This window comes from Nioella sp. MMSF_3534 (assembly GCF_030732985.1).
GTDB lineage: Bacteria > Pseudomonadota > Alphaproteobacteria > Rhodobacterales > Rhodobacteraceae > Nioella.
In genome coordinates, this window is record NZ_JASHJX010000007.1 from 57672 (window position 1) to 106745 (window position 49074).

The window sequence follows — 49074 nt, forward strand, 5'->3', positions numbered from 1 at the left end:
AAGGCGGAGGTTCTGGTCCGTATCGACGCGGTCGCAATCTGTGCGACCGACCTTGAGATCATCCATCACGGCCCGCCCGCCCAGATCCATGGCGGCGATCCGTTCAACAAGAACTTCACGCCGGGCCATGAATACATGGGCACCGTCGTGGCGCTTGGCCCCGGTGTCGATGAATACGAGATCGGTGAACGTGTGACGGTGGAAATCCACGCCGGTTGTGGCCAGTGCAAGCGCTGCCGTCAGGGTATGTACACGTCCTGCCACAACTACGGGAAGAACTACGGCGACGTGGACAAGGGCCACCGCGCCAATGGCTTCACCACCGATGGCGGCTTTGCCGAATACGCGGTGAACAACATCAATACGCTTGTCCATGTCGATGACTCCATGTCCGACGAAGAAGCGACGCTGGTCGTGACGGCTGGCACGGCGATGTACGGCCTGACCGAACTGGGCGGCCTTGTTGCGGGTGAAAGCGTGGTCGTGACCGGCCCCGGCCCGATCGGTCTGATGGGCGCGGCCGTGGCCAAGGCCCTTGGCGCGCAGCCGGTGATCCTGACCGGCACCCGCGACAACCGTCTGGAGATTGGCAAGCAGCTTGGCGCCGATCACGTGATCAACGTTCGCAACGAGGATGTGGTCGAAAAGGTCCGCGAACTGACCGGCGGCAAGGGCGTCGATTACGTTGTGGAATGCGCCGGTGCGCCCAATGGCCTGAACGAGGCCGCGCAGATGGTGAACCGGGGCGGCAAGATCTGTCTCGCGGCCTTCCCGCATAACAGCCCCGAGGTCGATGTCGCCTATCTGGTGCGCAACAACATCTACCTCTACGGCATCCGTGGCGAGGGCAAGACCGCCACGCACCGGGCCGAGGCCTTCATGCGGCAGAAGCGCTTCGACGCCACGCTGATCCACACCCACACCTTTGAAATGACCGATCTCGAAGAGGCCCTGCGCTACGCCAAGGACCGGGTCGAGGACGCCATCAAGGTGGTGGTCAAGAACAAGCACGCCGAAGCCGGCAAGGTCGCGGCGGAATAAGGTTGCACGAGGGAGACGAGCCAATGCTGATCTGTGAGAGCTACCACGTTCCGAAAACCCTTGAAGAGGCCCTGCGCCTCTGGGCTGAGGCACCGGATGGCAGCCGGCTCGTCTCCGGTGCCACCGACATCCTGCCCTGGGCCCGCGAGGGCCGGGCAGGGGATGTCGAGATCCCCGCGCTGATCGACGTCACGAAGATCCCTGAACTGAAGGGGTATTCCTGTGACAAGGGGCGCATTCGTCTGGGGGCCGCAACCGTCTATCAGGATTTCCTGACCGACCGCACCCTGATGACCAACCTTCCCTGTATGCCCTATTGCGCGATCTGGTTTGCCGACGACCAGATCCGTGAACAGGCAACCGTCGTCGGCAATCTGGTGAATGCATCACCGGTTGCCGACGGCACCCCCCCGGTCGTGGCCCTGAATGGCGAGATCGAACTGACGCGGCTGGAGGATGGCGCCGTCCGGCGGCGGTCCGTTCCCGTCGCGGATTTCATCGAAGGCCCGGGCCGGACCCTCATTCAACCCGGCGAGATTGCCACCGCCGTCACCGTGGACAGCGCCTATGGCTATGGCGGCTCGTTCCAGAAGGTGGGGCAGCGCCGGTCGCTGGTGATCTCGGTCGCCTGTTGCGCCGCTCTGGTGCGCGCCGACAGCACCGGCACCGTGTTCGAGGATGTCCGGCTGGCGCTCGGCGGGGTCGGACCACGGCCCATCCGCCTGCGCGACGCCGAACGGCGCCTGAAAGGCGAGCGCATCACGCAAGAGCTGATCCAGCGGGTGGCGGAAAGCGCCGCCGACTCCGTCGGGTCACGCAGCCGCAAGGAATACCGCCGCGACGTGGTGGTGAATTTCGTGCGCGCCGGGCTGGAAGAGGCGCTCGCCAACCAGCCGGAAATCGGCGCCAAGTTCAAGAATTTCGGGGAGACCGAGAATGCCTAAGATCGACCTGACCATGGATGTGAACGGCCGCAAGGTCGTGAAACAGTCCGAGCCGCATAAACGCCTGCTGGATTTCCTGCGCGAGGATCTGAACCTCACCGGCACCAAGGAAGGCTGCGGCGCGGGCGAATGCGGCACCTGTTCCGTCTTCGTCGACGGCAAGCTGGTGAAATCCTGCCTGATGCCTGCCGCCAAGGCCGATGGCGCGAAGATCGAAACCATCGAAGGGCTGGCGCGGCCCGGCTCTCTCACCCCGGTGCAGCAGGCCTTTCACAAGACCGGGGCCAGCCAGTGCGGCTATTGCATCCCCGGCATGGTGATGGCCGCCACCTCGGCCTTGCGCGAAAACCCCGATGCGGGGATCGAGGAGATCAAGGAACGCCTTGGCGGCAATATCTGCCGCTGCACCGGCTACACCAAGATCTTCGAGGCGGTCGAGATCGCCCGCGACGTGATTGCGGGCCGATTGCCGGAAACCGCGCTGGACGAGGATGCGACGGGCGAGTCCTTCATCGGGGCCAATGTGCGCCGTCTGGATGCGCCGTCGAAAGTGTCGGGGCGTCTGAAATATGCCGCCGACATGAAGATGGTCGACATGCTGCAAATGCAGGTGCTGCGCGCGCCGATGCCTCATGCGCGGATCGTCTCCATCGACACCAGCGAAGCCGAGGCGATGGAGGGCGTGGCCTGCGTGATCACCTCTGCCGATGTGCCCGGCACGGACGGGTTCGGCGTCTTCGTTCATGACCAGCCGGTGATGGCACGCGGCAAGGTGCGCCATTTCGGTGAGGCGGTGGCTGCCGTGGCTGCCGAAGACCTGATCACCGCGCGCCGTGCGCTGGCCAAGATCAAGGTGGAATACGAGGAACTGCCGGGCGTCTACGCGCCCGAGGATGCCCTTGTCGACGGTGCGCCGGTCATCCACGATTACGCGCAGGACAATGTCATCAAGCATATCCCGATCCGCAAGGGCGACATCGCCAAGGGCTTTGCCGAGGCCGACCTGATCCTGGAGGACGAGTTCCGCACCCAACAGGTCGAACATGCCTATCTGGAGCCGGAAGCGGGCATCGCCTATGTGGATCACGATGACGTGGTGACGGTGCTCTCGCCCTCGCAGAATATCACCCATCACCGCCACATGCTGGCCGAAATCCTTGCCCTGCCGATCAATAAGGTGCGCTTCATCATGAGCCCCGTGGGCGGCGGCTTCGGCGGCAAGGAGGACATGATCTACCAGGGCATGCTGGCGCTTGCCGCGATGAAGACGCATCGCCCGGTGCAACTGAACTTCACCCGAGAAGAAAGCCTTGTGGCGAGCGCCAAGCGGCACCCGTCTCGGGTCAGGTACAAGATGGGCCTCAAGTGGTCCGGCGAGATCACCGCGATCGAGTTCGACATGCTCAGCGATGGCGGCGCCTACGGGATGTCGAGTGAAGGCGTGATGCGCAAGGCGGCGATCCTGTCCTGCGGGCCCTACGAGGTGCATAACCTCAAGGTCGATACCAAGGTGGTCTACACCAACAACACCCCCTCGGGCGCGTTCCGCACCTTCGGCGGCATGCAGGCGCAATTCGCAACCGAGAGCATGATGGACATGGCCGCCGAAGCGCTGGACATGGACCCGTTCGAACTGCGCCGCATCAACATGATGCGGATCGGCTCGCGCACGCATACGCAGCAGGAACTGACCACCGCCTCGCTCGACAGGGTTCTGGACGCGGCGGAGGAAGCCTCGCGTTGGGAAGCGGGCGCACCCAAGGTGCGCGGCCCGCGTCGCAATGACCTCGGCGGGCCGGATACGCGCAAGCCCTGCACGCTTGGCGCCCGGATCGGAGAACCGACGGACACCCAAACGAAAGACGAAAGGGTTGCATCATGAACCGCAAGATGCGCGGACGCGGAATGGCGTCAAGCTGGTACGGCATCGCCCGGACCGCCACCATCGACCGGGCCGGGGCCTGGGCGGAACTGGATGACGGCGGCACCGCCAAGATCGTCACCGGCGTGACCGAGATCGGCGAGGGCATCCTGACGGTGCTGGCGCAGGTCGCGGCGGAGGAACTGGGCGTGCGGCCCGAGGACGTGACCATCGGCGACAACGATACTTCGCGCTCGCCCGAGGCCGCCCATGCGGGCGCCACGCGCCAGACCTACATGATCGGCAATTCCGTGGCTTTGGCCTCGCGCGACGCGCGCGCCAAGCTCTTTGCCGAGATCGCCGATCACTGGGATGTGCCGGTGGACAGCCTGCGCGCCTTCAACGGAGAGCTTTGGGCGCAGGACACGAACCTGCGCATGTCGATGGATGAGGCCGTGAAGACCTGCAAGGGGCGCGGCGTCGTGCCCGTGGGGTCCGCATCCTTCACCGCGCATGGCACCGGGCTCGATCCGGTCGATGGCTCCGGCAGCCCGTGGCAGGCCTATGTTTTCGGCACCCAGATCGCCGAGGTCGAGGTCGATACATGGACCGGAGAGGTGCAGGTTCTGGGCATCTGGGCCGCGCATGACGTGGGCCGGGCGATCAACCCGCGCGGCGTCGAGGGCCAGATCGAGGGCGGCGTTGTGCAGGGCCTCGGCCAGGCGCTGATGGAGGATTATCAGACCGAGAAGGGCTACACGACGACCCACGGGTTCGCCAAGTATATCCTGCCCACCTCGCTGGATATTCCGCAGATCAACTGCGTCATCGTCGAGGACCCCGATCCGCTGAGCCCGCTTCAGGCCAAGGGCATCGGCGAGCCGGCCCTGGTGCCGACCGCGCCCGCGATCATGAACGCGATCTACGATGCCATCGGCGTGCGCATCAAATCCCTGCCCGCAACGCCCGAAAAGATCCTCGACGCCCTGCGCAACCATGTGCCCGGGCGGGAACAGATCGCGCAATCCGCGCGGCAGGATCGTGCCGAGGCCCACAGAAGAGGCCTTTGACACGCGAAAGACCGCGTCTCCGGAGGAGGGGCGCAGACCATCAACCAACTGGGAGGAAAGACAATGACAAAGATCAAGACATTGCGCAGAGCCACAACCGGCCTGCTGGCCGCCGCAGCGATGAGCTTCGCCGGGACCGCTCAGGCGGAGTTCCCCGACCGGCCGATCGAGATGACCATCCTGTTCGGTGGCACCGCGAACTCCATCGCGCAGCTTCTGACCGACCTGATGTCGCAGGAAATGAGCCAGCCAATCGTGCCCGTAAGCCGGACCGGCGGCGGTGGCGCGGTCGGTTATTCCTACGTGGTGAACACGCCCGCGGATGGCTACAACATCGTCTGGAACTCCAATTCCATCAACACCGGCAATCACATGGGCCGGATCGACTTCAACTACGAGGCCTTCACACCGATTGCGCGGGTTTCGACCGAGATCCCGGCGCTGGCGGTGAATGCGTCGACCGGTTGGGAAGATCTCTCTGACATGGTCGAAGCCGTTCAGGCCTCTGGTGATGTGCTGCGCGTCGGCATTTCCGGGCGCGGGTCGTTCACCCACCTGACCTCGGCGGCGCTCTTCGATGCGCTCGGGATCGGCGAGCAGGTGGCCTATATCGCCTATGGCGACGGGCGTGCCCCGGTGGAACTGCTGGCGGAACGCATCGACGCCGCCATCCAGTGGCCCGGCCAGTTTGCCTCCTATGTCGAGGCGGGAGAGCTGAACGTGCTGGCCGTGACCGGCGATACCCGGGTCAACGTGCTGCCCGATGTGGCGACGGCGATGGAGCAGGGATATGACGTGAATATCTCGATGTGGCGCGGTCTGGCCGCCCCGGCGGGCACCCCCGATGACGTTGTTGCCGCCCTTCAGGCCGCGGCGGAAGCCGCCGTCATGAGCGACACCTTCCAGGAAGCATCGGGCAATATCGGCTTTACACCGGCCTTCCTGCCCGCCGCAGAATTCGGTGCGCTGATCGCCGAGGACGATGCCTTCTATGGCGCGTTGCTGACCGAACTCGGCATGGCCCAATAAGCCGGAACAGCAGGAGACGTATCAATGACCAACAGTGCAAAAGACGTGGCCCTGAGCCTGAGCCTGCTGGCGCTTTCGGCGGTCTGGACCTGGCTGGTCATTGATACGATCCCGACGGGCTGGGGGCATGGCGACATCGGACCAAGAGCCTTTCCCATGGTGCTCGGGATCATTCTCGGGGGGCTTTGCATCCTGCTGCTGATCCGAACCTATCTGCTGGGTCGAACCCCGGCAGGCAAGGCAGGCACGGGCGATGTGGATGCCATAGAAGAGGCGTCCTCCGAACGTTGGGGATCCATGATCCTCGTGGCTGTCGAAATCTCTGCCTACGGGTTTCTCTTGCAGAAACTCGGCTTCCTGATCGCCACCCCCATTCTCATCCTGTTCGTGCTGGTCATCCATCTGCGCCTGAGATCGTGGAAAACGATCCTTGGCATGACCCTTGGCATGACACTCGGCTGCTGGCTGTTCTTCGAGAAGCTTCTCGGGATCTACCTGGCCAATGGCAGCTGGTTCAATATCGGATAACCGCCATGGAAATCTTCCTTCAAGCTCTTGCGTCTGCCATGACGCCCATGGCCATTGCCTCGATCGGTCTTGGGGCATTGATCGGGCTGATCTTCGGCTCGATCCCCGGACTGACCTTCACGGTCGCCTTGGCGCTGGCCTTGCCGATCACCTTCAGCATGGACCCGGTGCCCGCCATCGGCCTGCTGTTGGGCACCTATATCGGCGGCATGACCGGCGGCTCGGTCTCGGCCATCCTTCTGGGCATACCGGGTACGCCCTCGGCCGCCGCCACGGTGCTGGACGGCCATCCGATGACCAAGCAGGGCAATGCCTCCATCGCGCTTGGGACGGCTGTGATCGTCTCGGTCTTCGGCGGTGTCTTCAGCCTGATCGTGATGATCGTCTCGGTCGACCTTGTGTCGCGCGTCGCCATTTCCTTCGGCCCGGCGGAGATCTTCGCGCTCGTCCTCTTCGGCCTGTCCACGATCTGTGGCCTGTGCGGTGGATCACTCATCAAGGGGCTGATCAGCGGGGCGCTCGGCCTGATGATCATGACCATCGGCATCGACACGATTGACGGTGTGCAGCGCATGACCTTCGGCAGCGTGAACATGATGCAGGGTGTGAACCTGCTGGTGGCCATGATCGGTCTCTTTGCGGTGCCCTTCATCATCGAGGCCTTCGCGGTCAAGACCTCCATGCCGGAGAAATCCCAGAGGATCAGCCGCGTGAAGGCGGAACTGCCCTCGATTGGCCTGCTTGGCCGCAACCTGTGGCTGATGATCAAATGTTCGGTGATGGGCACCGGCATCGGCGCCATTCCCGGAACCGGCGGCGCCATCGCCTCTTTCCTGGCCTATGATCACGCCAAGCGGTTCTCCAAGAAGCCCGAGAGTTTCGGCAAGGGCAATATCGAGGGTGTGGTCGCGCCCGAGACCGCCAACAACGCGGTCACGGGTGGCACACTGATCCCGCTTCTGTCGCTTGGTATTCCCGGCGATCCGGCCACGGCCATCGTGCTGGCGGGCCTGATGATCCACGGTATCACCCCCGGTCCGGCGCTGTTCATGAACCATGCGGGCGAGGTCTATGGCATGTATGTCGCCGTGGTGCTGGCCTATCTGTGGGTGCTTGGTCTGCAACTGATGGGCATCCGCCTGTTCGTGCATGTGCTGAAGATCCCCCGCGAACTGTTGGCGGTTGCCGTTCTGGTGCTCTGCGCCATCGGGGCCTTTTCGATCCGCAACAGCGTCTTCGACATCTACGCCATGGGGGCGATCGGGGTTGCGGCCTATGTGCTGGTCTCGTTCCGGGTGCCGATCACGCCGATCATCCTTGGCATGGTGCTGGGGCCGACGCTGGAAAACGAGTTCCGCACCGCGATGATGCTGTCCATGGGCGATCCCGAGATCTTCTACAGCTCGCCCACGGTGCTGATTTTCTTCTCTCTCGCCTTACTGGTGATCGGTCTTCAGGCCGTGAGCGAATTCAAGGCCAAGAAACAACCCAAGAACGAGGTCAAAGCCGATGCTTGACGAAACCGAAAAGAACGATCCCGTCGCCCGCGAAATCCGCGCCCGCGCCGTCCGGTTGGCAAAGGCCGACGTGGACATGACCTTTGGCGGGGGGATCGTCGAACTGACGCTGTCGGAGGCGTTGATCGTCGGCCTTCTGAAGCAGGGGGTGACCCAGTATTACGCGATCTTCGGCCATGGCTCGACCGATCTGGGCGAGGTGCTGCGCATCTATCACGAGGAAGGCGTCGTGAATGTCGTCAACTGCCGCAACGAGGTGGAGATGGCCCATGCCGCAACCGCCCATGCCTGGGTGACGGGCAACACGCCCGCAGTCGTTACCTCCATCGGGCCGGGGGGCTTGCAGGCGATGGCGGGCTCGCTCGCCGCCGCGTCGAACGGGGTTGGCGTCTACCACATCTACGGGGACGAGACGACGCGCGGCGAAGGCTACAACATGCAGCAGGTGCCGAAGCCCGAACAGGGGATTTTCGGCAAGATGGGCGCGCTGATGGGGCAATCCTACACGCTGCACACGCCCGGCGCGTTGCGCGAATGCCTGCGGCGGGGCACGGCCTGCGTGCATCACCCCTACAAGGCGGGGCCGTTCTACATCCTCTTGCCGATCAACACCCAGCCCGAGCGCGTGAAGGTCAACACCGGCACCCTTCCGGGGCGCAGCGCGCAGCCCGCGCTGGTGCCCGCGACCCCGGATGCCTTTGCTGAAGCCGCAGGTATTCTACGCACGGTCGAAAAGGTCACGATCAAGGCCGGGGGCGGCACCCGCAAACATCATGAGGCGCTGCGCGAGTTCGCCACGCGGATCGGCGCGCCGGTGGTGCTGTCGCCCGGATCGACCGGCGTGATGATGGATGCCCATGTGCAGAATATGCATGTGGGCGGGTCCAAGGGCTCGATCAGCGGCAACCACGCGATGGAACAGGCCGAGGCGGTGGTCATCATCGGCAGCCGGGGGGTGTGCCAGGCCGATTGTTCAGGCGCGGGCTATCCCAATGCCAAGGCCGTCATCAACATCAACGGCGATTTTGACGACCTCGATCACTACGCCAACACCGTGGGCCTGCCGGGTGACATCAGCGCCGTGATCGGCAAGCTGCTAAAGCATCTGGGTGATGGCACGGGGGCCGAGCTGCGCACCGACTGGTTACGCGCCTGCGAGGCCAGGAAGGACGAATGGACCCGCTTCAAGGCGGAACGGACCGGGGCCGCGCCGATCATGGACGCGGTCTGGAAGGTGCCCGTCCTGACACAGCCCGCCGCCATCCACACCGTGTCCTCCTTCGCCAACCGCGTTGGTGCGATCAAGTTCTTCGACGCGGGCGACGTGCAGGCCAACGGGTTCCAGATCGTCGAGGATGACATGCCGGGCCAGACCTACACCGAAACCGGGGCGAGCTTCATGGGCTTTTCCGGGTCCGCGCTGCTTGGGCTGGCGGGGGAAACCGATGCGCCCTACGGCATCGCCTTCACCGGCGACGGGTCGTTCATGATGAACCCGCAGATCCTGATCGACGCGGTGGAACATGGCGTTCGGGGCATGATCGCGCTTTTCGACAACCGGCGCATGGCGGCGATCACCGGGCTTCAGTACGACCAGTACGGGCGAGAGTTCAAAACCAACGACTCCGTTGCCGTGGATTACGCCGCGATGGCGGGCGCCGTGTCGGGCGTGCGGGCGATTTATGCGGGCACGACCAAGGCCAGCCTCAACGCCGCGCTGGACAATGCCTTCTCCCATGACGGGCTGTCACTGGTCCATATCCCGGTCTACGCGGGGCGCGATCCGATCGCGTCAATGGGGGCCTATGGCTCGTGGAATGTCGGCAACTGGGTGGATGACGTCCAGGCGGCTTACCTGAACTCGAAGATTTGAGGGACAATATGTATCAAGATCTCGACCTCTATATCAAAGGGGAATGGCGCCCCGCATCGGATGGCCAGACCAAACCGGTTACAGATCCCGCGACCGAGGACGCGCTTGGCACCATCGCCATGGCGACCGAGGCCGACGTGGATGCCGCCCTGAAGGCCGCGAAGGAGGGCTTCGCCGTCTGGAAACGCACCGGAACCTGGGACCGCGCCGCCAAGATCCGCCGCGCGGCGGACCTGATCCGCGAACGGGCGGATCAGATCGCCACGCTCATGTCGCTGGAAACCGGCAAGCCCAAGGCCGAGGCGCTTGGCGAAACCGGCGCGGCGGCGGATCAATTCGAGTGGTATTCCGAGGAAACCAAGCGTCTCTACGGCCAGATCATCGAGGCACGCACGCCCGACAGCCGCATGTCGGTGATCTACCAGCCCGTGGGCGTGGTTGCGGCCTTTTCCGCGTGGAACTTCCCCGCGCTTCTGCCCGCGCGAAAAATCGCGGCGGCGCTTGGGGCGGGCTGTTCCATCATCATCAAGCCCGCAGGTGAAACACCCGCCTCCTGCGCGGCGCTGGTGCAGGCCTGTCACGACGCGGGGATTCCGGCTGGCGTGGTCAACTTCGTCACTGGAAACTCCGGCGCAATTGCGGAGCAGTTGATCCGGTCCCCCATCGTCAAGAAGGTCTCGGTCACCGGGTCCGTGCCCGTGGGCAAGCAGATCCTCGCGCTGGCCGCTGAAGGGGTGAAGAAGGTCTCGATGGAACTGGGCGGGCATGGTCCCGTGGTGGTCTTCAAGGATTTCGATCCCGTAAAGGCCGCCGAGGTCTGCGCGCCCACCAAGTTCCGCAACTGCGGGCAGGTCTGCATCTCGCCGACCCGCTTCTATGTCCACGAATCCCGCTATGAGGACTTCGCGGGCCGCTTCGCTGACATTGCCAAGGGGCTGAAGATCGGCACCGGGCTGGAAGAGGGTGTTCAGGTCGGCCCGATGGCCAACCGCCGCGGGGTGGAGACCATCCGCAGGGTGACCGAGGATGCCGTGTCGAAAGGCGCCGATCTGCTGGCCGGGGGGCGCGTGCCCGATGGCCGCAACCAGGGCTATTTCTTCGAGCCCACGGTTCTGGGCCGGGTGCCGGACAGCGCGATGGTGATGACCGAGGAACCCTTCGGCCCCATTGCTCCGATCACCACTTTCACCGATTACGACGAGGTGATGGAGCGCGCCAATGCGCTGCCCTTCGGGCTCGCGGGCTATGTGTTCACCAACGATCTCGGCCTGGCCACGCGCGCCTCCGAGGATCTGGAGCTTGGCATGGTCGGGGTGAACGAAATGCTGCTGGCCACGGCAGAGGCCCCGTTCGGCGGCATCAAGGAAAGCGGCATGGGGCGCGAGGGCGGATCGCTCGGCGTCCATGACTATCTGAACCCCAAATACATCAAGACCAAGCTGCCGGAGTTGGGCGCATGAGCGACAAGAAGGACCAGGGCTTCGCCCGCGGGCTGACAAACTACGGGGACCGGGATTTCTCGGTCTACCTGCGCAACTCCTTCGCCGCCTCCATGGGCTATTCGAAGGAGGTGCTGAAGAAACCCATCGTCGGCATCGCCAACAGCTTTTCAGGCTTCAACAACTGTCACCGCCATTTCCCCGAACTGGTGGAGGCGGTGAAGCGGGGCGTTCTTCTGGGCGGCGGGTTGCCCATCGAGTTTCCGACGATCTCCCTGGGCGAGGTCTACCTCAACCCCACCAGCCTCAAGTTCCGCAACCTCATGTCCATGGACACCGAAGAGATGATCCGCGCCCAACCGATGGATGCGGTGGTTCTGCTTGGCGGCTGCGACAAGACCGTGCCCGCGCAGCTGATGGGCGCGGCCTCTGCCGATCTGCCCGCCGTGCAGCTGGTCGCCGGGCCGATGATGACCTCGCGCTACCAGGAAGAACGGCTTGGTGCCTGCACTGATTGCCGCCGCTTCTGGGGCAAGTTCCGCGCGGGCGAAGTCTCCAAGGCGCAAATTGACGATATCGAGGGGCGGCTGGCCACGACCTCGGGCACCTGCGCGGTGATGGGCACGGCCTCGACCATGGCCTGCATCGCAGAAACGCTCGGCATGTCGCTGCCCGGCACCGCCGCGATCCCGGCGGTTCATGCCGATCGCCTGCGTGCGGCCGAGGCCTCTGGCCTCGCGGCGGCGCGGATGATCGACAACCCGATCCGCCCGAGCGAGGTGATCACCGAGAAATCCGTCGAAAACGCGCTTCGGATGTTGCTGGCCGTGGGCGGGTCCACCAATGCCATCGTCCACCTCACGGCTGTGGCCGGGCGGCTTGGCATCAAGATCTCGCTCAACCGCCTGAACGAGCTGTCGGACACCACGCCGGTGCTTGTGAACCTCAAGCCGGTGGGTCAGCATTACATGGAGGATTTCTTCTTCGCCGGTGGCGCTGGCGCCGTGCTGCGCGAGTTGAAACCGCTTTTGCATCTCGACACGCTGACCGTTGCCGGCACGACGCTTGGCGACCGGCTCGAGGAGGACCCCGGCTATGTCGATCACCGCATCATCGCCAGGGCCGAGGAGCCGCTGGAACCCCAGGGCGGGCTGGTCGCGCTCTTTGGCAATCTCGCGCCGAGGGGCGCGATCCTGAAACGCTCCGCCGCCGATCCGACGCTTTTCGAGAAGGAAGGCCGCGCGGTCGTCTTCACCTCGCTGGAGGATCTGGCGAACCGCGTGGATGACCCTGATCTCGACATCACCGAGGATGACTTCATGGTGTTGCAGAATGCAGGCCCCAAAAGCGCCTCCGGCATGCCCGAGGCGGGCTACCTGCCGATCCCGAAGAAGCTGAGCTCCAGGGGCGTGAAGGACATGGTCCGCATCTCGGATGCGCGCATGTCGGGTACGGCTTTTGGCACCATCGTGCTGCATGTGGCGCCCGAGGCGTCCGTGGGCGGGCCGCTGGCCCTTGTGCGCGACGGTGACCGGATCCGCCTGTCGGTGGCGAACAAATCCATCGAGTTGCTGGTGGACGAGGACGAGCTTGCCCGCCGCCGCGCAGACTGGCAGCCGGTCAACGTCCCGCCCGAGAAACGGCGCGGCTATGACCGGCTCTATGCGGAAACCGTGCTTCAGGCCGATGCGGGATGCGATTTCGACTTCCTGCAACCGTTGGGTGAGACAGGCGGCAGAGCACCTGAATAGCATTGAACAACGTGCCCCAAGGCGATGATCCTTGGGGGCGTTCTTTCCGCGTGGCAAGGATGGGGGATTGCCCCCATGCCTTCAGCTTTCCGGTTTGCCTAGGCTCGGGTCAGACATAATGACTGACCCACGGAGCCCCTGACCATGACCCGCCTTCTTGCCGCTGCCCTGACCGCCTTGACCCTGGCCACCGCCGCCGCCCATGCCGAATGCAGGGTGATTGAATTCGCCCCCGGAACGAATTCCGCGCAGGTGCACGCAACCTCCTTTCACGCGCTGACCGAGTGTTTCTTCCTTCGCGTGCGGCCCGGTCAGGCCGCGCATGTGCGCATTATCGGTGGAACGGATACCACCTTTGACACACCAGAAACCGGCCCCGACCAGATCGACACGTCCTTCCTGCTGCAGTCCAGTTGGCTGGAGGTTTATATCAGCAAAGGGTCCGCATACCCGGATCGGGAAAACGTGATTGTCGAGTTTACCATCGACTGAGCCGCGCGGTCAGTCGCCCCAGATCGTGGCGAAGCTGGCTCTGGATCGGCCCGTCACGAGGCGCATCGCGCAGGGTGGTAAACCAGTGGTCCGGCGGGTTCTTCCCGCGCCGGGCCTTGTCCCATCTCAACGCGCGCAGAACCGCCTCAGCCTCTGGCGGCAGGCGGTCGGGGATCTCAAGACCGTTCAGGGTAGCCCAGACCCCGGTCCAGAGCCTGCCGACGGACCACGGGTTGTAGCCACCCCCGCCCAGAACCAGCAGGCGCGGGGCGTTCAGGTCCATGATTGCACTGACCACGGCCCAATGGGCGTTATTGGACAGAGTCAGGCGCGACAGCGGGTCTTCCTCGACCGCGTCCGCGCCGCATTGCAGGACGATGGCGTCAGGGCGGAAGGCGTGCAGCGCGGGCAGGATCAGGCTGTCGCGGATCAGGGCCATGTCGCTGTCATTCAACCCGCGCGGCACTGGCAGGTTGAAGCAGTTGCCACCGCCGTCGTCAGAAAGTGCGCCGGTGAACGGCCAGCGGCGGTCCTCGTGCACCGAGATCAGCAGCGTGTCGGGATCGCCGGCAAAGCCATGTTCGACCCCGTCGCAGTGATGGGCGTCGATATCGACATAGGCGATGCGCTGCGCACCTGCGCGTCGCAGGGACAGCATCGCAAGAACCGGGTCGTTGAGGTAGCAGAACCCGTTTGCCCGGTCGGGCAGGGCGTGGTGGGTGCCGCCGCCGGGATGGTAGATGACACCACCTCCAGCCAGCAGCTCGCCTGCCAGCAGGGATGCCCCTGCGGCGGTGGCGGGGCGGCGGAACATTTCGCCATAGACCGGGTTCGACACCGTGCCGATCCCGTGTCGGTCGCGGGTCTCCGGGCTGACCTCTTGCCGGGCCTCGGCCTCTTGCAGGGCAGAGAGATAGTCGGGTGTATGCCAGATCGTCAGCGCGGCGGGCTTGGCACGAGGGCTGTTTCGGTATTGGCCGGGTGGCAGCCAGCCCAAGGCGCGCGACAGGTCCATGACGGTCGATACACGCGGCACCCGCAGGGGATGATGCGCACCGTAAGAGGAATGCCGGTATATCTCGGAGCCGAAGAACAGCGGCCGGGTTTCCCCGTCGGACGGGCCTTGCGGGGGATCGGTATCGGTTATGCGTGATTTTCCGGCCATTGTCCGAAAAGACTTCGCGCCCAATGGCCGCAATTCAAGCCCTTCTGTTTGCGATCCCGGAATTTCCGCTTAGATTGATGGTTGAGCAGCATCGTCACGACAAGAGGCACCCAAGCGCAGATGGGAAGCTTTCGAACATATCAAGCGCCCATGCGACTGGACGGCGCGGGAAAGCGCGAGCCGCGAATGCAGTTCGCCGCGCTGCCGTTCCGGCGCAGGAAGTCCGAGGTTGAAATCCTGCTGATGACCAGCCGCGATACCGGGCGCTGGATCATTCCCAAGGGCTGGCCGATGGATGGCAAGACCCCGGCCGAGGCCGCCGCACAGGAAGCGTGGGAGGAAGGCGGGTTGCGCGGGGTGATCAGCGAAACCTGCGCGGGCTTCTATTCCTACACCAAGTCGCTGCCGGATGATGGCCGGACCCCTTGCATCGTTGCCGTGTTTCCGCTGGAAGTGCGCAAGCTGGAGCGAGAATTTCCCGAGGAAGGCATCCGCAAGCTGAAATGGTTTTCCCAACGCAAGGCCGCGGCCCGCGTCGATGAACCGGAACTGAAGAAAATCATTCGCAATTTCACTCCGGGAAAGTACTTGTGACACCTCTGTGACGTTGCAGGGCTTGATTCTGCACCCGCGAAGATTACTGTTTCGAGATCATGATCCGTTACACGCTCAAATGCGCCGATGGCCACAGCTTTGACAGCTGGTTCAAATCCGCCGAAGCCTTCGAGGCGCTCGAAGGGCGGGGGATGCTGTCTTGTTCCGTCTGTGGCGGCGGCGCTGTGCAAAAGGCCATGATGGCGCCGGGCGTTGCGAAATCCGCCTCGCAGCACGAAGGCACAGCACCGGTCAAGCTGTCTCAGCCGGACAACCCGATGGAAGAGGCTCTCAAGGCGTTGCGCAAACATGTGGAAGAGAACTCCACCTATGTGGGCGGCAACTTTGCCAGCGAGGCGCGCAAGATCCATCTGGGTGAGGCCCCCGACCGGCTGATCCACGGCGAGGCCAAGCCGGAAGAGGCCAAGGCACTGATCGAGGATGGCATTCCCGTCGCGCCGTTGCCGATCATCCCCAAGAGCCGGAGCACCTGACATGCGCGCAGTCGTGACCGGGGCGTCCCGTGGCATCGGATTGGAACTGGTCAGGGCGCTGTCGGCGCGCGGCGATGAGGTTATGGGCACCTGCCGCGATGGTCAGACCCATGGCGTCGGGGCGTGGCACGCACTGGATGTGACCGATCCGGGTTCGGTCGCCGCATTGGCAGACGCGCATCCTGCCCCGGTCGAACTGCTGGTGTGCAACGCGGGCGTGTATCTGGACAAGCTGCACCAGATTGATGACGGATTTCCGCCGGCGCTTTGGGCCGAGACCTTTGCCGTCAACGTGACCGGCGTGTTCCTGACGGTGCAGGCGTTGTTGCCACAACTGCGCGCCGCGTCGGGCGCGAAGATCGCCATCATCGGGTCACAGATGGGCAGCGATACACGCGCGCCGGGCGGGTCGTTCATCTACCGGGCGTCCAAGGCGGCGGCGCTGAACCTTGGGCGCAACCTTGCGGCGGAACTGCTGCCCGAGGGGATTGCAGTGGGCATCTATCATCCCGGTTGGGTGCAGACGGACATGGGCGGCACCGCGGCTGACATCACGGTGGCAGAGTCTGCAGCGGGGCTGTTGGCGCGCTTTGACGGCTTGTCTCTGGCCTCGACCGGCTGTTTCCTGACATGGGACGGGCGCGAGCACCCTTACTGAGCGGCCACCTCTGCCAGGCTGTCGCCTTCGACAAATTCGCGCAGTTCCGGGTCTTCCAGCTGCATTTCGATGGTGCGAAGCGCGCTGTCCAGCGTGGCGCGGTGCAATGCGGCCAGATCGCCATCCTGCAACATCTCGTCCATCCGGCCCTGCAGATCGCCCGACCGGATCGACGCATCTTCACAGGAATTGAGATCGAACTTGTCCCAGTAGCCCAGGTCGATCCGGCTTTTGTCCTTGGAATTGGCGGTGCCGCGCAGGCGTTTGAGCAGGAACTCCTCGCGGCTCTTGATCGCGTAGTGGTTCATCTGCGCGAAATCATAGGCCACGATGTTCTTGTTGGACCGCCAGCCGCCACGCAGGTATTTCTCGCCCATGGGCTCGCCACGGGCGTTGACCCAGTTGACCTGGTCGGGGTGGATTTCGACCTTCTTTTCAAACCTAGGCCGGTGCACCCCGAAATAGTCGAAACTGGCCGGGCGGAAGAGCGTCTTGAACCCCCAGACCAGCCCGCTTTCGGGGTCCTCGACGCGACAGGCGCGGGTGAACCGCCGTGTCACCGGTTCGGGCATCATGTGCCGCTGGCCGCCAGAGCCGAAGAGCCGCCAGTTGATCGAGATTGCCTCGGTACTGTCTGGGCAGGCGTCGAGCAGCGCGTCGACGGTGCCGTCGCCCACATGGACATTGAGGAACTCATCGGCATCGGCAATCAGCACCCAGGACGCATCGCGCACCACATCCATCTGGTTGGCGCGGGAATAGGCCCGGCGCTGCGGGTCCATGCGGGGGCCGAGCGGGTTGTCGTAATGATGCACGATCCCCATCGCATCGAGCCGGTTGAGCAACAGGTTGGTGCCGTCGGTGCAGTCGTTGGAAAACAGAACGAAATCATCGAAGCCCAGGTTGCGGTAATGGGCGATCCATTCCAGCAGATAGGGGCCTTCGTTCTTCATCGTGGACAGCACCACCTTGCGCCCGTTGCCGGGGAAAGGTTGCGACAGCTTGGGGCGGATGGCGGGGGCGGCGGGTTTGTCGTCTGGCATAGCAACAGGTTCCGGTTCGGATATAGCAGCCCCGCTCTCGTCGATTACATCGCCGGTCTTGCGGGCCTTCTGGATCAGCGCGATCAGCCGGGCGCGGGTTTCCGGGGCCAGGTTGGCGGCGGGGGGCTGTTCGGGTTCGGGTTGCTTGTCCTGCCGTTCACCGGTTTCGAGATCGACCCCGGTCATCTTGGCAAGCTCTTCCGCATCGGTGGCATCCTGCCGCTTCTCGGCATTCCGGATGCCGGTGGACCGCGCGATCATCTTGGCGATGGTCTTGTTGGGCACGCCATCGGCCTGCATCTTGCGCACCAGTTCCTGGGTGTCCTTGGGCAGATGCTGGGTGAACAGCACCTCGTCCAGCTGGTCGATCCTGACCGCGCCCGCCTCTCTCAGGCTTTCGACCCATTCGTCATATTCGCCGGTGTGTCGCAGCTGGTCGACGCGGGCGGCGTGATAGGCCAGCGCCTTGTCCTGCAATGTGGCGAGCTTGGAGTCTTTCAACATCTCCGCCATCAGCGCCTTGACCTTGGGCGCGTGGCGCGCGGCGCTGACATTGGGTTCCTGCTCGTTGCGGTCGAAGATCGAGAAATAGGAGGCGTTATACTTGTCCTCCTTGTTGTTCACGTTGCCCCGCAGGCGGCGCAGCAGGTAGGCCTCGTAGCTTTTGACCGCGTAGTGGTTCAGCTCGACGAAATCATAGGACAGCGTCGGCCCGGTCGACCGCCAGCCGCTTTTCTTGAAACTTTCGGTCATCGGCTTGCCGCCGCCATTCATCCATTTCAGCGCCAGCAGCTTTTCGACCTGCCCTTCCTTCGACGCCTTGTGCTTGATCGAGGGACGGTGGATGCCGAATTTCATGTCGGGGAAGGGCCGCACCATCGACTTGACGCCCCAGCCCTTGCGGAACCGGTCCGGCGCGCCGTGGGTATAGCTTTCGGTCACCAGGCCGGGCCGCCAGTCCAGGATGTTGTTGGAGCCATAGAAACGCCAGGTGATCATGATGCCTTCGGTGCCATCGGGCATGGCATCGACCAGTTCCTGAACGGTGCCGTCACCAAGCTTGATGTTGACGAATTCATCGGCATCCATCGTCAGAACCCAGTCGGACCCGCAAATCTCCGGGTTCTTTCCGGCAAGCCACAGCGCATGCGGCTGCGGTTTCTTGCCCTTTGGCACCTCGTTGCGGAAATGCTGGCAGTAGCCCATCTCCTGCAACCGGATCAGCATGTCGTCGGTGCCGTCCTGGCAGTTGTTGGTGTAGACGCAGATGTTATCGAAGCCGATCAGGTGGTGATAGGCCACCCATTCCAGAAGGCAGTGGCCCTCGTCCTTCATCATCGACAGGATCGTAAACCTGTGCTTCGGCATGAACTGCCCCCTGGGCGCGTGCCCGTTACTCGTATCCTCATGCCGGGCCGTCTGGCGGGGCCGGTCATTCGCGTTGTCGCGGATTAAAGCGCATATCGGGTTGAAATGCGAGGGGCAGCATGCGGTCGGTTCCAATTGGAACCATTTTTCCTGTCACAAGAGGTGGGATGATCACTCTCTCGTGATGAGCAAAAACTTTCCGTCGCGAAAAGTTGTGTGCGCAAATGCGCAGAACTCTCTGCCGGTTTCGCCGTTTTGGTCGGCTGAAACCGGGCCTATCTGCTTCCTCACAAGGCGGGTCGCACCGCCGCCACAACACCGCAAACAGACATATGACACTCGAAAGGAAAGACCCATGAAAACCCTCGCAATCACCGCTTCGCTCGTTGCCGCCCTGTCCGCACCGGCCTTCGCGAACGATAACCTTGCCGCTTCCGTCGGCGTGGAAGCAGGCCAGTATTCCCTGGCTGAACTGATCCAGCTGCGCGACGCATTGGAAAGCGATGACCGGGCCGAAGCAGCCTTTATCCTGAATGGAGCTGCAAACCACGTCGACGGATCGGTCGCCTATGAGGCCCGCCTGCGTCAGGCCGAGGAAGACGGCGACTTCGCCATCGCATCCTACCTGCGCAACAGCGGCACGGAAGTGATCTCGACCCAGAGCTTTGGCATGAACGAAACCGCCGCCCGCATCTTCGCGGAACTGGCAGCCGCCGACGACAACTAAGACCCGGGCGGGCCGGATCGGCCTGCCCTGACCGCCCCATCCCTGACCGTCCCCCTGTTCATGATCCGACCCCTCCCCAAGCGGATCACCCATGGATGCGGTGCGGTGAACCGGTCCCGACGCGAAAGCGCCGGGGCCGGTTTGCGTTTTGAAGCCGGACCCGGATCAGCCTGTGGACAGCACCGTGCGCGCCAGAGCCTCGACATAGTCATCGACCGTTCCGGCAGACATGCCGCAGCGCAGGCTGTCATGGTAGAGCATCCGAAGCAGCAGCTCGTCATGGCGGGTCAGTACGCCGAATTCCTCATCATCGTTGAAGATAGACGGCCACGCCTCGGGGCTGTCATTGGCAAGCCCCATACCTTGTGCCAGCTCCTCTTCAATACAGGACCGGCGCATCAGGGGCGGGTGTTCGGCGCGCACGATGGCGATGGCCTGCTGATAGCCATCAGCGGGATTGGCACCGGGGATGGCCACGACCATGCAGAACGTATTGGGCCGCATCCGCAGGATCGCCCCCTGGGCCGCGCGGCTGAGCCCCGGCGCGATCTGTTGCAGGACCGAACGGGCATTGGCACGTTCCTCGTCATTGAGGATCAACACGTGAAAATTGGGGTTGGACCCAACCACGCGGATCGGGTGCCCGCTGGCCCGTTGCAGCCGTTGCGCCACGCTTTGCACCGTGGACAGGTCGCGCTGCTGCTGCGGGCCGCTCACGGACGGGCCGAAATGCACGCCCAGGCGAATGGGCTGTTCCCACCGCCGAAGGGCCGATGTACCCCCACCCTGAGCCGTGCCGCCACCGCGAAGGGAGTATTCCGACCGCATCGCAATCACCATGAAGTTGCGCGCCAGGGTCTCTGCATCAATACCGACGATCCGTCGTTCCTGCCGCAAGCGCCCCTGCGACACCAGTTGATGTTCAAGTTGCTGGTAGTAGCTGGCCAGTTGGATGACTGATTGATGCTGTGCTGATGCGCCCGTCGCCCCAAGGGCGCAGGCCGCGCAAGCGGTGAGGCAAAGGATCAGTCGGGCAAGCGCGCCCCTGCCGGGCGTGTTGCGGGTAAAGATCATGTCTGTCTCCGGCACATGGGTCGGGATCGGCACCGGCGAGCGATCCGGGCCTTTGAAAATCAGTGTTCTGGGGCGCTTTCAGACTGTCAACCGCTGAGCGGAAATTGTGAACGCACGGAAAAGCGGCCTGTCTGCTCGCAGGAATGCTAAACCTTTGGTGGAAATCGAGAAAACGGATGATATCGGCGCAAACCGCTTATCATCACTTTTTGGGGTTTCTCTGGAAAAGACGTAGATGGGGAAGAATCGGCGGGGTGCGGGTTATAGCGACGTCGTCACCCCGGCGCTTTGCAACTGGTGCAGACGCGCATAGGCCCCGCCCGCCTGCATCAGTGCTTCATGAGTGCCCTGTTCCACGACCCGGCCCTTGTCCATCACGACGATCAGGTCGGCGTCACGGATGGTGGACAGGCGATGTGCGATCACCAGCGTGGTGCGCCCCTTGGACAGGCGTGAAAGCGCCTCACCCACCAGTTTCTCGGATTGCGCATCCAGCGCCGAGGTCGGTTCATCGAGCAGCAGGATCGGCGCATCGCGCAGCATGGCGCGGGCGATGGTCACGCGCTGGCGCTGTCCGCCGGACAGACCGGACCCGCGCGGCCCGACGGGCGTGTCCAGCCCGAGGGGCAGGGTCTTGGCGAAGTCCAGAACAGACGCGGCGTCGGCAGCGGCGCGCACGTCCTCATCGCTGGCATCGAGCCGCCCAAGACGAATGTTCTGGGCAATGGTTTCGTCGAACAGCGCCTCGGCCTGCCCCACGAGCGCGATGGAATCGCGCAGGCGTTCCAGATCGGCATCGGTCGTGGTGGTGCCGCCAAGGGTAATCTGCCCCGATACCGGGTCCACAAGGCGCGACAGCAATGCGAAAACAGTGCTTTTCCCCGCGCCCGAAGGCCCGACAAGCGCGGTGGTCTTGCCCTCGGTGGCGGTGAAGCTCAGCCCTTGCAGAACCGGCGTGTCGCCATAGGCGAAATCGACCGCGTCGAACACCACATCGCCGGCGGCCAGCGGTTTTGGGGTAGCGGGCGACAGGATGGTCGGGCGCGCCTCTAGCACTTCGTAAAGCCGGTCGAGCGAGGCCATGGCGGCCTGCACATTTCCGGCCAGAGCGGACAGCCGCCGCAGCGGATCGAAGACCAGTGCCAGCGCGGTAAAGAAGGACATGAACTGCCCCACGGTCTTGTCGCCCGACATGATCTGATGCCCGCCATAGATCAGCACCGCCATGAAACCGATGGCTGCGATAATGTCGATCAGCGCCGGGTTGGCGGCCTTGCCCCGTTCCGCCCGCAACTGCGCGGCAAGGAAGCCGTTCACTTCGCGATCAAAGCGGTTGGCCTCGTGGCCTTCCAGCCGGTTGACCTTGATGGACACGATGCCATGAAAGATCTCATCAAGTTGCGTCGAGAGGCGCGAGGCGGCTTCGCGGGCGGCGCGGGTGGTCTTTCGGATCAGCTTTTGCAGGAAGGTCAGCGGGAAGATCAGCAAGGGCACGCCCGCAAGCGCCAGAAGCGCCCATTGCCAGTCCGACCAGATCATGACGGCCAGCAGCGATATGACCGAGATCGTGTCACGCCCGAGCGTCATCAGCGTGGCGCTGGCCAGTCCTTGCAGCGCCAGCGTGTCGCCGCGCACCCGTTCAATCAGCGCGCCCGGCGCGTTGTCCTGAAAGTACCGCGCGTCCAGTCCCAGCAGATGTGCCAGCAGCCGCGATTGCAGATTGGTGGTCACGCGCAGGCCGACAGTGACGATCAGCACCCGTTGCCCGAAGCCTGAAATTGCGCGCAGGATGAAAACGCCCGAGATCGCCATGGCGACCCAGGTGACCGCACCGGCGTCGCCCGCGACGAAGACCTCGTCGAACAGTGGCTGGATCAGGTAGGAAATCGCGCCAAGCGATCCGCCTTCGATCACCATCAGCAGGAAGGCCAGGACCAGCAGCGGCCAGAACTGCACCACGTGGTCCCGCCAAAGGCGGATCAGCAGGTTTGTCTTGGGCTCATTCACGGCGCAATACCCAGTCCAGCAATCGGTTTCCGCCACGGGTCTCGGTGAATCGAGCGGTCAGCGTTTCGGGATCATAGACCGTGTCGACCCAGTCCAGAAAGCCGATACCCGTCTTCTGGCGGGCATCCGCGTAGGCGGCAACAAACGCATCCAGAATGCCCGTGCGGGTGAACCGGAAATGCGCGTGTTTCCATGACAATTGCCGCGCGGCGTCGTCTGGCCCGGCCCCGTTGGACAGAAGATAAAGCACAGAGGCCAACCCGGCCCGATCGGCCCCGGATTTGCAGTGCATCAGCATCGGCTGTTCGGCTGTCTGCATCAGCGCCAGCGCTGTGTGGATCTCCTCTCGGGTCGGGGCGGAGTTGGAACTGAGCCGACCGTTCAGCAGAGTGATCCCATTGCGGGCACAGGCTTCGACCTCCAGCAGATAGCTGCCCCAGTGGTTGACGCCGCGAAAGTTCAGGATCGTGCGGATGCCCATATCCGCGAGCACGGCCACCCGTTCAGGCGAGGGCTGGTTCGACCGCCAGACGCCCGGCGCGATTTCACGGGCATTCGTCCAGAACCGCCGGACGAAACCATGATCCAGCACATTCATGTCATAGCGTGCGGCCGCGCGCGCCCCGGGGGCATCCAGATCCGCCGACCAACCTGCACGCCAACGGGACAGCGCTGCTCGGCGGCGGGCGCGGCGATTGCGCAGGGCTGTCTTGAGGGCGGGGATCACGGGGGCAGGCGCCTCGGGCTGGTTCGGGTAGAGGGCTGATTACGCTGGGCAGAGCCGTTTCACAAGCGCGTCACGGCAACAGCAACAGCCAGCCGGAGGCCGTCAGCACCGTGGCCGCGGTGCCGATCAGTACGGCCGAGGCCGCAACCCGCCGCGCCGCGCCATACATATTGGCGAAGAGATAGGCGTTGACTCCGGGGGCCATGGACGCGGTCAGGACCGCGCTGCGCAGCTGATCGGTGGTAAGATCGGTGACCACCCGCCCCATGCCATAGGCGATGGCGGGGTGAACCAGCAGCGACAGGCCGCAGACAAAGGCAATCACCTTGGCATCGCCCTCGGGCCGGTAGCGGTAAAGAACGCCACCCAGCCCGAACAGCGCGGCAGGCAGCGCGGCGCGGATCATCAGGTCGAGCGCGTCACCCACGACGCCGGGCATTTCAAGGCCGCTCAGATTGGCGGCAAAGCCCAGAAGGATGCCGATCATCAGCGCGTTGCTGAACACCGCCTTTCCGACCGTGGTGACCAGCCGCAGCGGATCCCGGCTGGCGGCCGTTGCGATTTCCATCGTGGTGATGCCGAGCACGTAGCAAAACGGCGCATGGATCGCGACAATCGCATAGTTCGGAACCAGCGCGTCGATTCCGTAGGCCCGTTCGGTGATCGGCAGGCCCAGAAGAACCGAATTCGCAAAGAGCGCCACGAAGCCGATGGCGATACTGTCGGCGATGCTGCGCCCGAACACAAAGCGCGCGCCAAGAATGCCCAGGACAAAGACGGTCGTGGACCCCGTGTAGTAAGACAGCAGCAGCCGCCAGTCGAAGCCTTGCCCGAGATCCAGAGTCGAGATCGCGGAAAAGAGCAGGCAAGGGATCGCGAATTTCTGGGTGAACACCATCAGCCCGTCAACGCCGGCATCGGAAAACAGCCCGCGCCAGACGGCGATATACCCGGCCCCCAGAACAAGAAAGACCGGCAGCACAATGTCGAGAAGCGCAGTCATTCAGAGCTCGTATCGGATCACCAGCCCGTCATGGGCGGGGGTGATGTGGTCGGGCGTTTCGTCGGCTACCGTCTGGTAGTCGAGGTCGATATGCATATTGGTCAGCACCGCGCGGCGCGGGCCAGCGCGCTCGATCCAGCCCAGGGTCTTGTCCAGATGCGCGTGGCTGGGGTGCGGCGTGCGGCGCAGGGCGTCGACGATCCAGCAATCGAGGCCTTCCAGCGCGGGCCAGGTCGCCTCCGGGATATCGGAGACATCCGGCAGATATGCCAGGTCGCCGATGCGAAACCCCAGGCTGTCGATATTGCCATGCTCCACCTCGAACGGGGTCAGACGGATCGGGCCGCCGGGGCCGTCGATCTCGATCTCGTCGTCGATGGAACAAAGATCGAGGATCGGCGGATAGGCCGAGCCTTCTGGCTGAACGAAGGCATAGCCGAAGCGGCTGAGCAGGTCGTTTTGCGTGGCCCCATCGGCATAGACCCGGATGCGCTGGCGCATGTTGAAGACGATCATGCGCAGATCGTCGATCCCGTGCACATGGTCGGCATGGCCGTGGGAATAGACGACGCCATGCAATTCCCCCACGCCTGCGTCCAGCAGCTGAGACCGCAGGTCGGGCGAGGTGTCGATCAGAACGCGGGTGATACCTGCGTCGGTTTCGCGCTCGATCAGCATCGAACAGCGGCGGCGGCGGTTTTTCGGGTTCTCCGGGTCGCAATCGCCCCAATGCCCGCCAAGCCGGGGCACCCCGCCAGACGATCCGCAGCCCAGAATGGTAAAGCGCAGCTCTGCCATCAGGCGGCTTGCCTCCAACCCTTGGCCTTCCAGAACAGCCGGTCGAAATTGGCGGTGGTCTGGGCGAAGAACTCCGCCTCGCTCATGCCAAAGGTTTCTGCCGCGCGCTTGGCCGTGTGGAAGGTGTAGGCCGGTTCATTGCGCTTGCCGCGATAGGGCGGGGGGGCGAGGTAAGGCGCGTCGGTTTCCACAAGGATGCGGTCCACCGGTGCGGCGGCGAAGATGTCGCGCAGATCGGACGAGCGCGGGAAAGCGGTGATCCCCGACATCGACAGGTAGAAGCCAAGCCCAAGCGCCGTTTCCGCCAAAGCGGGCGACGAGGTGAAGCAATGCATCACGCAGGTGAAGGTGCCTTTCGCGTGCTCCTCTGTCAGGATGCGGGCCATGTCGCCATCGGCATCGCGGGAATGGATGATAAGCGGCAGGCCGGTTTGCCGCGCGGCCTCGATATGCAGGCGCAGGCTGTCCTGCTGCACCTGGGCGCTGTCGGCAGTGTAGTGGTAGTCGAGCCCGGTTTCGCCGATGCCCACGAATTTGGGGTGCTTGGCCAGAGCCACCAGCTCCTCGACCGTGGCCATGGGCTCATCCGCCGCGCTCATCGGGTGGGTGCCGGCTGCCCAGAACACCGGCGCATGTGCGTCGGCGATGGCCTGAACCTGCGGGACATTGCGCAGCTTGGTGCAGATCGTCACCATCCGCGTCACGCCCTGATCAACGGCCCGTTGCACGACCTCCGGCAATTCCTCGGCGAAATCCGGGAAATCGAGGTGGCAATGGCTGTCGACAATATCCGGCAGGTCACTCATCAAGCGTCGTCCTTTGCGCCTTCCCGTGGATGGATCAGAGGGGCAGGCGCTCGGCGGTGCTGCCAATCCGCAGACACATATCAAGGAGAAGCGCGGCAGGGTCAAGGTTGACCGCCTTGCCGCGCCGGGCACGCGAGGTCAGGTCTGCCGAAAGATCGGCCCAGGCCCGGCCTGCCTGCATATTGGGCGCCAAACGGGTCAGCAGATCGGCCTCGCCGGGCAGGATTTCCAGCGGCGCTTGGCCAGTGGCCCCGGTGCGCGCAAGCCGCGACATCATCCGGTCCATCAGATCGAGCGTCAGGTCAAACCGCGCCTCGGCCCCGCGCGCGCCGCCGCTGTCGGCCAGCTTGGTCGCGCGGCTACGGTCCATGCGGGGCAGGGTGGCGAAAAGCTCCATAATCTCGGCGTAGAGCGTCAGGCCCTCTTGCTGGATCAGCGCCACCGCCTCGCCCGCCGATCCGGCGGCCAGTTCGGACAGCGCGGTACTGTCCGCCACTTCGATCCCGGCCTGCTGCAAGGCGCGGCCCATATCCTCGGGCCCGAGCGTGCCAAGCGTCAGGGTGCGGCAGCGCGACCGGATGGTGGGTAGAAGACGCGAGGGCTGATGCGAGACCAGCAGCAGCGTGGCGTTCTTCGGTGGCTCCTCCAGCATCTTCAGAAGGGCATTGGCGGCGTTCTGGTTCATCTCTTCTGCCGCATCGACGATGACCACGCGGCGGCCATTGCCCCCGGCGGACAGGCCGAAGAAATCCTTCATCTTGCGAACCTCATCGACCGTGATCATGGTCTTGAGGCGCTTTTTCTCATGATCCCAGGGGCGGCGGATCAGGCACAGCCCCGGTTCCGACAGAGCATGGATGCGATGCGCGACGGGGTTCTCGGGCGAGATATCCAGCCGGTCGGGCGGCGGGGGCGCACCGAACAGCGCATCACCCTCATCCATGGGCGTGGCCAGCAGGAACCGGGCAATCCGCCAAGCCAGTGTCGCTTTGCCGATGCCCTTTGGTCCGGTGATCAGCCATGCGTGATGCATCCGGCCTGAATTATAGGCCTCCAGGAACGCCTGCTCGGCCTTGTCGTGACCATAAAGGTCATGCGCCTCTCGCGGATGCGGGGCCCCTTCGGCGCGGTCGGCTTCGGGCAGATCATCGGCTTCGCCCAGAGTTTTCATGCCAGCGCCGCCTGAACGGTGGCCAGCACATCGGCGGCCACAACCTCCTGAGGCCGGTCGCCGTCGAACACGCGGAAGCGATCGGCAAATTCCTGGGCCAACCCAAGGAACCCCGCGCGCATGCGTTCCTGAAGCTCCAGCCCGAAATCCTCGAACCTCTCCTCGGTGCCGTTGCGACCCTTCGCGCGGGCCAGCCCCTTGGCCGGGTCCATGTCGATCAGCAGCGTCAGGTCCGGTTCACGCCCGATCATCAGCGAATGCAGCGCGTCCACCTGTGCGCGCAGATCGCCCCGCGACAGGCCCTGATACATGCGGGTGCTGTCGGCGAAACGGTCGCAGATCACCACTTTCCCGGCGGCCAGAGCGGGCAGGATCGTGCGTTCCAGATGGTCGCGGCGCGCGGCGGTAAAAAGCAGGATCTCGGTTTCCGCAGACCAGCGGTCGGGGTCGCCCTCCAGCACCAGCGCCCGGATTTCCTCAGCACCGGGGGACCCGCCGGGTTCACGCGTCAGAACCGTGTCGCGGCCCATTGCGCGCAGGGCATCTGACAGCAGGCGCGCCTGAGTGCTCTTGCCCGATCCGTCGATGCCTTCAAGGGAAATGAACATCAGCCGGCCAGAGGATCGCCGCCGCCGAAGACCATCTGCATGACCTGTTCGAAGGCGGTACGCAGCCGCAGCCTGATCCCGGCGGTGCCCACGTCCTGCGTGGCCAGCAATGGCACGCGGCGTTCCTCCATATCGGGCACGCGGATAACCAGCTCCCCCAGTTCCTGGCCCGCGACGATTGGGGCCTGAATGGGGCCGGTATAGATCACTTCCGCCTCCATCTCGCTGTCCAGAAGGGCGGGCAGCAGCATGGTGACGCTTTCGGCGGCGGCCAAGCCAACACTGGCGGCATCGCCAAGGAAAACCTCGGCCTGCGCCACTTCGGTGCCCTCGGTCACGACCTCGCGTTCGGCGAACTGCCGGAAGGCCCAGTTGACGATGCGTTCGCTTTCGCGCGCCCGCGCCTCGGCGCTGCCAAGGCCCGAGATCACGAAGGTGACCCGCCGATTGCCCTGCACGGCAGATCCGACCAGCCCATAGCCCGCCTCTTGCGTATGGCCGGTTTTCAGACCATCCGCACCAATCCCCAGCCCAAGCAGCGGGTTGCGGTTGAAGCGGTTGTCGGGCGCGCGCCCGTCAAAGGCGAACTCACGGACGTTGAAGTAGTGGTAATACTGCGGAAACTCGGTGATCAGACGTTCCGCCAGAATGCCCAGATCGCGGGCAGACATCACGTGGCCCGGCTCTGGCCAGCCATTGGAATTGCGGAAGGTGGAGTTCATCATCCCCAATTGCCGCGCCCGTTGCGTCATCAGCTCGGCAAAGCCGTCCTCGGTTCCGTCCGGTGACAGCGCCTCGGCCAGAACCGCCGTCGCGTCATTGCCCGAGAGCACGATAACGCCAAGGATCAGATCCTCGACGCTGACCCGGTCACGGGTGTTGAGAAACATGGTCGAGCCGCCGTAATCCATTGCGTGCTGGCTGACCGGCAGCATTGTATCAAGCGCCAGCCGCCCGTCCTCCAACGCCTCGAACACCATGTTCAGCGTCATCAGCTTGGACATCGACGCGGGTGGCAGGGGCACGTCGGCATTGAGATCCAGCAGAACCTGCCCGGTATTGTGGTCGATCACGTAGGCGGCATTGGCCTCGGTCTCGAACGCGGCGGCGGGCAGGGCCAATAGCCCGAGAAGGAAGACGATGACGAGGTGAAGCCGGGCGAACATGGGTCCTCTTTGCGCAGGTCAGTTGGTTACGAAATAGGCGTCGGTGAAGCCAAGTCCACGTACGGTTTCGCGCATCCGGTTGCGCTCTGCCGTGGTCTGGGCCGGGCCGATCACGACGCGCCAGAAGGTGCGGCCGCTGCTGGATTGCTCATGCACAATGGGCGAAAGGTCGGCGTCGCGCATCATCTGTGCGGTGCGGTTGGCATTGGCCTCAACGCTGAAAATGCCGATCTGGATATAGGGCCGGTCCAGGCTGCTGGTTTGCGGGGCAGGGGCGGGGCTGGCGGCCTCGGCTTCCGCCTCGTCGATCGCGGCGGCGGCCATACTGATCGGGTCGATGGTCGAGGTTTCGATATCGCCAGTCGGTGCGGCGGTGTCTGCGGCGGGGGCGATCTCGGGTTCGGACACTTCCTCGCGCCGCAGTGCGGTCACGTTCAGCTCGGTCGGCGCACCGGCCACCATGTTCAGCGCGGCGGCCGCATCGGAAGAGACCTGCAGAACCGGGCCAGGGTTGTCACGTTCGCGCCGGAACAGCGCCCCGATGACGAACCGGCCATTGGCCTCGTTGCGGATGATCACCCGTTCCGGGTCGGTTGCATCCGGGTGCGCCACCCAGACACCGCCAAGCGAAGGCCGCCCGTCCCAAAGGCCCTGGTCTGTTTCCTGGAAGACCTCGGGCGCTTCGATGTCGCGTTCCACCAGTCGGGTTGAACCGGAGCGTTCCGACGTGGCGCCACCGCCACCGCCCGCGCCTTGCCCGAAGGGCAATTGGAACCCGTCCTCGCAGCCCGTAAGCGCAAACACAAGTGCCAGCGCCCCAACAATCCGCACCGGCTGTCCGTAGCCCTTCAGAAAGCTCATCATCTTTCCCCTGCTCTGCCGCCCCATCGCGCCTTATATCCTGCGCTTGACCCGAGGCGTCGCCGTCCAAGTCGCCGAAACCCGTCCGGCCATTCGCGCAAAGGATACAGCTTCCCCCGCGCGCTGCAAACCCATCCGTGACGCAATCGGCAACATCCTGCGGTCATTGCCGTTTCCGTGGCCACTTTCAGAATCGCAAAAGAGGCGCTATCGGGGGCTTCCGACCCCCAACGGAGGAGTGGCAGAGTGGTCGAATGCACCGGTCTTGAAAACCGGCGTGCGTGAAAGCGTACCGTGGGTTCGAATCCCACCTCCTCCGCCACCCACATAACCCATTGATAATAATGTAGAATACCCGCGATTTCCCTTCGGAATTCCCGCGGGTTAGGCCTGTTTGGTGCTGGGAGAGACGCGTCTCCGGGGCGGGATCCGGCGCATTTCGACTGCGGGTCTCTGATGCAAGCAACCCGCGGGTCAGTTTTCGGGGTGATTTCCCTGCTCGCAGGGAATTTGCAGGGAATTTTTTCTGATTTGGGAGGTTTTCGGGGGCCTTGGTGGAATTTAATTCAGCGATACCAATGCCCTGGAAGAGAATTCCCTACTGGGCCAGGCTGGGAACTTGCAGGGAATTCGACCAAGCGATCCAGGACGTTTTGCATCCGCCCTGATGCGCGTGGTCAACGACTTTCTCTGAACCGATCAGGTGAAGCCGTAGCGGCGCTCCTGCTCGTCCCAATTGAGTGGAACCTGGTCGCGGATGATCCGCTCGAGACACAGCTCAGGCGGCTGGGTGGCATTGTCAGAAGAACTTCGCTTGAGGCGGGACAGAGCGCTAGCTAGCGTCCCTGCATGTCCAAACCCAGTCCCTTCAAGTACTTCAAAACCAGCCCGGAGATCTTCCGCCTGGCGGTGATGCTCTACGTCCGTTTTCCGCTCTCGCTCAGGAATGTCGAAGATCTCCTTAATGAAAGGGGTATCGATATCAGCCATGAAACGGTCCGATATTGGTGGCACAGATTCGGTCCGATGTTCGCCTCGGAGATCCGAAAACGAAGGATCGAAGGGATGAAATCCAGCCGATGGCGCTGGCATCTCGACGAAATGTTCGTGAAGATCAACGGTGAGCGTCACTACCTCTGGCGGGCGGTTGATCAAGAGGGCGAGGTGTTGGAAAGCGTTGTCACCAAGACGCGAGACAAGAGGGCAGCCCTGAAATTCCTCAAGAAGGCATTGCGGAAACACGGTCAGCCCAAGGTTATCGTGACGGATCGCCTCCGCTCCTATGGCGCCGCCTTGAGGGAGATTGGCGCGGGCGACCGGCAGGAGACGGGTCGCTGGCTCAACAACAGGGCGGAGAATTCGCACCTGCCATTTCGACGACGGGAGCGGGCGATGCTTCGCTTTCGGCGCATGCGAAGTCTTCAGAAGTTCGCCGCCGTCCACGCATCCGTCTTGAACCACTTCAACCAAGTCCGCAGCCTCTCGAGTAGACACCATTTCAAGATAAATCGCGCCGCTGCTCTGGCTGAGTGGCGCGCTCTCTGTTCGGCACAAGGGACAGGCCTACTGTCCGTGTGGAGACTGGTTAGAATTGGTCTGACAGCACCCTACCGCATGTTTGCGACAGGCAATCTCAGCTTCGGTCAGGCTGTCTGTTTTCAATGACCAGCGCCAGTGGTTCCTGCCAAGAACAGGGCGAACATCATCAGGTATGCGCCTGGAGAACTGGTAGGTGTTTCCGCGTTTGGCGAGGAATTTGACCTTCATCACTCACACTTTGACTCACAGTTTGTAGCACAGCGCGACTCACAACCTGCGCTCTAAGGCCTTGAAAAACAAAGCCCATACTGGAATCATTGGGTATTTTTCGTCAAGAAGAATGATTGGAGGCGAGTACCGGAATCGAACCGGTGTACACGGATTTGCAATCCGCTGCGTCACCACTCCGCCAACTCGCCGCCGGTGGTGTTGGCGCGTTTTGCCCCATTCTCGGGGTTTGTGCAAGCGGCTCTTTTGGGGGAGGTGACGCCTGCTCGCAAACGGGCGTCATGTGCGTCGGAACTGGCCGAGAGAACATGGCATTCCGGTCTTGACCGGGAGGCGGGTCCGGGATGCGAACCGGTGATGGGGTGCGATATTGCAAACCGCTGCGTTCGACCACTCCGCGAACGCGCCCGACCTTGTTCGATTCATCATCTCGCTTGATTGATCCCTGAGACGCACCTGGCGAATGCGCTGTTTCTGCATCGGCGAGGGGCGCACCGGATGCGCGCGGCGGCTTGTCCGTTGCCCCTGCTGGCCCACTGTGGCAAGAGGGGCGAAACAACAAGCTTCCCGGGTTCGAACATGCAAGATTTTGCCACCCTCCGCACCGTGATGGTCGACACTCAGGTCCGCACGCAGGACGTCACGAAGTTCAACATCATCGAAGCCATGCTGACCGTGGCGCGCGAGGCATATCTGCCCGAGGCGCTGCGCAACGTGGCCTATATGGGCGAGAACGTGACGCTGGAAGGCGGCCGTGTGGTGTTGGAACCGCGCAGCCAGGGCAAGATGCTGGATGCTCTGAATGTCGGTCAGGACGAGCTGGTGCTCGATCTGGGCTGCGGTCTTGGCTATTCGGCGGCGGTGCTGGCGCATCTGGCCGAGGCTGTCGTGGCCGTGGAAGAGGTTGCGGGCATGGCCGAAGACGCACAGTCCACGCTCAGCGCGCAGGGCGTCGACAATGTCGCCGTGATCGAAGGCGCGCTGGCCGAGGGCAGCGCCAAGCACGGCCCCTATGACGTGATCTGCATTGAAGGCGGGGTCGAGACCGTGCCCGATGCGCTGACCGATCAGCTCAAGGAAGGTGGCCGTATCGCGGCGATTTTCATGGATGGCCCCCTTGGCGAATGCCGGATCGGGCACAAATTGGATGGCAAGATGAACTGGCGCATGGCGTTTAACGCGACGGCACCCGTTCTTCCCGGCTTCACAAAGCAGTCGGGTTTCGTCTTATAAACTGTAACCCCGGGGTTCCCACCGGGGGGTGTGACCGGGGGAAAGAACATATGCGTGCGACGATCCTGAGACATCTGGCCGCCACGGCGATTGCCGTCGGTGCCGCGCTGTCCCCCTTCGCGGCAAGCGCCGACAGTCTGTCCGACGCGCTGGCCGATGCCTATCGGAACTCCGATCTTCTGGAACAGAACCGCTATCTTCTGCGCCTGCAGGATGAAAGCGTCGCACAGCAGGTTGCCGGGTTGCGGCCGGTTCTGTCCTTCGTGGCCTCATCGCAATGGGATATCCCGGCCGATCGCCAGACGGACCGTCTCAGCCTCGTGGCCTCGATGCTGGTCTATGACGGCGGCGGCCGTCGCCTGGCCCGCGATGCGGCGCAGGAAACCGTGCTGGCCACCCGTCAGGGGTTGGTGAACCTCGAACAGCGGGTGCTGCTCGATGCGGTGACGGCCTATATGCAGGTCTGGCGTGACATGCAGGTCGTTCAGGTCCGCGAAAGCAACGTGCGGGTGATCACCCAACAGCTGCGCGCGGCAGAGGACCGGTTCGAGGTTGGCGAAGCCACCCGGACCGACGTGGCGCAGGCCGAGGCGCAGCTGGCGCAGGCGCGTGGGGCATTGGTGGCCGCGCAAGGCGCGCTGATGATCGACCGCGAACTGTTCGAGATTGCCGTGGGGCGCGGGTCAAACGGGCTGTCCGGGCCCGGCGGGTTTCCGTCTCTGCCCGCCTCCGAGGACGAAGCCGTCGCCATCGCGCGGGTGTCGCACCCCGCGATCCTGGCCCTTCAGCATGAGGTCCGCGCCGATGAGCTGAGCCTTGCCGCTGCCCGCACCGACTACGGTCCCGAGGTCAGTGTTTCGGCCTCGACCGGCTTTGACCCGGCGCCGTCTGCGAATGGTGAGGGGTCTACGCGTTTGTCCATCGAACTGACGCAGCCTCTTTATGCGGGTGGGCGGCTTGCCTCTGCAGAACGGATTGCATTGGCCACGCTGCACGCGACCCAGGCTGAACTGAACTATGCCACGCGCGAGGTGTTGCAGGGTATCGGCAACGCCTATGCGCAGATTCGAATCGCCTCGGCCTCTATCCAGGCCTCGCAGCAGCAGATTCGCGCCAGCCAGCTGGCCTTCCGCGGCATTCAGGAAGAGGCATCGCTTGGCGCACGGACAACGCTCGATGTGCTGGACGCCGAACAGGACCTGCTGGAGGCGCGCATCGGCCTGATCGAGGCCCAGACATCGCTGTACACCGCAAGCTATGGGCTTTTGGCGGCCATGGGCCTGCTGACCGTCGACCATCTGGGGCTGGACGTGCCGGAATATGACCCGACGGCCTATTACAACGCGGTCAGCGGTGCGCCGATCCGGCCGATTTCACGGCAGGGTCAGCAACTGGATGCGGTGCTGGACCGCCTTGGGCGCGACTGAGCCCGCGATAGGCACAAGTTTAGCTATCCATTGCCCGAACGGCCCGCGGAGTCTATCCTGCCCGGAAAACAAACCCTTGTGCCCCGGGGCAGGTGCGGCAAGAGCGGAGTGGTCCAAATGGCAGACGCGGCGAAATCCGATGAGATCGAGGATGTCCTGTCCTCTATCAGGCGACTGGTGTCCGAACACCAGCCCCCGGCGCGATCCGAACCTGCCAGGGCAGAGGCGTCGGAGCCGCGCCCTGATGGTGTCGTGCAGCCCCCTGAGGACGCGCCGGCTGCGGGTGACCGCCTGCTTCTGACACCGGCCTTGCGCGTCACCGACCCGGAGGATCCCTGGGTTCCGATTGTCCCGCGCGCCGGGGAAGCGCAACAGTCAGAGAGTGCGGACAGCGCCCCTGTCGAAAACGCGGATATCGCGCGCGATGACGGGGCCGATTGGGCGCGCGAATTGTGGGCCGACGACTCTGCCGGCGACGTTGAGGTGCCGGAGGTGCAGGCTGAGCACATGCCGGATCCGCAATTGCAGGCCGACCAGTGGGAGGCGGGTGACCTCGCGGCAGCGGAAGGCACCCCGCTGGATGACGGGCTGACCGACCCGGTCGATGTAACCGAGGCCTTGTTGCAGGACGTGGCAGAGGCCGCCGCCGAGGTGGATGATGAGGAATTCGCCGATGTGCCCCTGTCCTTCATCCGCAGCACATCGAGCGTCAGCGATTACGAGCCGGGTGAGGATAACGATGCGCTTCCCGATGGGGACCTGCCCACGCCGACGCTGGAACTGGCCGAGGCCCGCGCAGCAAATGCCCCCCCGGCTGAAAACGCCCCGCGCGTGAAGGTGGAAATCCTGCGCGCGCAGGCGGATCCGGTTGAGGATGGCACCCTCGCCACAGGGGAAGGGTCTGAGCGGTCGGACGAGATCGCGGAACAGGTTGCGGCGGACCTGGTCCGGGAACAGGCTTTCGAAGCCGAAGCCGAAGCCGAAGCCGAAGCCGAAGCCGAAGCCGAAGCCGAAGCCGAAGCCGAAGCCGAAGCCGAAGCCGACGAAACCTCGGAACCGGTTGACGAAGACGGAGTCGTGACCGATTTCCTCGCGCGTGAAACAGAGGTAAAGGGCCCGTCTCCGGACGCGCTCGACGATGTGGAGGACCTGGGCGAAACCCCGTTCGCCTTCCCCGATGACGGGGACGGTTTCGTGGATGAAGAAGCCCTGCGCGAGATCATTGCCGAGGTCGTTCGCGAAGAGCTGCAGGGGGAAATGGGCGTGCGCATCACGCGCAATGTGCGCAAGCTGGTGCGCCGTGAAATCCGCCTGGCGCTTGCCGCGCAGGACATCGAATAGGGTCATGGCCCTTGACCTTGGGGCGTGAGAGTCCAATCTGGACCTCATGTTTCCATTGCGCGATCACAACCCGTCCGAACGGACTCCTTTCGTCACCTGGGCGCTGATCGCGATCAACGTCGTGGTGTTTCTGAGCTATTTTCCCAGCATCGGCGGTCAGGAACATCTGCTGATGGCCTTCTACATGGATTGGGCCCTGGTTCCGGCAGAAGCCTCTCAGGGGCTGGAGATGCATACGATCATCACCTCCATGTTCCTGCATGGCGGCTGGATGCATATCATCGGCAACATGCTGTTTCTCTATATCTTCGGGGACAATCTGGAGGATCAGCTCGGGCATATCGGCTATCTGATCTTCTACCTCGCCGGTGGTGTCGCGGCGGCCTTCGCGCAGATGGCGGCGGATCCGGGCTCGACGGTGCCCATGGTCGGCGCATCGGGGGCGATCGCCGGGGTGATGGGGGGGTATCTGATGCTGTTCCCGAGGGCGCGGGTGGACCTGGCGCTGATCATCTTCGTGATCATCAAGGTCATCACCGTGCCCGCCTGGCTGATGCTGGGTCTGTGGTTCGGGCTGCAGCTGGTCAATGGCGCGGCGATGGATGCGGCGGGTGGCGGTGTCGCCTACTGGGCCCATGCGGGTGGGTTCATCGCCGGTGTGGTTCTGATCCTGCCCGCCTGGCTGCGGCGGGGTGGGCCTGCTTTCTGGCGCCTCAATCACGGGCTACCACCGCATGAAGCGCGCAACAGCGAACCCAGATGGACCTACACAACCCGGTCGGGGCCGCGACGGTCTGAACCGGAGGAGATCGGGGACAACACCCGTATCCCCCGTGCGGGACAGCGCCGGGTGGATCGCCGGTCGCCCTGGGGTGGGTCCCGCTGAAACGCCTGCCGCCCGGTCCAACGTCTGGATCCGGGCGGCAAAGAATTTTGCAAAATTCTTGAAAGATCCTTCAAGGATCTTCCCCGCGCTTCGTCACGCGCGTTCGGAATATTCCATCGTTTCGGTGTTGACGACGATCATCTCGTCCTGGCCCACGAAAGGCGGCACCATGACCTTGACCCCGTTATCGAGGATCGCGGGCTTGAAGCTGTTGGCAGCGGTCTGTCCCTTCACCACCGGCTCGGTCTCGACGATCTTGCAGGTCACCTTCTGCGGCACGGTGGCGTTCAGGGCTTCGGACTCGTAGAACTCCACCACGATGGTCATGCCATCCTGCAGGAAGGGGCGGCGGTCGCCAAGCAGGTCGGCGGGCAGTTCGATCTGTTCGTAGGTTTCGGCATCCATGAACACCAGCATACCGTCGCTCTCATAAAGGAACTGCTGGTCCTTCTGTTCCAGCCGGACCCGTTCCACCTTGTCGGCGCTGCGGAAGCGTTCGTTCAGTTTGGAACCGTTGCGCAGGTTGCGCATCTCGACCTGGGCGAAGGCACCGCCCTTGCCAGGTTTCACATGATCCACTTTCACGGCTGCCCAAAGGCCGCCGTTATGTTCCAGCACGTTTCCCGGGCGAATTTCGTTGCCGTTGATCTTGGGCATGAGTCTTTTCCGTGGCGAAAGGTTGAGAAAATCTTGGCAGATCCTATATCTGCCGTTGGCAGAGGTGGCAATACACCTGAAATTGAGAGGATTGTGCACCAGGCATGCGGTACGTGCATACCTAGTATGCGAAGATTACACACCCGAATCGCTCATACTATGGGCATAAGGGACGCCACGCCGGAAATGCAAGAGCAATAAAAAGGACGACGGAATGAGAGATTTCGTTGATGGAACGGCATTCAACCACGAACAGGGCCAGCGGTCCCGCAAGCTGTTTGCGGCCGTGGTCCTTGCCGCTTTGGATGACGCCATCGCTGATGACAAGAAATACGGTAACGGCCCCGAGCAGATCGCCCGGTGGGCCCGGTCCCGTGATGGGCGCGAGGTTCTGTCCTGCGCCGGTATCGACCCGAATGAACGGGTGGTCGATGGCCTGATGGCATTCGTTGCCAACGGGGTGCGGACCTCTGTCGCGCTGTCGCGCGAGGAAAGCGAACGCCGGAACCAGGCCGAAGCCGCCTGACCAGATCTGACAAGCTGCCAGAAAAAGACGCGCCCTTTTGGGGCGCGTTTTTCGTTTTCGGCGGCAGAGGACATGAAGAAGGGCCGCCCGAACCGGACGGCCCTTCGGTCTCTTTGACCTGCGCCAAGGCTCAGTCTGCGCCCCGCACATCGAAGGTGGCATCGGGCGAGGGGTGGAAGACCTTCTGCACGAAGAAGATTGCCACAGCGCCCCCAAGGCCGATGATGTCAGACACCCATCCGCCTTCGATCATGAACAGCGCCGCCGCGACAAGACCCACGCGCAGGAACCAGGCGGTGCGCCCGCCCATGAACCAGCCCTGCATGCCGCAGGACAGCAGGAACACGCCCACGGTCGCGGTGGTTGCGGCGCGGATCACTTCGAACCACGTTCCGTCCATCAGGATGGCCGAATTGTAGAAGAACATGAAGGGCACCACGAAGGCCGAGATCCCGATCTTGAAGGACGCCACCGAGGTCTCCATCGGGTTTGACCCCGATATCCCCGCCGCCGCGTAGCTGGCCAGCGCCACCGGCGGCGTGATGGCCGAGACGACCGCGAAGTAGAAGACGAAGAAATGTGCCGTCAGTTGCGGGATGCCGAGGTTCACGAGGCCCGGCGCCACCACGGACGCCGCAACCGCATAGGCCGCCGTGGTGGGCATGCCCATCCCAAGCAGGATCGCGATGCACATGGCGAAGAACAGCGCCAGCAACTGCGAGGCCGCAGCGATATCCAGCAGCATCGAGGAGAAGCGCGCGCCGACGCCCGTCAGGCTGATCACACCCACGATGATACCCGCACAGGCACAGACCGCGATGATCTGGATCGACATGATCCCCGCCAGTTCGAACGCATGCAGGATCGAGCGCAGGCCCATCCGGTTGGGGGTCAGCCAGCTGACGACAGCCGCCGCCACTGTGGCCAGCGTGCCCGCCCGAATGACCGAGTAGCCGTAGAACAGCGCCACGATCAGGATGATGATCGGAACGAACAGATAAACCTGACGGATCATCTTGTTCAGCTTCGGCAGTTCATCCTCGCGCATGCCGCGCATGCCCAGTTTGGCGGCCTCCAGATCGACCATGAAATAGATCGACGCGAAGTAGAGGATCGCCGGGATGATCGCCGCGATGGCAATCTCCTGGTAGGGGATGCCGGTGATCTCGGCCATGATGAAGGCGCCCGCGCCCATGATCGGCGGCATGATCTGCCCGCCCGTGGACGCTGCGGCCTCGATCGCGCCAGCGGTCTTCTTGTGATAGCCCACCTTCTTCATCAGCGGGATCGTCAGCGACCCGGTGGCCACCACGTTGCCCGCAGAGGTGCCGTTGATCATGCCCATCAGGCCCGAGGCGAAGATCGCCACCTTGGCGGGACCACCGCGCGCGCGACCGGCGGCGGCGAAGGCGAAGTTGACGAAGTAGTCGCCCACTTTCGACGCCTGCAGGAAGGCCGCGAAGATGATGAACAGGATGATGTAGGTCGAGCTGACCGCCGTGGTCGGCCCAAGGATGCCCGCATCCGAATAGACATGGCCGAAGAAGCGCTGCCATGTGTAGGGCGTCTGCACGGCCAGGATACCGGGCAGCAGGTGCGCCGTGAAAGTATAGGTCAGGAACACCCCGGTGATGATCACCAACGCCAGACCCGCCACGCGGCGCGTCAGCTCCATGATCAGGGCCGTGCCAGCGGTGGCGGCGAAGGCCACGCCGATGGGAACGAAGGGCGTCCCGACCGAGTTCCGGGCGGCGGTGCCGTAGATCGCCACGAGGTAGACGGCGACAACCAGCCCACAAGCGGCAAGCACGATGTCCGAGGTGGCAAAGCGGTCGCGCGGGGCGTTTTCGAACCAGCCCAAAACGATGGCGCCGATTGTGGCCACCAGAAGGGGCAGACCGAACCAGTAGATCTCCTGCGCGTAAACCTCAGCCCCGGCAGGAATCTGCGGGCTGGAAATCCAGACCGTCAGGCCGCCCATTTCCTGAAGCGTGCCCGAGTTGATGAGCATGGCAAAGCCGATGGCCGTATAGGCCGCCACCGCAACAGGCAGCAGCAGAAGATAGCCCGCCTTGGACAGAAGCGGTGTTGCCGGACGCTCCTCGTCCCGGAAGAGCCGGGCAGAAAAGAGGAGGAACCCAAGAACAACGGCGCCCGCGATATGGACGATGCGGAAGTTCCAGGTTTCCAGCGGGAATTGCGGCAGGAAGGGAATGTCGATCCCGGTCCAGTCGCTGATGGACACGCCGTTCAGCGCCAGCATGTGGAAAGCGGCATAAAGCGTCGCCAGCGTGGCCAGCAGGATGGCGGATGTTCCGCCGAAAAGCCGCCGGTTCCGTTCGACGGGTTCTTCATCCACGCCCTCTGCGAGAATGATGTCCTCGTCTTGTGCAGTTTGGTTTGTCATGGTCCCCTCCGCTCCGCCCGGGGAGAGATGTCAGGCGGATCCCGGTTTGAAAAATGCCGCGCCCTGGGTTGGGGCGCGGCACGGGTTTTCAGGCCTCAGGCCGCGATTACATGTCGCCGTGGATCATGTCGGCGGGGATGTCCGCGCCGGCGTTTTCGGCGAACCACTGGGCGGCACCGGGGTGCCACATCAGAACACCGTTGCGGTCCCAGTTTTCCGGCAGGGTGGAGCGGGCGGCACGGTGGATGTTCACCATGCGCTCGTTATCCGACATCACCACATCGACGACGGCATAGACGAAGCTGGCCGGCAGGTCGCAATTGGCGATGGCGAAGTTCCACATCGAGACCGAGCGCGCAGGCGCTTCCAGCGTGGTGTAGGTGTCGGCTGCAATGTCGAACTGGCTGACCGGGAAGGCCTCCATGATCGTGGCCTGCTCTTCCTCGGTGAACTCGATGATGTTCACGTCGGTCTGCACTTCCAGCTGGCTGACGGCAGGAACCGGCACACCGGCAGCGAAGGCGATCACGTCAAGCAGACCGTCCTGAAGCTGGCCGCCAAGGTCGGACCAGCCGCCGTTACGACGCTCGAAATCGACGCCAAGCGTTTCCATCATCCGCGGGAAGTAGGTGTCCGAGGTGGAGCCTGCGGGGCCGAAGCCGATGCGGGCGCCTGCCGGGATGTCGGCGATGGACGCAATCCCCGACGAGGCCAGCGCGGTGACCGAGAACGGCGTCTGATACATCGGGAACATGGCGCAGGCGTTGGTCATCGGAAGGCCCGGCGCGATCGGGTTGGTGCCTTGCAGCGATTCCGCCGCCGGGCCCATGGTGGTCATGCCGAACTGCGCTTCGCCGGTGTGGACCAGCGCCATGTTCTGCATTGGGCCACCCGTGACTTCGCCGCCGCCGGTGATGCCAAGCTCTTCCGCCACAAGGTTGGCCCAACCGGAGCCATAGGCGAAATAGGTGCCGCCCTGAGACGCGGTGCCGACGGTGAAGCTTTCAGGCCAGCCTTCGCGGTCCATGTGGCCATCGGCGAATGCGACGGTCGTGGTCAGCGCGGTGGTCAGCGCGAACGCCGTGACTTTGGTGAATTTCATTGTGAGTTGTCCTCCGGTTCATGCCGGTCGTTTCCGGCTTTGTCCGAATGAAGCCTCCTCTCCATCCGGGGCCCTCAGGCGGGCCATGCACGGCGCAGTAGCGGGAAAGGCCGCTTCCGGTTCAACTGCCTTGCAAGCGGGAAATGGCTGCCATGCAAAGAAAACCTGACGGATGGGTCGCGCAGGGGACAAACCGGGCCTCCGGGTGTTCCGAAGGCGACACATCGCGCGGATAAGTCAGCCCTCGTCGGTGAATGACCCGCGCGACAGCCCGTGTTTCTGCATCTTCTCATAGAGCGCCTTGCGGCTCAGCCCGAGCGATTCATAGGTGTCTTTCAGGCTGCCCCCATGGGCCGTCAGGCTGGCGGCGATCAGGGATTTCTCGTGCTCCGCCATGCTGTCGGCGAGGCTGCGGCCCTCAGCGCCGGATGACGCCGGGTTGCCGATATCCAGATCGAGCCCCAATGCGAAGCGGTCGGCGGCGTTGCGCAGCTCGCGCACATTTCCGGTCCATTTGCGGGCGGCAACGGCGGTCAGCACGGCACCGGGAATTTCCGGGATCGGCAGCTTGTAGCGGGCAGCGGCCTCGGCCACCAGATGGGTGAACAGCCGTGGGATATCCTCGCGCCGGTCCTCAAGATCGGGGATGCGCAGGGTGACGACATTCAGGCGATAGAGCAGATCGGGGCGGAAGGTGCCAGCGGCGGCCTCTGCCTCCAGATCCTGCTTCGAGGCGGCGATGAACCGGACATCCAGCGCGATCGGGTCGTTGGAGCCAAGCCGTGTTACCGTCCGGTTCTGGATCGCGGTCAGCAATTTGGCCTGCACCGGCTGGCTCATCGCGTCGATCTCATCGAGAAAGACCGTCCCGCCGCGCGCATGTTCGAACTTTCCGAACCGGGCGCGGGTGGCACCGGGGAAGGCCCCGGCCTCATGCCCGAACAACTCGCTCTCGATCAGATCGGCGGGCAGGGCGGCGCAGTTGATATGAACGAAGGGCTTGCCGTCGCGGGCACTGGCGCGGTGGATGGCGCGGGCTGCGACCTCCTTGCCGGTGCCGGTGGCACCCTGGATCAGCACATCGGCCTCGGTCGCGGCAATCGCGCGGACCTGCGCGCGCAGCTTTGTCATCACCTCGGATCGCCCGGTCAGCCGCGCCTCGATCGTGTCGCGCGCGCCCACCTGCCGCCGCAGCGCCCGGTTTTCCAGCGTCAGCCGCCGCTTGTCCAGCGCCCGGCGCACGGTCGTCACCAGCCGGGACGGGGCATAGGGCTTTTCGAGGAAATCATAGGCCCCGTCGCGCATCGACTGTACCGCAAGATCCACGTCGCCGTGACCGGTGACAAGGATCACGGGAAACTCCGGGTCGATTTCCAGCGCCTTGGCCATCAGGGTCAGCCCGTCCATGCCCGGCATACGGATATCGGTGACCAGAATGCCCGGAAAGTCCCGCGCCACATGCGACAGCGCGGTTGCGGCATCGGAAAAGCAGGTGACGTCCAGATCCTCCAGATGCAGTGTCTGTTCCGCCGCCAGCCGCAGGTGGTCCTCGTCATCGACAAAGAGAATGGTTTCGCGGGTCATTGGGCGGCCACCGCCTGTTGATCCGGGGCCTGGGCCAGATCGACGATGAACACGGCGCCTCCTTCGGGATGGTTGCGGGCGGCCAGCGTACCGCCGAAATCTCGCACGATGTTGTACGAGATCGACAGGCCAAGGCCCAGACCCTTGCCGGGGCTTTTGGTGGTGAAGAACGGATCGAAGATATGGGTCAGCGTGTCTTCGGTCAGGCCCGGCCCCCGGTCGCGCACTTCCACCCTATGCCGGGAGCCGTCGCCCAGAACGGCAATCTCGATCTCGGGCCTCTCCAGCGTTTCCATCGCATCGAGCGCATTTGACAGGAGGTTGACCAGAACCTGTTGCAGCCGCACGCGCCCGCCCATCACCATAATGTCCTGCGCAGGCGGATCGTAGTGGACCGTCGCCTTCGCGGCCTTCAGCTTGGGGGCCATCAGGTCCAAAGCATCGCCCAGAACCGCCACCAGAGGGATCGGCCCGATCTTTTCCTGTGGCCGCCGGGCAAAGTTGCGCAGATGCTTTGAAATCGAGGCCATCCGGTCGGCCATCTGTGAAATCAGCCCGACATTCTTGCGCGCGTCCTCGGGGCGGTCGCGGTCGAGGAAGGTGGCGGCGTTTTCGGCATAGGCCTTCACGGCGGCCAGCGGCTGGTTGAACTCGTGGCTCAGGGCCGCCGACATCTGGCCAAGCGCCGCGAGCTTGCCCGCCTGCACCAGTTCCGTCTGGGTCTGGCGCAGACGCTGCTCGGTGGCCTTGCGCTCCTCAATCTCCTGCACCAGCTGCGCATTGGCGCTGTTGAGATCGGCGGTGCGCTCGGCCACGCGGCGTTCCAGTTGTTCGCGATGCTGGCGCTGCTGTTCCAGCCGTTCAACGAGTCGCGCGCGCCGTTGCAGGAACAGGACCGCGACCAGCCCGGCAAACAGGAAGACGAGCACGATCAGCGCCATGGTCTGGCGGGCCTGAAGCAAAGCCGGGCCGGTCGGCGTCAGAACCGACACGCGCCAGCCGACGGCAGCGATCAGCCCGGTGCTGGTGACGAACTCCTCGCGCCCGTCGCCCCCGGTGACGGTCAGCAGATCATGGCCTTGTGTCAGGGCGCGCCGTTCGGTTTGCAGCAGTTGCAGCCGGTCCAGCGGGTATTGCCGCGTGGCGACGATCGTGTCCAACGCCGGTTCGGGGATCGGCCCGAGGCTGTTGAAATGCCAATCGGTGCGGTCAGACAGGAAAATCACGTTGCTGGGGTCGGTCACGACGATGGTGTTGGGGCTGTCGCGCCAGGTGGCCTCGAACTCGTCCATCAGTATCTTGACCGCCACGACCCCCACGATCTCGGTTCCGTCCAGTATCGGGGCGGCGAAATAGTAGCCTCGTTCGCCAGAGGTGGTGCCAAGCGCGTGAAACCGGCCACGTCCTTCGGTCAGGGCGTCGGTGAAATAGGGCCGGTAGTCGAACCGCCGGCCAACGAAAGAGGTCTCGCGCCGGTAATTGCTGGCGGCGATGGTCAGCCCGTCCCCGTCCATCACCCAGATATCGGCGACGTTCAGCGTCAGGGCCGTCTGGCGCAGCTGTTCATTGGCATAGGGCACCAGCCCCTGATTGTCGGGGTCGCGCAGGATGCGGGCCAGAATTGGGCGTTCGGCCAGCAGCCGGGGCAGCACATCGGTGCGGTTGAGGGCACCGCGCAGGGATTCGGTGGCAAGCCGCAGGGTCGATTCCTCCCGCGCCGCCGCTTGCAGAAGGAAGTAGCGTTCCAGCCGGGGCAGGGCGGCAAGGCTGATCCCGACCGCCAGTGCCACGATCACCAGCAGTGATCGCAGGGCAGGCGTGCTACCGAAGCTTCTGGTCAGGCGTCGTCCCATGGGCGGCAATTATGCGGTGCGGCGCAGCGATTGCCCAGACCCCGCGTGATCATGGTTTTCATTGCCGCGCGCATCGCCCATGGTGAGGCGAAACAGGGAGGCGAACACATGGTCGGGACGCAGTTCACGGGGCCGGAAATCTGCGCGAAACCCGCGCATGAGGTCGTGGCGATGCTGAAAGCGGGCGAGGTCTCGCCCGGTGAGCTGATCGACGCGGCAATGGCGCGGATCGCGGCGGTGGAGCCAGCGGTGAACGCGGTGGTGACGACCTGCGAGGCGCGCGCGCGGGCAGCGGTGCCGGACCGGGGCCAAGCCGATCACCCCGGCTGGTTGGCGGGGCTGCCCATTGGCATCAAGGACCTGACCCCGGTCGAAGGGGTGCGCACCACCTGGGGCACGCTTGGCTATGCCGATCACGTGCCCGCCGTCAGCCACCCGCTGGTGCAGCGGCTGGAGGCGCGGGGCGGGGTCGTCCTTGGCAAGACCAACACGCCGGAAATGGGCGCGGGCGCAAACACGTTCAACGCGGTCTTCGGCGCGACCCGCAACCCGTGGGACACGTCGCGCAACGCAGGCGGCAGTTCCGGCGGCGCAGCGGTGTCGCTGGCCACCGGAGAGCTTTGGCTGTCACATGGCTCCGACCTTGCGGGCAGCCTGCGCACGCCTGCCGCCTTCTGCGGTGTCGTGGGCTTCCGCCCCAGTCCCGGCCTAGTCAGCCCCGGCCCCTCGGGCAACCGCTTCCACCCCGAGGCGGTGCAGGGTCCGATGGCGCGGTCCGTTCGCGATTGTGCGCTGTTTCTGGATGCCATGGCGGGCTTCAACCCCGATTGGGCGATCTCCTTCCCGCCGCCGGACGAACCCTTTCAACAGGCCGTGATGCGCGCCGATGAAAAGGTTCGCATCGCGTTTGCGCCCACACTCGGCGGCTTCGCCCCCTGTTCGGCAGAGGTGGAGGCGCATCTTCGACGCGCTTTGACGCAGGTGGCGCGCGCAGGTGGTGTCGTGGAAGAGGACTGCCCGGAGCTGCCGGGGCTGGACCGGGCCTACCGGACGCTGCGGGGCTTGCTGTGGATCAGCGGCACCGGGCGCGAGCCCGAGCATATCCAGCGCCATTACAAGCCGACGCTGGCGCAGAACATCCAGCAGGGGCGTGAGTTGACGGTCGATGACGTGACCCATGCCCATATGGTCAAGTCGGACCTCTTCGACCGGATGGCGGCCTTTCTGAAGCATTTCGACGTGCTGGCCTGCCCGGTCGTGGGCCTGATGCCCGGCCCGGTCGAGGAAGAATTCCCGCGCGAGATGGATGGCCAGCCACTGACCGACTATATCGACTGGCTGAAATTCTCCTTCCTGTCGCCAACGGTTGGTCTGCCCGCGGTGTCTGTGCCGGTGGGTCTATCGGAGAGCGGCCTTCCCGTCGGCATTCAACTGATCGGTTCACCGCGGGGCGAGGCGCGGCTCTTGCAGGTGGCGCGCGCGGTCGAGGCCGCCTGCGGCGGGCCGCTTGGTCCGATCGACCCGGTGGCGTTTCGGGGATGAGCCTCTTGCAGTCGGGGCCGGTTTCGCAGCATCAGAACAAGGTGACGACAGGAAAGGACCGGCCCGATGTATGATAGCAATTACCTCGCCCACAGGCTGCGCCGCGCTTCTGCCGGCAAAGAGGACCGGACCTTCCTGACCCATGCCTCGGACGGGCGGGCCGTAAGCTACGGGGCCTTCTTACACAATGCCGAACGCATGGCCTCGGCCCTGCGCCACATGGGGGTGAAGCCCGGCGACCGCGTGGCCGTTCAGGCCGCCAAGACGCAGGAGATGCTGGAGCTTTACGTGGGCTGCGTGCTGGCCGGGGCGGTGTTCCTGCCGCTGAACACGGCCTATACCCCGGCCGAGCTGCGGTATTTCCTTGGTGACGCGACCCCCGCGCTCTTCGTCTGCGACCCCGGCAAGCTGGAGGCGCTTACCCCGGTGGCACAAGAATGTGGCGTTGACCAGATCCGCACCATCGCCGCCGATGGCACTGGCACGCTGCGCGATGCGCGCGATGCGGAGGCGCCCGGCTTCGATCCGGTGCCGCGCGGGCCGCTGGACCTTGCGGCGATCCTCTACACCTCGGGCACAACGGGCCGCTCAAAGGGCGCGATGCTGACCCACCGGGCCTTGGCGTCGAACTCGGAAACCCTGCGCGACTACTGGCGGTTTACCGATCAGGACGTGCTGATCCACGCGCTGCCGATCTTCCACACGCACGGGCTGTTCGTCGCCACCAATGTGACGCTGATGGCGGGCGGGGCCTGCATCTTCCTGCCGGGCTTCGATGCCGCTGCGATCATGGCGGCGATGCCCGAGGCCACCGCGCTGATGGGGGTGCCCACCTTCTACACGCGGCTTTTGCAGCAGGAGGGGCTGGCGGAGGCCGCGAAGGGCATGCGGCTCTTCGTGTCGGGGTCCGCACCCCTGCTTGCCGAAACCCATGATCGCTGGCGCGCCGTCACCGGCCACGCGATCCTCGAACGCTACGGCATGACCGAGACCAACATGAACACCTCGAACCCCTATGAGGGCGACAGGCGGGCAGGCACCGTGGGCTTTCCGCTGCCGGGGGTGGAGCTGAAGATCTGCGACCCCGAAACCGGGGAGGCGCTGCCGCAGGGCGAGATCGGCGTGCTGGAGGTGCGCGGCGACAATGTCTTCGCGGGCTACTGGCAGATGCCGGAGAAGACGGCGGAGGAACTGCGCACGGACGGGTTCTTCATCACCGGCGATCTGGGGCGCATCGACGAGGACGGCTATGTTCACATCGTGGGCCGCGCGAAGGACCTGATCATCTCGGGCGGGTTCAACGTCTACCCCAAGGAAATCGAGGAGAAGGTCGACGATCTGCCCGGCGTGCTGGAAAGCGCCGTGATCGGCGTGCCCCATCCCGATTTCGGCGAGGCGGTGGTGGCCGTCGTGGTGCCAGAGGCTGACGCGGTGCTGTCCGAGGCGGGTCTGATTGCGGCGATTGCCGGGGAACTTGCGAAGTTCAAGCAGCCCAAGCGGGTGATCGTGCTGCCGGAACTGCCGCGCAACACCATGGGCAAGGTGCAGAAAGCGGCGTTGCGGGAAGAGTATAAGGCTTTGTTTGCATGAGAGAGATTGACGACGCGCTTGGCCTTGGCGGCGACTGGACGGAAACCGGGCAGGGCAGCCTGCCATCCTGTTTCGCGGTCAGCGATCTGGCTTCGGCCTCGGTCGCGGCGGTCGGGCAGGGGGTGGCTGCGCTGCGGTCTGCGCTTGGCGGGGATGCGACGGCGGTCACGGTGAACCGCCGCCTTGCCTCGCTCTGGTTTTCCTTCTCCATCGCGCCGCAGGGGTGGGAACTGCCCCCCGCCTGGGATGACCTTGCGGGCGACTACCGGGCTGCGGATGGCTGGATCAAGCTGCACACCAACGCGCCCCATCACCGGGCCGCCGCGATCCGCGCCCTGGGATGCGAGGAAACGCGCGAAGCGGTGGCCCGCGCCGTTGCCGGTTGGCAGGCGGCGGAGCTGGAGACGGCAGTTGTCACCGAGGGCGGCGTGGCGGCGGAAATGCGCAGTCTCGCGGCCTGGGCCACGCATCCGCAGGGGGCAGCGGTGGCAGCGGAGCCATTGGTGGCCTGGGATACGCCAAGACAGAGCCGCATCCGCGATTGGGGCGGCACGCCGGACAGGCCGCTGAAGGGGCTGCGGGTGCTGGACCTCACGCGCATTCTGGCCGGTCCCGTGGCAACCCGCGCGCTGGCGGGGTTCGGCGCGGATGTTCTGCGCATCGACCCGGTGGATTGGGAGGAGCCGAGCCTCGCCCCCGACGTGACGCTTGGCAAGCGCTGTGCGCGGCTCGACCTGCGCAGCCCGGAAGGGCAGGCGCGGTTCGCGGAGTTGCTGGCCGGTGCGGATCTGTTCGTCAATGGCTACCGCCCGGATGCGCTGGAGAAACTGGGATTGGGGGCAGAGTGGCGGGCCAGGGTCGCGCCGCAGGTGATGGAGATCCGGCTGTGCGCCTACGGCTGGACCGGCCCATGGGCGTTGCGTCGTGGCTATGACAGCCTCGTGCAGATGTCGGCGGGAATCGCTCAGGCGGGCATGGACTGGGCCGGGGCGGACAAGCCGACGCCCCTTCCGGTGCAGGCGCTGGATCACGCCACGGGTTACCTGATGGCGGGGGCCGCCCTTGCGGCGTTGCGCGATGCGGTCGCGGGAAAGGGGCTGCGGAATGCCCGCCTGTCACTCGCCCGCACAGCGGCCTTGCTGGCGCAATACCCGGCGGATGCGCGCGGGGGCCTTGCACCTGCCGGGGAGGCGGACTTCAGGGCAGAGCTTGAGGCCACCCACTGGGGACCGGCCCGCCGGTTGCTGCCGCCGCTTGAGTTGTCCGGGGTGCCGATGAGGTGGGACCGCCCGGCCTGTGATCTGGGAAGTTCAGCGCCGACATGGTGAGCAGAAAGGGCCGCAG

The 49074-nt window shown here is 64.2% G+C and carries 41 protein-coding genes, 2 tRNA genes and 1 pseudogene (1 of these 44 cut by a window edge); 25 read left to right on the top strand and 19 right to left on the bottom strand.

Features of this window, described 5'->3' with window-relative positions:
• The 11 genes from RBB16_RS04695 to RBB16_RS04745 form a co-directional block, all read left to right on the top strand.
• Positions 1–1041, top strand: the 3' portion of a protein-coding gene (locus tag RBB16_RS04695) for a zinc-binding dehydrogenase (RefSeq protein WP_306045060.1). The gene continues 123 nt to the left of window position 1, outside the view; 1041 of the gene's 1164 nt are visible here — the last part of the coding sequence; its start codon lies beyond the left edge, outside the window; the stop codon is at positions 1039–1041.
• Between the two features lie 23 nt (positions 1042–1064).
• Positions 1065–1985, top strand: a complete 921-nt coding sequence (locus RBB16_RS04700; protein WP_306045061.1) for a xanthine dehydrogenase family protein subunit M — start codon at positions 1065–1067, stop codon at positions 1983–1985.
• On the top strand, positions 1978–3867 hold the full coding sequence (locus tag RBB16_RS04705; protein ID WP_306045062.1) for a molybdopterin cofactor-binding domain-containing protein: 1890 nt from the start codon (positions 1978–1980) through the stop codon (positions 3865–3867). Before RBB16_RS04700 ends, RBB16_RS04705 begins: the two co-directional genes overlap by 8 nt.
• Positions 3864–4916, top strand: coding sequence for a xanthine dehydrogenase family protein molybdopterin-binding subunit (locus RBB16_RS04710; protein WP_306045063.1), 1053 nt, complete (start codon positions 3864–3866; stop codon positions 4914–4916). Before RBB16_RS04705 ends, RBB16_RS04710 begins: the two co-directional genes overlap by 4 nt.
• A 63-nt stretch (positions 4917–4979) precedes the next feature.
• Positions 4980–5945, top strand: coding sequence for a tripartite tricarboxylate transporter substrate binding protein (locus RBB16_RS04715; protein WP_306045064.1), 966 nt, complete (start codon positions 4980–4982; stop codon positions 5943–5945).
• Positions 5946–5969: 24 nt separating this feature from the next.
• Positions 5970–6473 (top strand): tripartite tricarboxylate transporter TctB family protein, encoded by a 504-nt coding sequence (locus RBB16_RS04720; protein ID WP_306045065.1) that lies wholly within the window; start codon positions 5970–5972, stop codon positions 6471–6473.
• A gap of 5 nt (positions 6474–6478) precedes the next feature.
• Complete coding sequence (locus RBB16_RS04725; protein ID WP_306045066.1) at positions 6479–7990, top strand: tripartite tricarboxylate transporter permease; 1512 nt, start codon at positions 6479–6481, stop codon at positions 7988–7990.
• Positions 7983–9863 carry a thiamine pyrophosphate-dependent enzyme gene (locus RBB16_RS04730; protein ID WP_306045067.1) on the top strand — a complete coding sequence of 627 codons (1881 nt, stop codon included), beginning with the start codon at positions 7983–7985 and terminating at the stop codon, positions 9861–9863. The genes RBB16_RS04725 and RBB16_RS04730 overlap by 8 nt, the downstream gene beginning before the upstream one ends.
• 8 nt (positions 9864–9871) lie before the next feature.
• Entirely contained in the window at positions 9872–11323 is a 1452-nt protein-coding gene (locus RBB16_RS04735) for an NAD-dependent succinate-semialdehyde dehydrogenase (RefSeq protein ID WP_306045068.1), read from the top strand.
• Positions 11320–13053, top strand: a complete 1734-nt coding sequence (locus tag RBB16_RS04740) for an IlvD/Edd family dehydratase (protein WP_306045069.1) — start codon at positions 11320–11322, stop codon at positions 13051–13053. Before RBB16_RS04735 ends, RBB16_RS04740 begins: the two co-directional genes overlap by 4 nt.
• Before the next feature lie 144 nt (positions 13054–13197).
• Complete coding sequence (locus tag RBB16_RS04745; protein ID WP_306045070.1) at positions 13198–13545, top strand: hypothetical protein; 348 nt, start codon at positions 13198–13200, stop codon at positions 13543–13545.
• Here RBB16_RS04745 and RBB16_RS04750 read toward each other — a convergent pair.
• The gene (locus RBB16_RS04750; protein WP_306045071.1) at positions 13532–14710 is read right to left on the bottom strand and encodes an acetoin utilization protein AcuC; all 1179 of its coding nucleotides are present in this window, start codon (positions 14708–14710) and stop codon (positions 13532–13534) included. The two genes, RBB16_RS04745 and RBB16_RS04750, sit on opposite strands and share 14 nt — an antisense overlap.
• 186 nt (positions 14711–14896) lie before the next feature.
• On the opposite strand from RBB16_RS04750, the gene RBB16_RS04755 reads away from it, so the two are divergent.
• From RBB16_RS04755 to RBB16_RS04765, 3 genes are read left to right on the top strand one after another with little or no spacing between them, the layout of a single operon-like run.
• Entirely contained in the window at positions 14897–15304 is a 408-nt protein-coding gene (locus tag RBB16_RS04755; RefSeq protein ID WP_306045072.1) for an NUDIX hydrolase, read from the top strand.
• Positions 15305–15363: 59 nt separating this feature from the next.
• Positions 15364–15798 carry a DUF1178 family protein gene (locus RBB16_RS04760; protein ID WP_306045073.1) on the top strand — a complete coding sequence of 145 codons (435 nt, stop codon included), beginning with the start codon at positions 15364–15366 and terminating at the stop codon, positions 15796–15798.
• Position 15799: 1 nt separating this feature from the next.
• Complete coding sequence (locus tag RBB16_RS04765) at positions 15800–16456, top strand: SDR family oxidoreductase (protein WP_306045074.1); 657 nt, start codon at positions 15800–15802, stop codon at positions 16454–16456.
• Here the strand turns inward: RBB16_RS04765 and RBB16_RS04770 are convergent.
• The gene (locus RBB16_RS04770; protein ID WP_306045075.1) at positions 16450–18867 is read right to left on the bottom strand and encodes a glycosyltransferase family 2 protein; all 2418 of its coding nucleotides are present in this window, start codon (positions 18865–18867) and stop codon (positions 16450–16452) included. The genes RBB16_RS04765 and RBB16_RS04770 overlap by 7 nt on opposite strands.
• Positions 18868–19222: 355 nt before the next feature.
• Here RBB16_RS04770 and RBB16_RS04775 point away from each other — a divergent pair, with 355 nt between their 5' ends.
• Positions 19223–19594 carry a hypothetical protein gene (locus RBB16_RS04775; protein ID WP_306045076.1) on the top strand — a complete coding sequence of 124 codons (372 nt, stop codon included), beginning with the start codon at positions 19223–19225 and terminating at the stop codon, positions 19592–19594.
• A 165-nt stretch (positions 19595–19759) separates the two neighbouring features.
• Here the strand turns inward: RBB16_RS04775 and RBB16_RS04780 are convergent, their stop codons facing one another.
• The 10 genes from RBB16_RS04780 to RBB16_RS04825 form a co-directional block, all read right to left on the bottom strand.
• Positions 19760–20668, bottom strand: a complete 909-nt coding sequence (locus RBB16_RS04780) for a DUF2927 domain-containing protein (protein ID WP_306045077.1) — start codon at positions 20666–20668, stop codon at positions 19760–19762.
• A 261-nt stretch (positions 20669–20929) separates the two neighbouring features.
• Positions 20930–22675 carry an ABC transporter ATP-binding protein gene (locus RBB16_RS04785; RefSeq protein WP_306045078.1) on the bottom strand — a complete coding sequence of 582 codons (1746 nt, stop codon included), beginning with the start codon at positions 22673–22675 and terminating at the stop codon, positions 20930–20932.
• On the bottom strand, positions 22668–23402 hold the full coding sequence (locus RBB16_RS04790; protein ID WP_306045079.1) for a tyrosine-protein phosphatase: 735 nt from the start codon (positions 23400–23402) through the stop codon (positions 22668–22670). Before RBB16_RS04790 ends, RBB16_RS04785 begins: the two co-directional genes overlap by 8 nt.
• A gap of 70 nt (positions 23403–23472) precedes the next feature.
• Positions 23473–24405, bottom strand: coding sequence for an AEC family transporter (locus tag RBB16_RS04795; RefSeq protein ID WP_306045080.1), 933 nt, complete (start codon positions 24403–24405; stop codon positions 23473–23475).
• Complete coding sequence (locus RBB16_RS04800) at positions 24406–25203, bottom strand: MBL fold metallo-hydrolase (RefSeq protein WP_306045081.1); 798 nt, start codon at positions 25201–25203, stop codon at positions 24406–24408. It lies immediately after the preceding gene.
• Positions 25203–26009, bottom strand: a complete 807-nt coding sequence (locus RBB16_RS04805) for a TatD family hydrolase (protein ID WP_306045082.1) — start codon at positions 26007–26009, stop codon at positions 25203–25205. The genes RBB16_RS04800 and RBB16_RS04805 overlap by 1 nt, the downstream gene beginning before the upstream one ends.
• 34 nt (positions 26010–26043) lie before the next feature.
• A complete protein-coding gene (locus RBB16_RS04810; protein ID WP_306045083.1) occupies positions 26044–27180 on the bottom strand; it encodes a DNA polymerase III subunit delta' in 1137 nt (378 codons plus the stop codon).
• A complete protein-coding gene (gene tmk, locus RBB16_RS04815; RefSeq protein WP_306045084.1) occupies positions 27177–27788 on the bottom strand; it encodes a dTMP kinase in 612 nt (203 codons plus the stop codon). The genes RBB16_RS04810 and tmk overlap by 4 nt, the downstream gene beginning before the upstream one ends.
• The gene (locus RBB16_RS04820; RefSeq protein WP_306045085.1) at positions 27788–28954 is read right to left on the bottom strand and encodes a D-alanyl-D-alanine carboxypeptidase family protein; all 1167 of its coding nucleotides are present in this window, start codon (positions 28952–28954) and stop codon (positions 27788–27790) included. The genes tmk and RBB16_RS04820 overlap by 1 nt, the downstream gene beginning before the upstream one ends.
• 18 nt (positions 28955–28972) lie before the next feature.
• On the bottom strand, positions 28973–29815 hold the full coding sequence (locus tag RBB16_RS04825) for an SPOR domain-containing protein (RefSeq protein ID WP_306045086.1): 843 nt from the start codon (positions 29813–29815) through the stop codon (positions 28973–28975).
• 232 nt (positions 29816–30047) lie between these two features.
• Here RBB16_RS04825 and RBB16_RS04830 point away from each other — a divergent pair.
• Positions 30048–30137 (top strand) — tRNA-Ser (locus RBB16_RS04830).
• A gap of 527 nt (positions 30138–30664) precedes the next feature.
• Positions 30665–31366, top strand: a pseudogene (locus tag RBB16_RS04835) (IS6 family transposase); the annotation flags it as partial.
• Between the two features lie 12 nt (positions 31367–31378).
• Here the strand turns inward: RBB16_RS04835 and RBB16_RS20630 are convergent.
• Both RBB16_RS20630 and RBB16_RS04840 read right to left on the bottom strand, forming a co-directional pair.
• On the bottom strand, positions 31379–31582 hold the full coding sequence (locus RBB16_RS20630) for a DUF6538 domain-containing protein (RefSeq protein WP_371931212.1): 204 nt from the start codon (positions 31580–31582) through the stop codon (positions 31379–31381).
• A gap of 117 nt (positions 31583–31699) precedes the next feature.
• Positions 31700–31773 (bottom strand) — tRNA-Cys (locus tag RBB16_RS04840).
• Positions 31774–32161: 388 nt separating this feature from the next.
• Here RBB16_RS04840 and RBB16_RS04845 point away from each other — a divergent pair.
• The 4 genes from RBB16_RS04845 to RBB16_RS04860 all read left to right on the top strand — a co-directional run bounded on the left by RBB16_RS04845 (position 32162) and on the right by RBB16_RS04860 (position 36469).
• Positions 32162–32815 carry a protein-L-isoaspartate O-methyltransferase gene (locus RBB16_RS04845; protein ID WP_306045087.1) on the top strand — a complete coding sequence of 218 codons (654 nt, stop codon included), beginning with the start codon at positions 32162–32164 and terminating at the stop codon, positions 32813–32815.
• Between the two features lie 50 nt (positions 32816–32865).
• Entirely contained in the window at positions 32866–34242 is a 1377-nt protein-coding gene (locus RBB16_RS04850; protein ID WP_306045088.1) for a TolC family outer membrane protein, read from the top strand.
• A gap of 117 nt (positions 34243–34359) precedes the next feature.
• Positions 34360–35583: a hypothetical protein gene (locus RBB16_RS04855; RefSeq protein WP_306045089.1), complete on the top strand. Its 1224-nt coding sequence runs from the start codon at positions 34360–34362 to the stop codon at positions 35581–35583.
• A 46-nt stretch (positions 35584–35629) separates the two neighbouring features.
• A complete protein-coding gene (locus tag RBB16_RS04860; protein WP_306045090.1) occupies positions 35630–36469 on the top strand; it encodes a rhomboid family intramembrane serine protease in 840 nt (279 codons plus the stop codon).
• Positions 36470–36562: 93 nt separating this feature from the next.
• On the opposite strand, the gene efp is transcribed toward RBB16_RS04860, so the two are convergent.
• Entirely contained in the window at positions 36563–37126 is a 564-nt protein-coding gene (efp, locus tag RBB16_RS04865; RefSeq protein ID WP_071690646.1) for an elongation factor P, read from the bottom strand.
• Between the two features lie 214 nt (positions 37127–37340).
• Here efp and RBB16_RS04870 point away from each other — a divergent pair, with 214 nt between their 5' ends.
• Positions 37341–37652 (top strand): DUF6280 family protein, encoded by a 312-nt coding sequence (locus RBB16_RS04870; RefSeq protein ID WP_071690647.1) that lies wholly within the window; start codon positions 37341–37343, stop codon positions 37650–37652.
• Positions 37653–37782: 130 nt separating this feature from the next.
• Here RBB16_RS04870 and RBB16_RS04875 read toward each other — a convergent pair whose 3' ends face one another.
• The 4 genes from RBB16_RS04875 to RBB16_RS04890 form a co-directional block, all read right to left on the bottom strand.
• Positions 37783–40059, bottom strand: a complete 2277-nt coding sequence (locus RBB16_RS04875) for a TRAP transporter fused permease subunit (RefSeq protein ID WP_306045091.1) — start codon at positions 40057–40059, stop codon at positions 37783–37785.
• Between the two features lie 106 nt (positions 40060–40165).
• Positions 40166–41161: a TAXI family TRAP transporter solute-binding subunit gene (locus RBB16_RS04880; RefSeq protein WP_071690649.1), complete on the bottom strand. Its 996-nt coding sequence runs from the start codon at positions 41159–41161 to the stop codon at positions 40166–40168.
• A gap of 237 nt (positions 41162–41398) precedes the next feature.
• A complete protein-coding gene (locus RBB16_RS04885; RefSeq protein WP_306045092.1) occupies positions 41399–42745 on the bottom strand; it encodes a sigma-54 dependent transcriptional regulator in 1347 nt (448 codons plus the stop codon).
• Positions 42742–44598, bottom strand: a complete 1857-nt coding sequence (locus RBB16_RS04890) for an ATP-binding protein (RefSeq protein WP_306045094.1) — start codon at positions 44596–44598, stop codon at positions 42742–42744. Before RBB16_RS04890 ends, RBB16_RS04885 begins: the two co-directional genes overlap by 4 nt.
• 30 nt (positions 44599–44628) lie before the next feature.
• Between RBB16_RS04890 and RBB16_RS04895 the strand changes: the two genes are divergently transcribed.
• The 3 genes from RBB16_RS04895 to RBB16_RS04905 all read left to right on the top strand — a co-directional run bounded on the left by RBB16_RS04895 (position 44629) and on the right by RBB16_RS04905 (position 49058).
• Positions 44629–46140 (top strand): amidase, encoded by a 1512-nt coding sequence (locus RBB16_RS04895; protein WP_306045095.1) that lies wholly within the window; start codon positions 44629–44631, stop codon positions 46138–46140.
• 66 nt (positions 46141–46206) lie between these two features.
• Positions 46207–47730 carry a malonyl-CoA synthase gene (locus RBB16_RS04900; protein ID WP_306045096.1) on the top strand — a complete coding sequence of 508 codons (1524 nt, stop codon included), beginning with the start codon at positions 46207–46209 and terminating at the stop codon, positions 47728–47730.
• Entirely contained in the window at positions 47727–49058 is a 1332-nt protein-coding gene (locus tag RBB16_RS04905; RefSeq protein WP_306045097.1) for a CoA transferase, read from the top strand. The genes RBB16_RS04900 and RBB16_RS04905 overlap by 4 nt, the downstream gene beginning before the upstream one ends.
• Positions 49059–49074: the final 16 nt, after the last annotated feature.

Excerpts from the sequence above, each read along its gene's own strand:
- RBB16_RS04700 (WP_306045061.1), top strand. The coding sequence starts at position 1,065 with ATGCTGATCTGTGAGAGCTACCACGTTCCGAAAACCCTTGAAGAGGCC.
- RBB16_RS04705 (WP_306045062.1), top strand. The coding sequence starts at position 1,978 with ATGCCTAAGATCGACCTGACCATGGATGTGAACGGCCGCAAGGTCGTG.
- RBB16_RS04710 (WP_306045063.1), top strand. The coding sequence starts at position 3,864 with ATGAACCGCAAGATGCGCGGACGCGGAATGGCGTCAAGCTGGTACGGC.
- RBB16_RS04715 (WP_306045064.1), top strand. The coding sequence starts at position 4,980 with ATGACAAAGATCAAGACATTGCGCAGAGCCACAACCGGCCTGCTGGCC.
- RBB16_RS04720 (WP_306045065.1), top strand. The coding sequence starts at position 5,970 with ATGACCAACAGTGCAAAAGACGTGGCCCTGAGCCTGAGCCTGCTGGCG.
- RBB16_RS04725 (WP_306045066.1), top strand. The coding sequence starts at position 6,479 with ATGGAAATCTTCCTTCAAGCTCTTGCGTCTGCCATGACGCCCATGGCC.
- RBB16_RS04730 (WP_306045067.1), top strand. The coding sequence starts at position 7,983 with ATGCTTGACGAAACCGAAAAGAACGATCCCGTCGCCCGCGAAATCCGC.
- RBB16_RS04735 (WP_306045068.1), top strand. The coding sequence starts at position 9,872 with ATGTATCAAGATCTCGACCTCTATATCAAAGGGGAATGGCGCCCCGCA.
- RBB16_RS04740 (WP_306045069.1), top strand. The coding sequence starts at position 11,320 with ATGAGCGACAAGAAGGACCAGGGCTTCGCCCGCGGGCTGACAAACTAC.
- RBB16_RS04745 (WP_306045070.1), top strand. The coding sequence starts at position 13,198 with ATGACCCGCCTTCTTGCCGCTGCCCTGACCGCCTTGACCCTGGCCACC.
- RBB16_RS04750 (WP_306045071.1), bottom strand. The coding sequence starts at position 14,710 with ATGGCCGGAAAATCACGCATAACCGATACCGATCCCCCGCAAGGCCCG.
- RBB16_RS04755 (WP_306045072.1), top strand. The coding sequence starts at position 14,897 with ATGCAGTTCGCCGCGCTGCCGTTCCGGCGCAGGAAGTCCGAGGTTGAA.
- RBB16_RS04760 (WP_306045073.1), top strand. The coding sequence starts at position 15,364 with ATGATCCGTTACACGCTCAAATGCGCCGATGGCCACAGCTTTGACAGC.
- RBB16_RS04765 (WP_306045074.1), top strand. The coding sequence starts at position 15,800 with ATGCGCGCAGTCGTGACCGGGGCGTCCCGTGGCATCGGATTGGAACTG.
- RBB16_RS04770 (WP_306045075.1), bottom strand. The coding sequence starts at position 18,867 with ATGCCGAAGCACAGGTTTACGATCCTGTCGATGATGAAGGACGAGGGC.
- RBB16_RS04775 (WP_306045076.1), top strand. The coding sequence starts at position 19,223 with ATGAAAACCCTCGCAATCACCGCTTCGCTCGTTGCCGCCCTGTCCGCA.
- RBB16_RS04780 (WP_306045077.1), bottom strand. The coding sequence starts at position 20,668 with ATGATCTTTACCCGCAACACGCCCGGCAGGGGCGCGCTTGCCCGACTG.
- RBB16_RS04795 (WP_306045080.1), bottom strand. The coding sequence starts at position 24,405 with ATGACTGCGCTTCTCGACATTGTGCTGCCGGTCTTTCTTGTTCTGGGG.
- RBB16_RS04800 (WP_306045081.1), bottom strand. The coding sequence starts at position 25,203 with ATGGCAGAGCTGCGCTTTACCATTCTGGGCTGCGGATCGTCTGGCGGG.
- RBB16_RS04805 (WP_306045082.1), bottom strand. The coding sequence starts at position 26,009 with ATGAGTGACCTGCCGGATATTGTCGACAGCCATTGCCACCTCGATTTC.
- RBB16_RS04810 (WP_306045083.1), bottom strand. The coding sequence starts at position 27,180 with ATGAAAACTCTGGGCGAAGCCGATGATCTGCCCGAAGCCGACCGCGCC.
- tmk (WP_306045084.1), bottom strand. The coding sequence starts at position 27,788 with ATGTTCATTTCCCTTGAAGGCATCGACGGATCGGGCAAGAGCACTCAG.
- RBB16_RS04820 (WP_306045085.1), bottom strand. The coding sequence starts at position 28,954 with ATGTTCGCCCGGCTTCACCTCGTCATCGTCTTCCTTCTCGGGCTATTG.
- RBB16_RS04825 (WP_306045086.1), bottom strand. The coding sequence starts at position 29,815 with ATGAGCTTTCTGAAGGGCTACGGACAGCCGGTGCGGATTGTTGGGGCG.
- RBB16_RS20630 (WP_371931212.1), bottom strand. The coding sequence starts at position 31,582 with ATGAAGGTCAAATTCCTCGCCAAACGCGGAAACACCTACCAGTTCTCC.
- RBB16_RS04845 (WP_306045087.1), top strand. The coding sequence starts at position 32,162 with ATGCAAGATTTTGCCACCCTCCGCACCGTGATGGTCGACACTCAGGTC.
- RBB16_RS04850 (WP_306045088.1), top strand. The coding sequence starts at position 32,866 with ATGCGTGCGACGATCCTGAGACATCTGGCCGCCACGGCGATTGCCGTC.
- RBB16_RS04855 (WP_306045089.1), top strand. The coding sequence starts at position 34,360 with ATGGCAGACGCGGCGAAATCCGATGAGATCGAGGATGTCCTGTCCTCT.
- RBB16_RS04860 (WP_306045090.1), top strand. The coding sequence starts at position 35,630 with ATGTTTCCATTGCGCGATCACAACCCGTCCGAACGGACTCCTTTCGTC.
- efp (WP_071690646.1), bottom strand. The coding sequence starts at position 37,126 with ATGCCCAAGATCAACGGCAACGAAATTCGCCCGGGAAACGTGCTGGAA.
- RBB16_RS04870 (WP_071690647.1), top strand. The coding sequence starts at position 37,341 with ATGAGAGATTTCGTTGATGGAACGGCATTCAACCACGAACAGGGCCAG.
- RBB16_RS04875 (WP_306045091.1), bottom strand. The coding sequence starts at position 40,059 with ATGACAAACCAAACTGCACAAGACGAGGACATCATTCTCGCAGAGGGC.
- RBB16_RS04880 (WP_071690649.1), bottom strand. The coding sequence starts at position 41,161 with ATGAAATTCACCAAAGTCACGGCGTTCGCGCTGACCACCGCGCTGACC.
- RBB16_RS04885 (WP_306045092.1), bottom strand. The coding sequence starts at position 42,745 with ATGACCCGCGAAACCATTCTCTTTGTCGATGACGAGGACCACCTGCGG.
- RBB16_RS04890 (WP_306045094.1), bottom strand. The coding sequence starts at position 44,598 with ATGGGACGACGCCTGACCAGAAGCTTCGGTAGCACGCCTGCCCTGCGA.
- RBB16_RS04900 (WP_306045096.1), top strand. The coding sequence starts at position 46,207 with ATGTATGATAGCAATTACCTCGCCCACAGGCTGCGCCGCGCTTCTGCC.
- RBB16_RS04905 (WP_306045097.1), top strand. The coding sequence starts at position 47,727 with ATGAGAGAGATTGACGACGCGCTTGGCCTTGGCGGCGACTGGACGGAA.